General features: G+C 66.3%; 54 protein-coding genes, 1 tRNA gene and 1 pseudogene (2 of these 56 running past the window's edge). 25 read left to right on the top strand and 31 right to left on the bottom strand.

Annotated features, from left to right (window positions below; all coding sequences use genetic code 11):
• Positions 1-298, bottom strand: partial view of a winged helix-turn-helix domain-containing protein gene (locus ASD28_RS11970; RefSeq protein ID WP_056127502.1) — the 5' portion only. 317 nt of this gene lie to the left of the window's left edge; 298 of the gene's 615 nt are visible here — the first part of the coding sequence; the start codon lies at positions 296-298; its stop codon lies beyond the left edge, outside the window.
• Between the two features lie 550 nt (positions 299-848).
• Here ASD28_RS11970 and ASD28_RS11965 point away from each other — a divergent pair.
• Together ASD28_RS11965 and ASD28_RS11960 are read left to right on the top strand one after the other, a co-directional pair.
• Positions 849-1,898: an OmpA family protein gene (locus ASD28_RS11965; protein WP_056127499.1), complete on the top strand. Its 1,050-nt coding sequence runs from the start codon at positions 849-851 to the stop codon at positions 1,896-1,898.
• Between the two features lie 91 nt (positions 1,899-1,989).
• The gene (locus ASD28_RS11960; protein WP_056127496.1) at positions 1,990-2,910 is read left to right on the top strand and encodes a YihY/virulence factor BrkB family protein; all 921 of its coding nucleotides are present in this window, start codon (positions 1,990-1,992) and stop codon (positions 2,908-2,910) included.
• A gap of 37 nt (positions 2,911-2,947) precedes the next feature.
• Here the strand turns inward: ASD28_RS11960 and ASD28_RS11955 are convergent, their stop codons facing one another.
• The 3 genes from ASD28_RS11955 to ASD28_RS11945 form a co-directional block, all read right to left on the bottom strand.
• The gene (locus ASD28_RS11955) at positions 2,948-4,225 is read right to left on the bottom strand and encodes an AI-2E family transporter (RefSeq protein ID WP_082577705.1); all 1,278 of its coding nucleotides are present in this window, start codon (positions 4,223-4,225) and stop codon (positions 2,948-2,950) included.
• 128 nt (positions 4,226-4,353) lie between these two features.
• Positions 4,354-4,668: a BON domain-containing protein gene (locus tag ASD28_RS11950; RefSeq protein ID WP_056127494.1), complete on the bottom strand. Its 315-nt coding sequence runs from the start codon at positions 4,666-4,668 to the stop codon at positions 4,354-4,356.
• A gap of 138 nt (positions 4,669-4,806) precedes the next feature.
• Positions 4,807-5,355, bottom strand: a complete 549-nt coding sequence (locus tag ASD28_RS11945; RefSeq protein WP_056127489.1) for a hypothetical protein — start codon at positions 5,353-5,355, stop codon at positions 4,807-4,809.
• Between the two features lie 206 nt (positions 5,356-5,561).
• Between ASD28_RS11945 and ASD28_RS11940 the strand changes: the two genes are divergently transcribed.
• A complete protein-coding gene (locus tag ASD28_RS11940; RefSeq protein ID WP_056127486.1) occupies positions 5,562-6,038 on the top strand; it encodes a glycine zipper 2TM domain-containing protein in 477 nt (158 codons plus the stop codon).
• Between the two features lie 256 nt (positions 6,039-6,294).
• Here ASD28_RS11940 and ASD28_RS11935 read toward each other — a convergent pair whose 3' ends face one another.
• Genes ASD28_RS11935 through ASD28_RS11910 form a run of 6 tightly spaced genes read right to left on the bottom strand, consistent with a single transcriptional unit; the run spans position 6,295 to position 9,378 of the window.
• Entirely contained in the window at positions 6,295-6,660 is a 366-nt protein-coding gene (locus tag ASD28_RS11935) for a hypothetical protein (RefSeq protein ID WP_056127484.1), read from the bottom strand.
• A gap of 15 nt (positions 6,661-6,675) precedes the next feature.
• On the bottom strand, positions 6,676-7,062 hold the full coding sequence (locus ASD28_RS11930; RefSeq protein WP_056127481.1) for a phage holin family protein: 387 nt from the start codon (positions 7,060-7,062) through the stop codon (positions 6,676-6,678).
• 18 nt (positions 7,063-7,080) lie between these two features.
• Complete coding sequence (locus ASD28_RS11925) at positions 7,081-7,419, bottom strand: YqjD family protein (RefSeq protein ID WP_082577703.1); 339 nt, start codon at positions 7,417-7,419, stop codon at positions 7,081-7,083.
• A gap of 37 nt (positions 7,420-7,456) precedes the next feature.
• Positions 7,457-7,993, bottom strand: a complete 537-nt coding sequence (locus ASD28_RS11920) for a bacterioferritin (protein WP_056127476.1) — start codon at positions 7,991-7,993, stop codon at positions 7,457-7,459.
• A gap of 31 nt (positions 7,994-8,024) precedes the next feature.
• Complete coding sequence (locus tag ASD28_RS11915) at positions 8,025-8,942, bottom strand: OmpA family protein (protein WP_371762989.1); 918 nt, start codon at positions 8,940-8,942, stop codon at positions 8,025-8,027.
• Positions 8,943-8,982: 40 nt separating this feature from the next.
• Positions 8,983-9,378 carry a DUF4398 domain-containing protein gene (locus tag ASD28_RS11910; protein WP_056127468.1) on the bottom strand — a complete coding sequence of 132 codons (396 nt, stop codon included), beginning with the start codon at positions 9,376-9,378 and terminating at the stop codon, positions 8,983-8,985.
• 185 nt (positions 9,379-9,563) lie between these two features.
• On the opposite strand from ASD28_RS11910, the gene ASD28_RS11905 reads away from it, so the two are divergent.
• The 3 genes from ASD28_RS11905 (at position 9,564) to ASD28_RS11895 (ending at position 12,332) form a co-directional block, all read left to right on the top strand.
• Positions 9,564-11,624 carry an AsmA family protein gene (locus ASD28_RS11905; protein WP_229412389.1) on the top strand — a complete coding sequence of 687 codons (2,061 nt, stop codon included), beginning with the start codon at positions 9,564-9,566 and terminating at the stop codon, positions 11,622-11,624.
• Positions 11,625-11,749: 125 nt separating this feature from the next.
• Entirely contained in the window at positions 11,750-12,082 is a 333-nt protein-coding gene (locus ASD28_RS11900; RefSeq protein ID WP_056127461.1) for a BON domain-containing protein, read from the top strand.
• 28 nt (positions 12,083-12,110) lie between these two features.
• Positions 12,111-12,332, top strand: a complete 222-nt coding sequence (locus ASD28_RS11895) for a glycine zipper 2TM domain-containing protein (protein WP_036237051.1) — start codon at positions 12,111-12,113, stop codon at positions 12,330-12,332.
• 65 nt (positions 12,333-12,397) lie between these two features.
• Here the strand turns inward: ASD28_RS11895 and ASD28_RS11890 are convergent, their stop codons facing one another.
• Positions 12,398-13,129 carry a Crp/Fnr family transcriptional regulator gene (locus ASD28_RS11890; RefSeq protein WP_056128388.1) on the bottom strand — a complete coding sequence of 244 codons (732 nt, stop codon included), beginning with the start codon at positions 13,127-13,129 and terminating at the stop codon, positions 12,398-12,400.
• A 225-nt stretch (positions 13,130-13,354) separates the two neighbouring features.
• On the opposite strand from ASD28_RS11890, the gene ASD28_RS11885 reads away from it, so the two are divergent.
• The 6 genes from ASD28_RS11885 to ASD28_RS11865 all read left to right on the top strand — a co-directional run bounded on the left by ASD28_RS11885 (position 13,355) and on the right by ASD28_RS11865 (position 16,918).
• Positions 13,355-14,188, top strand: a complete 834-nt coding sequence (locus tag ASD28_RS11885) for a glycine zipper 2TM domain-containing protein (protein WP_056127457.1) — start codon at positions 13,355-13,357, stop codon at positions 14,186-14,188.
• A gap of 215 nt (positions 14,189-14,403) precedes the next feature.
• The gene (locus tag ASD28_RS11880) at positions 14,404-14,634 is read left to right on the top strand and encodes a hypothetical protein (RefSeq protein WP_056127455.1); all 231 of its coding nucleotides are present in this window, start codon (positions 14,404-14,406) and stop codon (positions 14,632-14,634) included.
• 87 nt (positions 14,635-14,721) lie between these two features.
• A complete protein-coding gene (locus ASD28_RS31780; protein ID WP_105378160.1) occupies positions 14,722-14,868 on the top strand; it encodes a lmo0937 family membrane protein in 147 nt (48 codons plus the stop codon).
• Positions 14,869-14,999: 131 nt separating this feature from the next.
• Entirely contained in the window at positions 15,000-15,668 is a 669-nt protein-coding gene (locus tag ASD28_RS11875) for an OmpA family protein (protein ID WP_200949080.1), read from the top strand.
• A gap of 72 nt (positions 15,669-15,740) precedes the next feature.
• Positions 15,741-16,337, top strand: a complete 597-nt coding sequence (locus ASD28_RS11870; protein WP_056127453.1) for an NUDIX domain-containing protein — start codon at positions 15,741-15,743, stop codon at positions 16,335-16,337.
• A gap of 32 nt (positions 16,338-16,369) precedes the next feature.
• On the top strand, positions 16,370-16,918 hold the full coding sequence (locus tag ASD28_RS11865) for a DUF3617 domain-containing protein (protein ID WP_056127450.1): 549 nt from the start codon (positions 16,370-16,372) through the stop codon (positions 16,916-16,918).
• Between the two features lie 41 nt (positions 16,919-16,959).
• On the opposite strand, the gene ASD28_RS11860 is transcribed toward ASD28_RS11865, so the two are convergent.
• Positions 16,960-17,796 carry a branched-chain amino acid aminotransferase gene (locus ASD28_RS11860; RefSeq protein ID WP_056127446.1) on the bottom strand — a complete coding sequence of 279 codons (837 nt, stop codon included), beginning with the start codon at positions 17,794-17,796 and terminating at the stop codon, positions 16,960-16,962.
• A 124-nt stretch (positions 17,797-17,920) separates the two neighbouring features.
• Between ASD28_RS11860 and ASD28_RS11855 the strand changes: the two genes are divergently transcribed.
• On the top strand, positions 17,921-20,041 hold the full coding sequence (locus tag ASD28_RS11855) for a site-specific recombinase (protein ID WP_056127443.1): 2,121 nt from the start codon (positions 17,921-17,923) through the stop codon (positions 20,039-20,041).
• On the top strand, positions 20,038-21,441 hold the full coding sequence (cls, locus tag ASD28_RS11850; protein ID WP_056127440.1) for a cardiolipin synthase: 1,404 nt from the start codon (positions 20,038-20,040) through the stop codon (positions 21,439-21,441). Before ASD28_RS11855 ends, cls begins: the two co-directional genes overlap by 4 nt.
• A gap of 136 nt (positions 21,442-21,577) precedes the next feature.
• On the opposite strand, the gene ASD28_RS11845 is transcribed toward cls, so the two are convergent.
• Genes ASD28_RS11845 through ASD28_RS11835 form a run of 3 tightly spaced genes read right to left on the bottom strand, consistent with a single transcriptional unit; the run spans position 21,578 to position 24,106 of the window.
• Positions 21,578-22,414: a metallophosphoesterase gene (locus ASD28_RS11845; protein ID WP_056127435.1), complete on the bottom strand. Its 837-nt coding sequence runs from the start codon at positions 22,412-22,414 to the stop codon at positions 21,578-21,580.
• A gap of 16 nt (positions 22,415-22,430) precedes the next feature.
• Positions 22,431-23,345 (bottom strand): diacylglycerol kinase family protein, encoded by a 915-nt coding sequence (locus ASD28_RS11840; protein WP_082577702.1) that lies wholly within the window; start codon positions 23,343-23,345, stop codon positions 22,431-22,433.
• Positions 23,342-24,106 carry a phosphatase PAP2 family protein gene (locus ASD28_RS11835; protein ID WP_056127432.1) on the bottom strand — a complete coding sequence of 255 codons (765 nt, stop codon included), beginning with the start codon at positions 24,104-24,106 and terminating at the stop codon, positions 23,342-23,344. The genes ASD28_RS11840 and ASD28_RS11835 overlap by 4 nt, the downstream gene beginning before the upstream one ends.
• A gap of 164 nt (positions 24,107-24,270) precedes the next feature.
• Here ASD28_RS11835 and ASD28_RS11830 point away from each other — a divergent pair, with 164 nt between their 5' ends.
• Positions 24,271-24,483, top strand: coding sequence for a hypothetical protein (locus ASD28_RS11830; protein WP_056127428.1), 213 nt, complete (start codon positions 24,271-24,273; stop codon positions 24,481-24,483).
• 91 nt (positions 24,484-24,574) lie between these two features.
• Positions 24,575-24,873: pseudogene (locus tag ASD28_RS11825) on the top strand (sulfate transporter subunit); the annotation flags it as partial.
• Positions 24,874-24,876: 3 nt separating this feature from the next.
• On the opposite strand, the gene ASD28_RS11820 reads toward ASD28_RS11825, so the two are convergent.
• Both ASD28_RS11820 and ASD28_RS11815 read right to left on the bottom strand, forming a co-directional pair.
• Positions 24,877-25,998, bottom strand: coding sequence for an NADH:flavin oxidoreductase (locus ASD28_RS11820; protein ID WP_056127422.1), 1,122 nt, complete (start codon positions 25,996-25,998; stop codon positions 24,877-24,879).
• Complete coding sequence (locus ASD28_RS11815) at positions 25,988-26,392, bottom strand: RidA family protein (RefSeq protein WP_056127419.1); 405 nt, start codon at positions 26,390-26,392, stop codon at positions 25,988-25,990. Before ASD28_RS11815 ends, ASD28_RS11820 begins: the two co-directional genes overlap by 11 nt.
• Positions 26,393-26,505: 113 nt before the next feature.
• Between ASD28_RS11815 and ASD28_RS11810 the strand changes: the two genes are divergently transcribed.
• The 3 genes from ASD28_RS11810 (at position 26,506) to ASD28_RS11800 (ending at position 29,601) form a co-directional block, all read left to right on the top strand.
• Positions 26,506-27,396 carry a LysR substrate-binding domain-containing protein gene (locus ASD28_RS11810; protein ID WP_056127416.1) on the top strand — a complete coding sequence of 297 codons (891 nt, stop codon included), beginning with the start codon at positions 26,506-26,508 and terminating at the stop codon, positions 27,394-27,396.
• A 102-nt stretch (positions 27,397-27,498) separates the two neighbouring features.
• A complete protein-coding gene (locus ASD28_RS11805) occupies positions 27,499-28,557 on the top strand; it encodes an SDR family oxidoreductase (protein ID WP_056127412.1) in 1,059 nt (352 codons plus the stop codon).
• Between the two features lie 9 nt (positions 28,558-28,566).
• On the top strand, positions 28,567-29,601 hold the full coding sequence (locus ASD28_RS11800; protein WP_056127410.1) for an SDR family oxidoreductase: 1,035 nt from the start codon (positions 28,567-28,569) through the stop codon (positions 29,599-29,601).
• A gap of 92 nt (positions 29,602-29,693) precedes the next feature.
• Here the strand turns inward: ASD28_RS11800 and ASD28_RS11795 are convergent, their stop codons facing one another.
• Together ASD28_RS11795 and ASD28_RS11790 are read right to left on the bottom strand one after the other, a co-directional pair.
• On the bottom strand, positions 29,694-30,131 hold the full coding sequence (locus ASD28_RS11795; protein ID WP_056127405.1) for a hypothetical protein: 438 nt from the start codon (positions 30,129-30,131) through the stop codon (positions 29,694-29,696).
• Between the two features lie 90 nt (positions 30,132-30,221).
• Positions 30,222-31,226, bottom strand: a complete 1,005-nt coding sequence (locus tag ASD28_RS11790) for a porin (RefSeq protein ID WP_056127403.1) — start codon at positions 31,224-31,226, stop codon at positions 30,222-30,224.
• Positions 31,227-31,428: 202 nt separating this feature from the next.
• On the opposite strand from ASD28_RS11790, the gene ASD28_RS11785 reads away from it, so the two are divergent.
• Positions 31,429-32,745 carry an alpha-amylase family glycosyl hydrolase gene (locus ASD28_RS11785; protein ID WP_056127399.1) on the top strand — a complete coding sequence of 439 codons (1,317 nt, stop codon included), beginning with the start codon at positions 31,429-31,431 and terminating at the stop codon, positions 32,743-32,745.
• A gap of 6 nt (positions 32,746-32,751) precedes the next feature.
• Here ASD28_RS11785 and ASD28_RS11780 read toward each other — a convergent pair whose 3' ends face one another.
• On the bottom strand, positions 32,752-33,483 hold the full coding sequence (locus ASD28_RS11780; RefSeq protein WP_056127396.1) for a helix-turn-helix transcriptional regulator: 732 nt from the start codon (positions 33,481-33,483) through the stop codon (positions 32,752-32,754).
• Positions 33,484-33,614: 131 nt separating this feature from the next.
• Between ASD28_RS11780 and ASD28_RS11775 the strand changes: the two genes are divergently transcribed.
• Positions 33,615-35,111, top strand: coding sequence for an amidase (locus tag ASD28_RS11775; protein WP_056127393.1), 1,497 nt, complete (start codon positions 33,615-33,617; stop codon positions 35,109-35,111).
• A 506-nt stretch (positions 35,112-35,617) separates the two neighbouring features.
• Here ASD28_RS11775 and ASD28_RS11770 read toward each other — a convergent pair.
• From ASD28_RS11770 to ASD28_RS11750, 5 genes are all read right to left on the bottom strand, one after another.
• A tRNA-Ser gene (locus ASD28_RS11770) sits at positions 35,618-35,707 on the bottom strand.
• A gap of 24 nt (positions 35,708-35,731) precedes the next feature.
• Positions 35,732-37,816: an EAL domain-containing protein gene (locus tag ASD28_RS11765; RefSeq protein WP_156403878.1), complete on the bottom strand. Its 2,085-nt coding sequence runs from the start codon at positions 37,814-37,816 to the stop codon at positions 35,732-35,734.
• Positions 37,809-38,969 (bottom strand): EAL and HDOD domain-containing protein, encoded by a 1,161-nt coding sequence (locus ASD28_RS11760; RefSeq protein WP_056127389.1) that lies wholly within the window; start codon positions 38,967-38,969, stop codon positions 37,809-37,811. The genes ASD28_RS11765 and ASD28_RS11760 overlap by 8 nt, the downstream gene beginning before the upstream one ends.
• Before the next feature lie 99 nt (positions 38,970-39,068).
• A complete protein-coding gene (locus ASD28_RS11755) occupies positions 39,069-39,707 on the bottom strand; it encodes a response regulator transcription factor (protein ID WP_056127388.1) in 639 nt (212 codons plus the stop codon).
• The gene (locus ASD28_RS11750) at positions 39,708-41,066 is read right to left on the bottom strand and encodes a cache domain-containing protein (protein WP_056128379.1); all 1,359 of its coding nucleotides are present in this window, start codon (positions 41,064-41,066) and stop codon (positions 39,708-39,710) included. It lies immediately after the preceding gene.
• A 212-nt stretch (positions 41,067-41,278) separates the two neighbouring features.
• Between ASD28_RS11750 and ASD28_RS11745 the strand changes: the two genes are divergently transcribed.
• Complete coding sequence (locus ASD28_RS11745) at positions 41,279-43,354, top strand: carbon starvation CstA family protein (RefSeq protein WP_056127385.1); 2,076 nt, start codon at positions 41,279-41,281, stop codon at positions 43,352-43,354.
• Complete coding sequence (locus tag ASD28_RS11740) at positions 43,354-43,551, top strand: YbdD/YjiX family protein (protein ID WP_056127383.1); 198 nt, start codon at positions 43,354-43,356, stop codon at positions 43,549-43,551. The genes ASD28_RS11745 and ASD28_RS11740 overlap by 1 nt, the downstream gene beginning before the upstream one ends.
• Positions 43,552-43,597: 46 nt before the next feature.
• Here the strand turns inward: ASD28_RS11740 and ASD28_RS11735 are convergent, their stop codons facing one another.
• From ASD28_RS11735 to ASD28_RS31010, 3 genes are read right to left on the bottom strand one after another with little or no spacing between them, the layout of a single operon-like run.
• Positions 43,598-44,008: a hypothetical protein gene (locus ASD28_RS11735; RefSeq protein WP_156403879.1), complete on the bottom strand. Its 411-nt coding sequence runs from the start codon at positions 44,006-44,008 to the stop codon at positions 43,598-43,600.
• Positions 44,005-44,196, bottom strand: a complete 192-nt coding sequence (locus ASD28_RS31775; protein ID WP_156403880.1) for a hypothetical protein — start codon at positions 44,194-44,196, stop codon at positions 44,005-44,007. Before ASD28_RS31775 ends, ASD28_RS11735 begins: the two co-directional genes overlap by 4 nt.
• Complete coding sequence (locus ASD28_RS31010) at positions 44,168-44,788, bottom strand: PAAR domain-containing protein (protein ID WP_082577436.1); 621 nt, start codon at positions 44,786-44,788, stop codon at positions 44,168-44,170. Before ASD28_RS31010 ends, ASD28_RS31775 begins: the two co-directional genes overlap by 29 nt.
• A gap of 56 nt (positions 44,789-44,844) precedes the next feature.
• Here ASD28_RS31010 and ASD28_RS11720 point away from each other — a divergent pair, with 56 nt between their 5' ends.
• Both ASD28_RS11720 and ASD28_RS11715 read left to right on the top strand, forming a co-directional pair.
• Complete coding sequence (locus ASD28_RS11720) at positions 44,845-47,682, top strand: hybrid sensor histidine kinase/response regulator (RefSeq protein WP_056127373.1); 2,838 nt, start codon at positions 44,845-44,847, stop codon at positions 47,680-47,682.
• Position 47,683: 1 nt separating this feature from the next.
• Positions 47,684-49,822, top strand: coding sequence for a bifunctional diguanylate cyclase/phosphodiesterase (locus tag ASD28_RS11715; RefSeq protein ID WP_056127370.1), 2,139 nt, complete (start codon positions 47,684-47,686; stop codon positions 49,820-49,822).
• A gap of 49 nt (positions 49,823-49,871) precedes the next feature.
• Here the strand turns inward: ASD28_RS11715 and ASD28_RS11710 are convergent, their stop codons facing one another.
• The 3 genes from ASD28_RS11710 to ASD28_RS11700 form a co-directional block, all read right to left on the bottom strand.
• Positions 49,872-52,274 carry a penicillin acylase family protein gene (locus tag ASD28_RS11710; RefSeq protein WP_156403881.1) on the bottom strand — a complete coding sequence of 801 codons (2,403 nt, stop codon included), beginning with the start codon at positions 52,272-52,274 and terminating at the stop codon, positions 49,872-49,874.
• 353 nt (positions 52,275-52,627) lie between these two features.
• A complete protein-coding gene (locus tag ASD28_RS32735) occupies positions 52,628-53,836 on the bottom strand; it encodes a polysaccharide deacetylase family protein (RefSeq protein ID WP_229412182.1) in 1,209 nt (402 codons plus the stop codon).
• A protein-coding gene (locus tag ASD28_RS11700) for a glycosyltransferase family 1 protein (RefSeq protein ID WP_056127361.1) crosses the window boundary here: on the bottom strand, positions 53,823-54,609 show its 3' portion. 377 nt of this gene lie beyond the right edge of the window; only the last 787 of its 1,164 coding nucleotides appear in the window; the start codon falls outside the window, past its right edge; it ends in the stop codon at positions 53,823-53,825. Before ASD28_RS11700 ends, ASD28_RS32735 begins: the two co-directional genes overlap by 14 nt.

The raw sequence follows: 54,609 nt of genomic DNA, 5'->3' as shown, positions 1-54,609 counted from the left end.
CGCCGGCTTCGCGCAGGTCGCGGATGTATTTGCGGGCGCCCGACGGCGAGAATTTGAGGAACCATGCGATTTCGTCGGCCAGCATCTCGTGGGTCTGCAGCTCGCCGATCAGCTTCTGCATGTTTTCGATACGGCGCTGGGTAGCCGACGTCGACCGCACCCGCTCGATCGGCGCGAGCGAAATCGGAGCGCGCTCGGTCGGTTGCGGTGGGACGCGTTCGATCAGTGCAGAGTTAGTGGAAGTGTGCACCGCGTTGAGTTCGCCTTGTACCGCATTGTGGTGAGTCGCTGCATGCATATTGGTTTACTCCGTGAAAAGGACGATGTTCTGTGTATGGCCCGGACCGCCGTATTCGTGTATGACCACCTGACAACACGCCGGTTCCGCTTAACTGGGTACAAGATTGCCTGCCTCACCATGCCCGGTCTGTGCGCCATCCAACATTTCTAAAAATTTCTGAAAAGTTATTCATCCCTAAAAGCAAGAGAAACTCGATTGCGTATTGACGCGCGACAAATTGGTGAGGCTCAACGGGAACCGGCTGCACGGCTTGCAATCGAAGCGGTATCGACCTGACCGCGTGACATGACAATCCCGTAATAAAAGGAGGCGTGAATGCACGAAGGGCGACATTGAACGAAGTAAGCGACGGTTATCGCGCAGTTCGTAACATCCTGAAACAAACCGCAATCATGGCATAAATGGCTACGTTGTAAAATCGCCACAACAACCGGCTGTTAGGTGCGCTAGCGCACTGACCCGAAAAATGGCCGACTTGTAAGCTTGACATCAACATCACTGCAAGCCATGCGATGTCAAGTACCTTTACAACTTATGGGAGTTACCTGTGAATAATACGAAGAAGATCGCTCTGGCCGCCGCCATCCTGTGCTCCGCCGGAACGGCCCTGGCTCAGGACACCACCGAGGTCATCAATCCGTCGTGGTACATCGCCCCGACGATCGTCGGTATCAAGCCCGACCATGATTTCGGGACGTCGAAGAAGGACTGGGGCGGCGGGCTGAAGTTCGGCAAGGCCGTCCATCCTCTGTGGGACATCCAGATCGGCGCCACCCAGGCACGCGTCGACGATAACAATGTCAACTACCGCCAGACCCTCGTCGGCGTCGATGCCCTGCTGATGCTGTCGCGTAAGACGTTCCGCCCGTACCTCCTGATCGGCGTCGGCGGCGAACGCGACCACGTGAGCAATCCGATCCGTAACGTGTCCGGCTGGTCGCCGTACTACCAGGCCGGCGTCGGCTTCCAGGTCAGCATGAACGAGCAGTGGTCCCTTCAGGCCGACGTGCGCGACGTGCGCTCCCACCTGCGCGACGACGACGAGTTCGGCTTCTCGCGCGCGAACACCAAGTACGCGACGTTCAGCCTGAACTACGCCTTCAACCCGCCGCCGCGCCCGGCCCCGGCTCCAGCGCCGGCGCCTGCCCCGGCTCCGGTCGTCGAGGCACCGGCCCCGGCACCGGCCGCTCCGCCGCCGCCGCCGCCGGCACGTTTCGAGAAGGTGACCCTGTCGGCCAGCGAACTGTTTGCCTTCGACAGCGCCACCCTCTCGTCGCCGCAGCCGAAGCTGGACGACATCGCCGCCGCGTTGCAGGCCGACCCGTCGATTACCGACGTGGACATCAACGGCTACACCGACCGCCTGGGCTCGACCAAGTACAACCAGAAGCTGTCGGAGCGCCGCGCCAACGCCGTGCGCGAGTACCTGATCGCCAAGGGCGTCGACGCCAACCGCCTGAAGGCCTACGGCAAGGGCGAGCAGAACCCGGTCGTAACCGACTGCCACCAGAAGAAACGTTCGGAGCTGATCGCCTGCCTGGCACCGAACCGCCGCGTGGAAGTGGAGCCGATCACCATCGAGCGCCGCGTGCAATAACGCGACAACGCGGGGCCCCGTCCCCGCCTAGCGCTGGGCGTAGGCCCCTGAACGCGCCTTCGGGCGCGTTCGTCTTTTTGGAGGTTACCTGATGGCAGTACAAAACTGGATCCCCTTCTCCCGCCAGGTCGTCCATGTGATGCGCTGCGCCGTGACCGAATGGCTGGGCCACCGCGCATCGAGCAAAGGCGCCGCCCTCGCGTTCTACACGCTGTTCTCGCTGGCTCCCATCCTCGTGCTCGTCATCGCGATCGCCGGCTTCTTTTATGGCACCGACGCCGCGCAAGGCCAGCTGCTGGACGAGCTGCGCGGCCTCGTCGGCACCCAGGGCGCGGAAACCATCCAGGCGATCCTGGCCGGTGCCCGCAACAAGGAAAGCGGCAAGCTGGCGACGATCATCGCGACGGTGCTGCTGCTGATCGGTGCGACGAGTGCGTTCGCGGAACTCAAGGACAGCCTGGATGAAATCTGGGACGTCCCGCCGCCGAAGGACGCCACCTGGTGGGACACCATCCGCACCCGCCTGCTGTCGTTCGGCCTGATCCTGACCCTGGGCCTGCTGCTGATGTTCACGCTGGTCGTGTCCGCCGCATTGTCCGTGCTGGAGAAATACCTGGGCGGCATGTGGCATTCCGCGACGATCATCCTGGGCTGGGTGGCCTGGGCCTTCAGCTTCCTCGTCATCGCAGTGATGTTCGGCGCGATCTACAAGCTGCTGCCGCGCGTAAAACTGTCGTGGCACGACGTGACCATCGGCGCCCTCGGCACCGCGATCATGTTCACCGTGGGGAAGTTCGCGATCGGCCTGTACATCGGCAACAGCAGCACGACGAGCAGCTTCGGCGCGGCCGGTTCGCTGATCGCGCTGCTGCTATGGGTGTATTACTCGGCGCAGATCTTTTTCCTGGGCGCGGAATTCGCCCGCCAGTACGCGCTGCAGATGGGCAGCCTGAAGGACAAGCACGTCCCAGGTGCGCCGCCGCCGGAAGCGCGTCCATCGCCCGTGCACTGAACCACCGCGGCGCCGTTGCCCCTACGGGACGGCGCCGTCATTCGCCGAGCAGTTCGGCAATGACTTCCATCCCTTCCACGCGTTCGGCCACGACCTTGATCACGACGACGACGGGCACGCCGAGCAGCAATCCCCACATGCCCCACAGCCAGCCCCAGAACAGCAGGCTGACGAACACGGCCGCCGGGTTCATCTTGGCGATCTTGCCCGTCATCCAGGTCGTGACCACCATGCCGACGAGCGTCGCGATCCCCAGCGATGCGCCGGCCACGAGGATCACCATCTGCAGCGATTCGAACTGCAGGAAGGCGACGAGGCCCGTGGCCGACGTGATCAACAGCGGGCCGAAGTAAGGCATGATGTGCGCGACCCCGGCGAAGATCGCCCATGCGCCCGCGTTTTCCAGGCCGATGAGGCGCAGCGCCACCCACATCAGCAGCGCCAGCAGCACGTTCGTGACGAGCAGCATGAACATATAGTTCTGGATGGACGTGTTGATATCTTCGAGGATGTGCACCGTCACTTTTTTCTGCGTCAGCGACGGCCCCGTCAGCTTGACGAGCTTGCGCTTGAACGTGTCCCCGGCCAGCAGCAGGAAGAACACGAGGAACACCACCATCGTGGCTTGCGAGATGAAACTGGCCAGGCCGACGGAACCGGCCAGCAGCCAGTCCATGATGCGGAAATTGCTGCCGCCGGGCGTCTGGGCGACGGCCGGTGCCGCTGTACGCCGCGGCGGCGGCGCCCGCTTCGTACCGCCCGCGTTGGCGGCGGCCTGTTCGAGTTCGGCCGCGGCGGCCTGGACCTGCTGGATCGTCGACGGCCCGCCCGACCCATCCGTGAGGATGCGCGTGACCTTGTGCGTCAACGTCGGGAGTTCGTCGACGATGTTGAGGAACTCGCCCTGCACCCGCTGCATCGTGAGCGCCATGCCGACGAGGATCAGGCCCGTGACGAGCGTCGCGCCGATGGCGCGCCGGATGTGCCAGCGCTCGAGCCAGCGCACGACGGGACTCAACGTGTAGGCGATGAAAATGCCGAGCAACAGCGGCACGAAGAAATTCTTGGCCCACTGCAGGCCGAAGACGAACGCGACGGTGGCGATCACGCCGAGCGTGAGACCGCGCGCCTGGACATGAATGGGCAGGCGCAGGTTGCCGTGCGCAGCGCCGAGCTCTTCGCCCGTCGGTGCTCCATCGGTGTTGACGAGGCCGGCTTCACGCGCCGCCTGTTCGACATCCGCGGGCGCCGCGGCAACCGGCGTGACTGGGTTGGATGCCTCGGATGTTGCGGAGCCGGATTGGGCGAGCTGCATGATACCTGCCTGAAAAAAAACAGCCGGTCCCGGGCATCCGCCGGCAGTCTCCTGCCAGGGCGGATGCCGCGCGGCGCGGCAATCGAAACGACTGTCGGGCCGGCCCGCGCACGAGCCGCCCGGTCAGCTTATTTTACGCGGATGTCGTTCTTGACCGACGACACACCTTTCACGCCGCGTGCGACGTCGGCGGCCTTCTGCGCATCCTGCGGCTGGGCCACGAAGCCCGACAGCTGCACGTCACCCTTGTAGGTCTCGACATTGATCTCGGTTGCCTTGAGGGTCGGCTCGTTGAAGATCGCAGCCTTCACTTTTGCGGTGATGGCGGCATCGTCGATGTACTCGCCGGTGCTTTCCTTGGTCGGGCTCGACGAGCAGCCGACGACGGTGAAGGCGACAGCGGCGGTGAAGATGGCGGTGGCGATGCGTTTGGTTGCGTTCATGGTGAACTCCTTGTTAGTGGTGGTACTGGGTTGTGCTCTTGATGAGCGGGGTGCGGCTGCGAGCCGCTTATAGGTCGTTTCAAAACGGACATGGCGTCGTTGCCGCTCCTTGCCGTGCCCGTTTTGAAAGGACCTCTTTCATTTGCCGAACTCGGCCTTCGCAGCCGAGACGCATTGATCCTTGGCGGCGCCGGCGAACGCATCGCATTTCTCCATGGCGACGCGGTACGCGGCGGACAGCTTGTCCTCGCGCGCTTCGTTGCGCGCTTCGATCGTTTTCTGGTCGGCCTTCGCGTCGGCCTGCGCGGCGACGAGACGGGCCTTGGCCTGTTCCTGGCACACGTCCTTGTCGTTGCCCGTCAGGCCGGCGCAGCGTGCCTTGTCGAGGTCATAGTTGGCGGAGGCAATGCGCATCCGTGCCCGCGTATAGGCCTTCAGCGTGTCTTCGTACTTGGCGCGCGCTTCTTCCTCCATGCGCACGCGCGCAGCCTTCGCTTCGAGCACGCAGACATCCTTCGGATTGCCCGTGATGGCATCGCAGCGGGCGCGTGCGTTCTTGTACTCGGCCGCCGCCGTGTCGCGTGCCTGCTGGTAAGCCAGCTTCGCTTCCGGCGTCGCCGCGCGGGCATGGCCTGCCGCCCACAACAGGGCGGCCGCCAGCAACAGGATCATGTGTGGTGTGCGCATTCTTGTTCTCCTTTTGACACTCTTTTTTTTCAATCGATGTTGACGTTTTACTCTGCCGTAAGGACGACTTCTGTTCGCTGACGAACACACATAAAAAGATGATGAAAAAGCATCGGATGAGCACCCGCAGGTGAGTGCGTCATCGCACAGACCCCATACGCATGACTGCGTAATCTGGTCCCACATCTTTGCCAGGAGAACAAGTCATGAAAGCTACTCGTACCCTTGCCGCCCTCGTCGCGGCCAGTGCGCTCCTCGGTGGCTGCGCCAGCCAGTCGTCCCAGCCCAGCTACGCCAACAACGGCTACAACAATGGCTACGCCAACGGCTACGACAACACGGCTTCGACGGGCTACGGCACGATCGAATCGATCCAGGTGACCAACGGTGAAGGCCGCACGAGCGGTGCCGGCGCGATTGTCGGCGGCCTCGTCGGTGCCTTGGCCGGCAACCAGGTCGGCAGCGGCGGCGGCCGCACGGCGGCAACCGTGGCCGGCGGCGTGGCGGGCGCAGCGATCGGTAACCGTGTGGAAGCGAACCGCGAGGGAGCAGGACAACAGCAGTACGCAGTCAATATCCGTCTAGACAATGGCGAATACCGCACCATCGTCCAGGACAATGTGTATGACCTGCGCGTGGGCAACCGCGTGCGCATCGTCGACGGCCGCGTCTATCGCTATTGAGCGGCGCGCCGCGTGCACTTTGAAGCCGGCTCTGCCGGCTTTTTTAATGGGAAAGCGGGCGTCGCGATATGTTGGCGTTACGCGTGGGCTCGGTGAGTTGGCGTTACGCGTGGACTCGGTGAGCCCGCCCTACCGAGCTTTGTGCACGGTGTAACGGGCCATAAAAAGACGGCGTCCAATCGAAGATTGCGACGCCGCTCAAGCCCCACCATATTCGTGAAAGCGCGATCCGGTGGCGAATCGCGCCGCGTTGTCCTTAGTATGCCACTTGCTGCGCGCGTTTGCGCTGCAAGTACCAACCGAGCGCGCCCAGGATGGCGGCCACGCCCAGTGCCGGCTTGCCGAGATTGCGCTTGCGAATGAAACCCAGCGCGGTCAGCGCATACGGGGCCAGGACCGAGATGCTCGTGCCGGTCGGCTTGAGCAGTGCATCGGCGCGGGTGCGCAGCACCCAGGTCGCGTGGTCGAGCACCGAATGAAAGATCACTTCGGGGCGCGCCTCGTGCTTGATCTGGGCACGCGCGTGGGCGACGCCGCTGCGGTAAAACTCGCCGTCGCGCAACAACGCCCGCTTGCGCTCTTCAAGGGAGCCATGCGTGTGATGGCCGATCGTTTTTTCCATAGCTCGTTCCTCCGGTTACAACAGCATGTCGCGGTCGTTGCGCAATTCCTTCATGGTCTCGGGGAACGCCAGCTTGCCCTGCTTGAGCAGCGAGAGTCCCTTCATCACGAGGATCAGGGTGATCACGGCGAACACGACGAACATGACGAGCAGGATCTTCCAGCCCATTTCTTCCCAGGCCAGCGCCACGATCGTCGCGGTGCCGTAGGCCAGCGCGAACCACGTGGCGAGGGCGGCCATCGCGAAGATAACCACGAGTTCGATCACGTGATTGCGCACTTCAGACAGCTCAAGCGCGGCAAGTTCCACGCGCGACACCACGAGCCCGAACAGGTTCTTGGCCAGGCCCGTGATACCACCCATGAGGCCGGGGCTATGCACGACGGTTTCATTGTTATCCATGGCTGCCCCCGACCCGAATTATTTGCGGCCCAGAATGACACCCAGCAGCAGGCCGACGCCGGCCGCCACGGCCACGGTGCGCCATGGGTTGTCCTTCACGTAGACATCGGTTGCGCGCGCCAGTTCCTTGCTCTTGACGAGGGCTTGATCCTGGTACTTGCCGGCCTTGCCCAGCGCCTGGTCGAGCAGTTCCATGCCGCGCTCGCGGAGCTCATCGGCCTTGTTGCCGGTGAGGGAAGCGGCGGCGCTCAGCAGCGATTGGGCGTCCTTGACGAGCGCTTTCACGTCGCCGGAAGCATTGTTCGCTGCGCCGTTGAGTTGGGTGGCGTTGGCGTTGGCGCGGATGGACTCTAACATGGTGTACTCCTTGTTGTTGGTAGTGGTGGGTAAAGGTTCAGGCCAGCAGGTCACGCATGTCGTCGGCGTGCTCTTCCTCGGTGGCCAGGATCTCGGTCAGCATGATCGCGGTGGTCGGATCCTTGTCGCCGATGGCCTGGATCATCTGGCGGTAGGATTCGATCGCCACGCGCTCGGCGATCAGGTCGGCGCGGATCATGGCTTGCACGTCTTCCGAATCGTCGTACTCGGCATGGCTGCGCTGGGTCAGCGTGGCCGGGTTGAAGTTCGGCGAACCGTTCAGCTGGACGATGCGCTCGGCGATGCGGTCGGCGTGGTCCTGCTCCTGCTGCGCATGCTCGAGGAACTCGGCCTTGATGTGGCCCGTGTTCGGGCCGCTGACCGTGTAGTAGTGGCGCTTGTAGCGCAGCACGCACAGCAGTTCCGTCGCCAGTGCGGCGTTGAGCATGCCAATGACGGCTTCGCGGTCGGCCGCGTAGCCCTCGGTGACGGCGCCGTCTTCGAGATTCGCGGCCGCGCGGCGGATTTCCGCGATGTCGAAGCCGTGCGCCAGGTTGGATGCGTTCTGTTCCATGAATCTTCCTCTTTCAGTGGGGTCTTAAATATCAGCGCTGCGCCGCTCGAGGCGGGATCGGTGCGCCGGCGTTCGACAGCACGATTTCCACGCGGCGGTTCAGCTGGCGGTTCGCGGCCGTGTCGTTCGACGCGACCGGGAATGCCTCGCCATAGCCGCGCATGCCGATGCGTTCGCGCGGCACGCCGAGGCCGACGAGGGCCTGGGCCACGGACGCCGCGCGGCGCTCGGACAGGTCCTTGTTATGGGCCGCGGTGCCCGTGCTGTCGGTAAATCCTTCGACCATGACCGTGCGGTCGGGGTTCTGCGTCATGATCTCGGCCAGTTTTTTCACGGTTGCCATGCCGTTTGCGTTCAGTTCCGCGCGGTCGGTGGCAAACAGCACGTCGCCGATCGTGACGACCATGCCGCGCTCCGTCTTCTGCGCATGCAGTTCGACGAGCAGCGCTTCCAGGCGCGCTGCGCGGTCGGCCTGCTGGGCGGCCTGCTGCTGGGCAGCGGCGGCCTGGGCCTGCGCGTCCTGGGCCTGCGCCTGGGCGGCGGCGGCCTGGGCCTGGGCGGCAGCCGCGTCGCGCTTGGCGCGGTCGGCTTCGGCGGTGCGGGCTTCCAGCTGGACGCGGTCGCGTTCGCGGGCCGCATTCGCGACCTCGGCCTCGGCGGACTTCGTCTTCGCGACTTCCTGGGCGGTGGCGATCTTCTGCTTGGCGATGTAGGCCAGGCGGTCGATCGTGTCCAGGCTCTCGCGCTGCGCGGCGGCCTGGTTGGCGCGGTCGAGCGCTTCGCCGGCCTGCTTGAATTCCATTTGCGCGTACGTCGCGACCTGCGGATTGTTGTTCGCCGCGACGAAGTCGGCGCGCGCCTCGTCCAGGGTCGGCGTGGTGGTCGGGACGGTGCTGCAGCCGGCCAGGGCGATCGTGCCGGCAACGACGAGGGCCTTCAGGAAATTCATTGTCATGATGCTTCCTTTCTGCGGTTCTTGTTATTGGGCTTTACTGCTGCTGGTCGGAATTGGCGCGGTCGACTTCCTGGCGCAGCACGCGCAGGTCCTCGTTGAGCGCGTCGGCGGCGGCCGTGGCCTTGGCCGAGTTGGCCTTGCTCTGCGCCAGCTTGGCGTCGGCCTGGGCCTGGATCGCGAGTTCGCGCGCCGTCTTGTAATCCTTGGCGGCGAGGGCCTGGTTGGCGCGCATCATCTTGTCGCGCGCAGCCGAGATCTCCGTCGGCGCCAGCTCGGGCGCGCCCGCCGACACGGCGTTTTCGACGGCGTTGTGCGAAACCGCGACGGCAGCCGTGGCCGGGGTCTTTTCCGGGCTGGCACAGGCAGCCAGCGAAAGCACCACGGCGGCTGCGCCGACCCGCATCAGCAGGTTCTTCGATTTCGTATCCATCTTGCGACTCCTGATTGTGATTGTGTTGGTAACGTTATAACCCTCGCGCTGGACGAGATCGGTTCGCTGGCGCACATAGACACGCCCTCGGGCCGCCTGCGGCCGGGCTACGGTGCGGCACCGCACATTGACACAAAGACCTTTACGTTAATCTGCGATCAACCCATCCCACCAGAAGGAAGGCCATGACAACCCAGCCCACCCAACAGCCCAGGCGGGGCGCGCGCATGTCGCGTCCGGTGAAGATCACGCTCGGCATCGTCGGCGTTCTGGTGGCGATTCCCGTCATCGCCATCATCATCGTCCTCACGTTCGACTGGAACCGCGCCAAACCCTGGCTCAACGACAAGGTCAGCGACGCGATCGACCGTCCGTTCGCCATCCGCGGCAATCTCGCCGTACATTGGGAGCAGCCGTCGAAAAGCATACCGAAAGCGCAGCGCACGTGGCGCGACTACATCCCGTGGCCGCATTTGTACGCGGACGACGTCCACGTGGGCAACCCGGAAGGCCTGCCCCAGCGCGACATGGCCAGCGTGCGCCAGTTCTCGTTCTCGCTCGATCCGTTCGCGCTGCTGGGCCACCGCATCCACGTGCCCGTGCTGCGCTTCGACGGCCCGCAGGCCGAGCTGCTGCGCATCGACGCCACGCACTACAACTGGGTCTACAAGCGCGAGGAAAAGAAATCGAAGTGGACGCTCGACCTCGAACGAGTCGTGCTGAACAAGGGCACGGTGCACGTGATCGACGCCGTGACCAAGGCCGACGTCACGGCCGACATCGACACGATCGCGAACGACCCGACCTATGGCATCGCCTTCAAGCTGCGCGGCGAGTACAACGGCGCGCCCGTGGGCGGCGGCGGCAAGACGGGTTCCGTGCTGTCGCTGCGCGACCAGGACGAGCCGTTCCCCGTCCAGGCCGACGTGCACTCGGCCAATACGCGCGTCGCCGTCGAAGGGACGGTCACCCGCCCCGCCCATCTCGCGGGCATCGATGTGAAGCTGACGCTGGCGGCGCCGTCGATGGCGCGGCTGTATCCGTTCACGGGCGTGCTGCTGCCCGAGACGCCCGCGTTCTCGACCGACGGCCACCTGACGGGCGAACTGGGCGAGAACAAGAGCCGCTGGGTGTACGACAAGTTCAAGGGCAAGGTGGGCCAGTCCGACATCGCGGGCCGCCTCGAATTCGCGACGGGCAAGCCGCGCAACAAGCTCACCGGCAACGTCGTGTCGCACCAGCTGCGCTTTGCCGACCTCGGTCCGCTGATCGGCGCCGATTCCAACGCGAGCAAGCGCGCGCGGGGCGTCGAGGCCGTGCAGCCGGAGAACAAGGCCCTGCCCGTCGAGAAATTCCATACGGAGCGCTGGAAGGTGCTGGACGCCGACGTGCGCTTCACGGCCGACCGCATCGTCAAGGACAAGGACCTGCCCATCAGCAAGCTGCAAAGCCATGTCGTGATGAACAATGGCGTGCTGACACTGGAGCCGTTGAATTTCGTGATGGCCGGCGGCAACGTCAACTCGAACATCAAGCTCGATGGCAGCAACGCCAGCAGCCCGATCAAGGCGACGGCCGATATCAAGGCGCGCGACATCCATATCAAGGAATTGTTCCCGCAAATCGAAAAGATGCAGGCAACCGTGGGCTCGATCTATGGCGAAGCGAAGCTCACCGCGACGGGCGATTCCGTGGGTGCGATGCTGGCCGATGCGAACGGCGAAGTGAAGGGTCTCGTCAGCCAGGGCGTCGTCAGCAAGCTGCTGCTCGAGGAGGCCGGCCTGAACGTCGGCAACATCATCATCACGAAACTGTTCGGCGACAAGGAAGTCAAGCTGAACTGCCTCGCCGCCGACCTCGGCGTGAAGGATGGCGTGGCGCAGACCCGCACCTTCGTGCTCGACACGGAGGAAGCCATCGTCGACATCAATGGCTGGGTGAACATGTCGACCGAGCAGATGGACCTGCGCATCAAGCCGGAGACCAAGGGCCTGCGCCTGTTCACGTTGCGCACGCCGTTCTACGTACGCGGCACGTTCAAGAATCCGGACCTGTCGCTCGACAAGAAAGTGTTGGCGCTGAAAGGCGGCGCTGCGGCCGCGCTGGCCATCGTCGCGGCGCCGGCCGCCGCCCTGCTCCCGTTGATCAACACGGGGCCGGGCAAGGACAGCCCGTGCAACGCGCTGCTGGCCCGGGCAGGTGCGAAGCCTGTTGCGCCGCCACCCGGAAAAAGCGCCAAGCGTTGAGTTCGGCATGACACAGTGTTATTTGTCGTACAGACCGCTATGCGAACGACATGTATGCTGGAGTCATGGTAAGGCCGGCGCCGTTCCCGAACAGCAGGCCGGCATCGCGAGGAAGCGCAGAAGGCATGAAACGATTCAGTACAGGCAGGACCCCGGCAGCACTATCGACATCGGCACTGCTGGCGGCTCTGGCCCTGTACGGGATCACGGGATGCGCGACGAACAGCCCGAAGGCTGTCGTAGGGCAAACCGATGACGCCGGCATTACGGCCGGCGTGAAGGCCGCCCTCCTCGGCGATGCCAGCCTGAAGGCAAACCAGATCGACGTCGACACGGACCTGGGGGTCGTCAAGCTGAGCGGATTCGTGAGCTCCGCGGACGACGTGGCGGCGGCCGCCGCGGCCGCGCGCACCGTGAGGGGCGTCAGATCGGTCAGGAATGAGCTGCGCCTGAAGTGAGTATGCAACCCACCTTAAGGAGATCAACATGAAGACCATCAAGCACATCATCGCGACCGCAACGCTGGCAACCGTGGCCCTGGGCCTGACCGGCTGCGCCGGCATGTCGAAGCAGGACCGTAACACTGCCATCGGCGCCGGCGCCGGCGCCGTGGTCGGCGGCGCACTGACGGGCGGCAGCGCAGTCGGTACCGTCGGTGGCGCAGCTGTCGGCGGCGTGATCGGCAACCAGGTGAAGACCACGCACTGATCGCGTCTGCACCAGGCAGAAAATGCCCCGCTTGCCGGGGCATTTTCTTTTTGAATCGACGACGGTCAGACCAGCACCGGAGCACCGACACCGGCACCCGCTTCGCGCACGATCTCGTAGCAGGTGCAGGCAGCGGCGGCGAGACGTTCCGGATCGAGGATCTCGATATTGCCCCGGCTGTAGTTGATGAGTCCCTGCTGCTGCAACGCGCTGGCGGCCTTGGTGACGCCGACACGGCGCACGCCCAGCGCATGGGCGAGGAATTCGTGAGTCAGGTGGAATTTATCGGACTGCAGGCGATCGCGCGTGACGAGCAGCGAGCGTGCGAGACGCGCCTCCAGCACGTGGTAGCGGCTGCACACCGCGATCTGGATGGCCTGGGCCAGCAGCGCATCCGTGTAGCGGTACAGCACGCGCTGCAGGGCCGGGTTGCGGGCAAATTCGATGCGCAGGCGGCCGGCGTCGATGCGGCTGGCGCTGCCGGCACGCTGCACGACGGCGCGCACCTGCGTCGTATCGTGGCCGAGCGCGACGGTGGCGCCCAGCATGCCCTCGCGGCCCACGAGGCCCACCTCGAGCGTCATGCGGCCTTCGGCCACGGCCATCAGCGAGATCAGGCAATCGTGCGGAAAATAGATGTGACGGATGATGTCGCCCGGCTCGCACAACACGGCCCCGACGTCCACCTTGACCTGCTCGAGTGCCGGCAGCATCCGTGCCATCTCCTGCGGCGGGAGCGCGGCCAGCAGCAGGTTGGCGTTGTGCTCGGCAAGCACAGGTGGAGCGGCTGAATTCATCGGACCCTCGCGGTTGGACTTCATCGGTTCACACGTTTGGGAGATTGGCTATTTACACTGCCCGGAAACATTTACTGACAACTTACAGTCAGCGTACCGGCCGCGCCAGGGCAAGTATGTACGGTGACGCACGGAACGGTGTGTTGTTGCAAGGGACAATGGAAACGTACCGGACTCGAGGCTCGCGCCACGCCCTCGTCCCCACCGACACCGGAAAGGAAAGCCATGGACACGCACCCCACCCCGCCCGCCCGGGCAAAGCAACACCCGCTGCTGATCGCCGCCGCAATCGCGGTCATCCTGTTCTGCGCCATCGGCACGGCGGCCATCATGGGCTGGCTGCCGTCGTCGACCGGCCACAACCGCGGCCAGTTGAGCGACGCCGACCGCGCGGCCCTGTCGGCCGGCCTGCAGCAGCCGGGCCAGCCGGGCTATGTGGCCCCGGCCACGGTGCCTGCGGCGCCGCTGGCGAGCCAGCCGCCAACCGCCTACCCGGTGCAGACGCCGGTGCAGCCCACTGCCCCCGCTCCGGCCGGCGCGCAATCCTATGCCGCACCGAACACCGCCTACGGCTACGGCGGCAGCCAGGGATCGACGAGCGCCGGCGCCGATTACGCGCCCGCCCCGGCCCCGACGTCGCAATACGCGCCGGTCGAGCGCGCCCCGGCGCCGAAGGTCACGCATCAATCGACTAAGCTGGCATCCAACGACACCGGCAGCAACTGGTGCAACAACTGCGGCAACATCGAGTCGATCCGCCAGATCAAGACACGCGCCCAGGGCAGCGGCGTCGGTGCGGCGGGTGGCGCCATCCTCGGCGGTTTGCTGGGCAACCAGGTCGGCAGCGGTCACGGCCGGCAACTCGCGACGGTCGCCGGCGCGGTCGGCGGCGCCGTCGTGGGCAACCAGGTGGAAGGCAACATGAAGGCCGACGTCAGCTACGAGATCCGTGTCCGCCTCGACGACGGCACGCTGCGCACGTTCCACCAGCACAGCGCCCCGCCGTGGCGCACGGGCGACCGCGTGCGCATCGTGAAAGGATCGCTGCGTTCGGCGTGAGGGAACCCGCATCGACGGTCGACCGGGGCTTCGGCCCCGGTTTTGTTTTGTCCAGCCGCGTGCTATGTTGGAGACGGGTGCGCGGCGTGTGCATCTTGCACGATCGCTCACTAAGTTTTCTTTTTCGCAATGTGCGTTGGCGCACGGATGAGTTTGCCTCCGCACAGCAGTATCGGCTTCGTACGGCAGAGCTCACTCAAGCGAAAGGACGCGACATGAACAGTCTGGCATGGATCGGCATCATTCTCTGGGGACTTCTTTTGACGGGCTTCGGCCTCGCCAGCGCGGAGCCGGCACCGCAGGCGACGACGGCCGAGCTGGCGGCGCAGGACGTCTTTTTCCTGATCACGGGCGGCCTCCTGACTTGCCTGATCGGTTTTCTCGGCCTGATGGGCTTCATGGGCTGGATTCCCGGCTTGCACAAGGAACAAAAAAGCGCGACGTAATGTACGGCATCGTACGGAATGCCAAGCTTGTTAGTTCGATACTGGATTCACGGCACAGCAACGCCGGTCAACCATGAGGACACTATCATGCTCTACACAATTGCCGTCATTCTCATCATTCTGTGGCTGCTCGGTCTGGTAACTTCCTATACCGTCGGCGGTTTCATCCACATCCTGCTGGTCGTCGCCGTCATCATGATCCTGGTGCGCCTGATCAGTGGCCGAGGCATATAGCGGTATCATAGCGGCACGCGGCGTCGTGCCGGACCGCAGTGACCTGCGGACCTGACCGATCCGTTTCGCGGTCGTGCCCACTGCTGCGGGTGCGACTACGAAACGGATATTTTTTTTGAAGGAGACCCATTATGAAAACAACCCTGATCCGTTCCACCCTGTGCGCCACCGCCTTCGCCGTGGCCGCCACCGGCTGCGCCGACATGAGCCAGACCCAGCGCGGCACCGCGACCGGCGCCGGCGTCGGTGCCGGCCTCGGCGCGATTCTCGGCGCCGCGACGGGCGGCGGTGGTTCCGGCCGGGCCACCCGCGGCGCGGTGCTGGGTGCGGCGGCGGGCGCCGTCGTCGGCAACGTCTGGTCGCGCCACATGGAACAGCAGCGCCAGCAGATGGAACAGGCCACGCGCGGCACCGGCGTGCAGGTGTCGCAGACCTCCGACAACCGCCTCAAACTCGAGATCCCGAGCGACGTCTCGTTCGACACGAACCGCTCCGACATCAAGCCGAACTTCCGCCCGATCCTCGACCGCTTCGCCCAGACCCTGAACGAGAATCCCGCCACCAACGTGACCATCATCGGCCACACGGACAACACGGGCGGCGACCAGATCAACCAGCCGCTGTCGCTGGACCGCGCCGCCCACACGCGCGACTACCTGACGGCGCGCGGCATCAATCCGGCCCGCATCACGGTGGAAGGCCGCGCCGCCCGCGAACCGATCGCCAACAACGACGATCCGGCCGGCCGCGCGCGCAACCGCCGCGTCGAGATCTTCGTCAGCGAACCGGCCCAGGGTTGACCGCACGGGCGCGCGCGCCCGTCCATGACGCGCACGGTGTATCCTCGGGCAAGGCCAACCACAGGAGATGCCATGACCCGCGACACCGTGCGCATCGTCCGCGAGGAGATCCTCTCGGACCATTATCTGCCCCTCAAGAACGTCACCTATGCCCAGCGTCGCCGGGACGGCGAGCTGCAGGTCCAGTCGCGCGAAGTCTACGACTGCGCGGACGGCGCGGCCGTGCTGCTGTACAACCGCGCCCACCGGTCGGTGGTGCTGACGCGCCAGTTCCGCCTCGGCGCCCGCCTGGCGGGCCACGACGGCTACCTGCTCGAAGCGGCGGCCGGCATGCTGGACGGTGCCGCCCCCGCCGAACGCGCCATCGCCGAAGCGCGCGAAGAGACCGGCTACGACATCGACCACGTCCAGAGCGCGCTGCAGCTGTACGTCAGCCCCGGATCGACGACCGAACGCATCCATCTGTTCGTCGCGGAGTATGATCGCGCGCGGCGCTGTGACGCCGGCGGCGGCAATCCCGACGAAGGCGAGGATATCGAGGTCGTGGAACTGGAGTTCGACGACGCCCTCGCGATGGTCGAGACCGGCGACATCGTCGATGCCAAGACCGTCCTGCTGCTCATGTACCTGGAGCGCAAGGTGCTGGGACGGCATGGCGAAGCGTCGTGATGCCGCCCAATATTTAAAAGGAAGAAATAACGATGAACAGATCCATTGCATCCGCGCTCGTGCTGGCGTGTGCCTGCGCCGCGCTCCCGGCTGGCGCCCAGACGCTGAAACCGGGCTTGTGGTCGCTGTCGAACACGATGACGTCGAGCGACCCGCAAATATCGCAAGCGATGTCCGCCGTGCAACAGCACATGGCCAACATGTCGCCCGAGCAGCGCCAGCAGATGCAGACGATGATGCAGCAGAACGGCGTGCAGCTCGACGTCGGTGCGAACGGCGCCCTGCAGACCAAGCTGTGCATGACGCGCGAGATGGCCGAGCGCAAGGAATTCCCGGTCCAGCAGGGCGATTGCAGGCAGTCGTTCACGCAGCAATCGGCGACGCGCGGCCACATCGCGTTCACCTGCACGACACCGAAGGTGAGCGGCGAAGGCGACCTGGTCGCCGACAACGACACGAGCTACCGCGCCCGCATGAAGATCCGGAGCGAAGAACAGGGGCGCAACCAGACCGTGGACATGGATGTCACCGGCAAGTGGCTGTCGGCCGATTGCGGCACCATCCGCCCGCGGGCAAAGTAAAGAACCGGGGTCAGAGCCCGGTTTTTGGCAATGGATTTTCGTCAGGTAGTCTCGGTAAACGCGAGGTAGAGCTCGCGCGCCTGCTTCGCGATCGGGCCGGCCGGCAGTTCGCGCGCTTCGTAGCGCGTGCACGGCGCGACCTTGCCGTAGTTGCCGGTGTTGAAGATTTCGCGCGCCGTGTCCAGCTCTTCCGGCTTGACGGTGCGCTCGACGACCTTCACGCCGGCCTCGCCCAGCAGTCCGATCACGCGGGCGCGGGTAATGCCGGCCAGGAAGGTGCCGTTCAGCGCAGGCGTCACGACGTCGCCGTCGGCCGTGACGAGGAACAGGTTCGACGTCGCGAACTCGGCCACGTTGCCGGCCGCGTCCAGCAGGACGGCGTTGTCGAAGCCGCGTGCCTTCGCTTCGCGCAGCGCGCGCGCCGTGTTGGCGTACAGCGCGGACGCCTTCGCATCCGTCGGCGCCATCGTCGGCTCGGGACGGCGCAGCGCCGACAGACAGGCCGAGAAGCCGGCGAACGGCGGCAGCGGCGCGTCGAACAGGGTCAGCGCGAACGCGGCCGCTTCCGGCGTCGGGATCAGGAAACCTTCGGAGGCGAACACGAGCGGGCGGATGTACAGCTCGGCGTCGGCCGGAAAGCGCGCGACGCCTTCGCGCACGAGCGCCTCCATCTCGTCGACGTTCAGCGGGCACTCCAGGCCCAATTTCTCCGCCGATGCGATCACGCGCTCCAGGTGCGGACGCAGGTCCGGCAGATGGCCGCGCAGCGCACGCGCGCCGTCGAAGACGGATGAACCCAGCCAGACGCTGTGGTCCATGGCACCGAACAACGGCGTATTCCCTTCGGCCCATTGGCCGTTATAGTAAGTCAGATACATGCTGCTCCCCAGTGATGACATCAAGCATCAAGTGTAACGCAGCCCCGCCTGCTCGGTTCGTCACCGTACAGTGGCCGCCGCGTATCCACGCATACACTGACCTTTCCAAGCCGCGAATATTCCCATGCTCTCGATCCTCGAACACCTCGACCCGGACAGCGACCGCATCGACCTGCTGGTCGACCTGGTCGACCGGTTGCGCCCACGCCGCGCAGGCGACCACGACTACGCGCGCGCCCAGGTGCGCACCTTGGCCCAGCTGCTGAAGGGTCATCCCGGCCAGGCCTGGGCGCTGCGCCGCTACCTGACCCGGCTGCTCGAAACGCGCCGCCACACGAGCCTGTATTCCGACGTCGGCATCCTGTCGAACGACGGCTTCTTCACGGAGCTGAAAAAACGCATCGCCTACCGCATCCTGCCGCCCGCGCTGGACGATCTGTACCTGTCCGACACGCTCGACCGCGTGCTGTGCCGCGAAGACGATTACCAGTGGATCCGCGCCGTGCCGAACGCCGATTGGCTCGAGCTGTTCGACGTGGTCGCGAACGCCGCGCCGCCGGATGGCGCAGAGCAAGAATCCGCCGAGTCCTCGCGCGCGCGCAGGATCGTGCTGGCGGGCCTGCTGGACGCCATCCGCACCTTGTCGTGCCGTGTCTGCGCGCTGGGCCTGGAGCCGCGCCTGATCCACGCGCACATGGAAATCGAGGAAGTCGATTCGCCCTTCCTCATGCAGAACATCGAGGCGAACAAATACCTCGACGACTATGGCCGCCTGATGTGCGGCGAGGTCGACACGATGGAAGACGCGCGCCACCTGCTCGTCATGCTCGACCAATGCGAAGCGGTCGTGCTGAAGATCCGCAGCAAGGCCCTCGCCTCCGGCACGAGCGTCGCGCTGACCTATCTGCTCGTCGCGCTGACGCAGAGTATCGACCGCCTGAGAAAGCTGCTGTTCCTCGTCGACACGAGCGGAGAACTGCCGTCTGCGCCCACGGTGGACGTGGAAACGCTCGCGAACGAGGCGACGCCGCCGACCGAGCCGCCGACGAGCCTCCGGCGCGCGGCGGCCGTCGACCTCGCCCAGGAACTCGCGGAAGCGCACAACACGAAGTACGAGGTGCGCGGCCTGCTGCGCGACAACATCGACCTGCTGGCGCGCAACGTGACGGAAAACGCGAGCCGCACGGGCGAGCACTACATCGCCGAACGGCGCGCGGACCTGCGCGGCATGTTCGCGTCGTCGGCCGGGGCCGGCATCATCATCGCCTTCATGGCGCTCATCAAGATCCTGATCTCGTACCAGCACCGCGCCCCGCTGATCGAAGCCCTGCTCTACAGCCTCAACTACGCGGCCGGCTTCATGCTCGTGCACGTGCTGCATTTCACCATCGCGACCAAGCAGCCGGCGATGACGGCCGCGCGCATCGCCGCCGCCCTGCACGACACGGCGCAGAGAGGGTCGAGCAGGCGCCAGGTCGACGTCGACAGCATGGCGGCCCTCGTGAACAAGGTGTTCCGGACGCAGATCGTCGCGGTGCTGGGCAACCTCGCAACCGTGATTCCGGTCGCGTGGGCCATCGCCCTCGCCTGGTACTGGATCTTCGGCACGCACCTCGTGAATGCCGTCAAGGCCGAGCACCTGATCGCGGACAGCCACCCATGGCATTCGCTCGCGCTGCTGCATGCGGCGATCGCGGGCGTGTGGCTGTTCGTGTCGGGGCTCGTGTCCGGCTACTACGACAACAAGGCCATGTACACGCGGATGGGCCTGCGTGTGCAGCAGCTGCGCTGGCTGCGCCGGCTGCTCGGCGAGGAACGGCGCGCCCGCTTCGCCCGCTATGTCGAGGACAACCTGGGCGGCCTGATGGGCAACTTCGTGTTCGGCGTGCTGATGGGGATCACGGGCACCGTCGGCTACCTGCTCGGCCTGCCGCTCGACGTGCGCCACGTGACGTTTTCGTCCGCCAACTTCGCCATCGGTTTCGTCGGCCTCGGCCAGCAGGTCGACCCGGACACCATCGCGATTTCTTTCCTCGGCATCGCCCTCATCGGCATGGTGAACCTGCTGGTGAGCTTCGGCCTCGCGCTGTGGGTGGCGCTGCGGGCGCGCAAGGTGCGCTTCCGCAACGGATTCCGCCTGCTGCGCGCACTGGGCCGCCGCCTGCGGGCGGCGCCGCTCGACTTCTTCATCGGACCGCGCGACCTCGACGAGGCCGCGGTTGCCAACCCGAGAGGTTTCAAATGAAATTCCGACAGCGCTTTGCACGTTACTGTTCCCCATTCGCCTGGCTGCTGGCCCTGTGCCTCAGTTGCGGCGTCGTCGCGTGCAAGTCGCTGCCGGATGTCGAACCGGAAGCGCCCGCGAAGGCCGTGCCCACGATCGCGACGACCAAGGGCACCCTGGCGCCGAAGCAGGCGTCCGCCCTTGCCGCGCGGCGCTGGGCGAATGCGAGCGGCAACCTGAAGGCGCTGGCGGCGCTGGAAGAACAGGCGACGGGCGTGCCCCTCATCGCCGGCAACAAGGTCATGCTGCTGTTCGACGGCCCCGCGACGATGCGAGAAATGATGGCCGCGGCGCGCGTCGCCACCAGTTCCATCAATCTCGAAACCTATATCTTCGACCAGGACCAGGTCGGGATCGAATTCGCCGACCTCCTGATCGAGAAGCAGCGCCAGGGCGTGGCCGTGAACGTGATGGTCGACGCCGTCGGCGCGCTCGCGACGCCGGCCGCCTTTTTCGACCGCATGCGCCAGGCCGGCATCCGCGTGCTGGTCTTCAATCCGGTCAACCCGGCCAAGGCGCGCGGCAAGTGGGAGCTGAACAACCGCAACCACCGCAAGCTGATGGTCGTCGACGGCAAGGTCGCGTTCACGGGCGGCATCAACATCAGCAGCACGTATGCGAACAGCTCGCTGTTCCGCTCGCGCCAGAAGCCGGACCAGGTCGACGGCGACAAGGTCGGCTGGCGCGACACCCACGTCAAGATCGAAGGCCCGGCCGTCGCGCCGCTGCAGTGGTCGTTCGTGAACCTGTGGGTGCAGCAGGAAGGCGGCGAGCTGCCGCAGGCCGAGTATTTCCCGACGCTGACGCCCGTCGGCGACAAGATCGTCCGCGTGCTCGCGTCCGATCCCGACCACGAATCGGACATCTACAAGGCGCTCGTGGTCGCGATCAGCGAGGCGAAGAAATCGATCCACATCACGTCGGCGTATTTCGTGCCGGACCAGCAGATCGTCGACGCGCTCATCGCCGCGGCGAAACGCGGCGTGGACGTGCGGCTCGTGCTGCCGGGCGTGTCGGACCACAGCCTGATCCGCTACGCCGGCCAGGGCTTCTACGACCCGTTGCTGGCCGGCGGCGTGCGCATCTTCGAGCTGCAGATCGCGGTGCTGCACGCCAAGACGGCCGTGATCGACGGCGCCTGGTCGACGATCGGCTCCGCCAACATCGACCGGCGCAGCTTCATCCACAACTACGAACTGAACGTGGTCGTCATCGACCCGGCGTTCGGTGCGGCGATGGAAAGCGCGTTCAACGAGGATTTGAGGGACTCGAAGGAAGTCCTGCTTTCGCGCTGGCGGCACCGGCCGTGGTCCGACCGGATCAAGGAATGGATGGCGCGGCTGGGGGAGTACTGGATCTGATGAACCGTCGTCCCCGCGAAAGCGGGGACCCATACCGAGATTCCGAAGCCGGGCCTTGGAAATACAATGGACTTTTCCAACAAACCGGCTTCTGTAAGTCAGCATGGATTCCCGCCTGCGCGGGAATGACGGCGAACTAAATTCCAGCCGCCATCATCCCATCCGGCACTTCCGTCCAGACGTTCCCGCTGCGCATGAACTTCTCCGTGTTCAGCAGCTGGAACTGGTTGTGCACGCTGTCCCAGCCATAGCGATCGACTTCGATACGCTGGGGCTCGATGCGGATCACGTTGAACGAATTCACTTCGCCCCGCCCGCGCGTGGAGGTCGCCGTGCCGGCCTGCACGACGAGCGCGGCATATTCGCTGATCTTGTAGCGCGCCTGCGTGTTGCCCGCATGGCTCATGTGCAGGTGGCCCGCCATCAACAGGTCGATGCCCAGTTCCGCGAACACGTCCATCGCCATGTGCGCGCGGTCGACGAGGTCATCCTCTTCGGCGCCCTTCGGCAGGTCGAACGGGTGGTGCGTGACGACGACGCGCGTGACCTCCTTCGGCAGTCCGGACAGGGTCGCGCGGATCTTTTCCACCTGTTCCTTGTTGACGCGGCCGTCCTTGAACGTGAGCGAACGCGCCGTGTTCACGCCCAGCACCGCGATCTCGTCGTCGATGTAGACGGGGTCGAGGTCGTCCGTGATGTAGCGCTTGTAGCGGTCGAGCGGCAGCAGGAACCGGCGGAACACGTTGTACAGCGAAATGTCGTGGTTGCCCGGCACGATGATCTGCGGGCCCGGCAGCGTATCGAGCCAGGCCTTCGCTTCCTCGAACTGCTCGCTCTTGGCGCGCTGCGTCAGGTCGCCGGAAACGACGACGACGTCCGGCGCCAGCTTGTGGACCAGTTCGCGCAGCGGGTCGAGCAGCATGGCGTCGACGCGGCCGAAGTGCAGGTCGGACAGGTGGACGAGTGAGCGCATGGGGTTCCCCTTTCCGTTATGGTTGATTGGTGCCATTCTCTACCGCCGGCACGAGCACCGTCAGTGCGCCAGGCCGCATCCGGTAGCGTAACGGCGGGTGCATCTCCGTCACTTCGCCATCGGTCGCCACGAGCAGATGATGGCGGTGCGTGTCGATGTCGAACTCGGGCGCCGTCAGCACGTCGAAGTCGCGCTCCTGGCCGAGGCGGCCGAGCAGCGCGTCGAACGCGAAGCGCAGCAGGCCCAGGCGCGTGGGACGCTGGGCCACGTACAGGCTCAGCACGCCTTCGTCGAGACGCGCCCGCTCGCCGATCGCCAGGCCCTGCATCGTGTAGGCGTTGTTGCCGATGAAGACGAACGGCGTGCGCCGCGCCAGACGCTCGCCGTTGACGGTCAGGCGCATCGACAGGAACGGATAGCGGCGCAGCGCCGCGAACGCGGCCCAGGCGGCGGCCGTCCACTTGCCGCGGCCGAGGCGGCGCTGCTGTTTTTCGCGGTCGCGCACGATGTCCGGATACAGGCCGAGGCTGGAATTGTTCAGGAAGATGCGGCCGTTGACCTCGCCCACGTCGACTTGCACGGGCCGCCCCGTCGCGAGGTTGCGCACGGCCGCGCCGAGGTCGAGCGGAATGCCCAGGTCCTTGGCGAAGTGGTTGAGCGTGCCCAGCGGCAGCACGCCGAACGGCACGCCGGAATCGACCATCACGGAGGCCACGGCATTGATCGTGCCGTCGCCGCCGCCGGCCGCGACCAGGCGTGCGCCCTGCTCCAGCGCGCGCCGCGCCGCGCCGATCATCTGGTCGCCGCCATCTGCCCGCACGAGCTCGGCGTCCAGGCCTGCGTCGGTTAGTTGCGTTCTCAGCGCATCGCACGCGGCCTCGTCGTGGCCGGTGCCGGCGCCCGCGTTGACGATCACGGTCACCGGCTTCATTGCAGGTCCTCCGCCGCGGCGGCGCGATGCGCGCGCTCGCTCCACGACGTTTGCCCCCGCGCCAGCCGGCGCCGGTGCAGGGTCGACACGGCCGTGATGCAGATCGCGAGCCAGGCCGCACCCTCCGCCGCCGCGGCCAGCACGTCGGACAGGTAGTGCACGCCCAGGTACATGCGCGACAGCGCGACGAGCATCACCATCAGGACGGCGCCGAGCGTGACCAGCGCGCGCACACGCCACGTCCGCACCCGGCGCACGACGTAGCACGCGAGCAGGCCGTAGAACACGGTCGCCGCCGCCGTGTGCCCGCTGGGGAAGCTGTACGTCATCAGGCTCAGCAGCGGGTCGTCGAAGCTGGGGCGGGTGCGCCGGAACACGTGCTTCAGCGCGACGTTCAGCAGCATGCCGCCCGGCACGGCGACGAGGCAGACGATCAGCCAGTAATGCGCGTGGCGGCGCCAGAACCACAGCGCCAGCAGCGCGGCCATGATGCTCGATCCGACGATGCCGTTCCAGTGCGTGACGACCAGCATGGCGCGCGTGAAGCCTTGTGTGGCGCGCTCGTGGAACCAGTGCGCGAGCTGGATGTCGACGAGCGTGATGGTGTCGCCGGTGACGACGTCCTCGGCGATCTCGCCGAAGATCCACGCCGCCAGCACCAGCAGCGCGAGGCCGACGGTGAGGTGCAGGCCCATCTGCCCTTCGGGCGACAGGCGGGCGGCGATGAAGCGGCGCAGGCGTGATGGCGCGGTGTTCAGCATACCGCTCCAGATGGGGCGTGTTGGCGGAAAAACCACACAAAAATGCAACAACTGTTTTTTTGTACAGTACCTGTAGATTTATACAGTAGTTGTGCTATTCTGTGCCTACTCGAGCAAGACAACTTGCCAACGCTAACGCAACCTAACTCGATAAAGGGAACGTCATGTCGACTCTGAACAGCTCTTTCGGCCTTGAATATGCTCCGACGCCTTTCCTCGTGCGCCTTGGTCGCCGCGAGATCCTGGTAACGCGCGACTTCCGCAAGCGCTTCTACCCGGTCAACCCGATCATCGAGTGCGATACCGGCGTCGAGCCGGGCCACTTGGAAGTGCTGCTGCTGCGCCGTTGGCTGCTGATTCTGTCCAAAGCGCATTGAATTCATAAGCATCATCGTGTTTACTCGTTTTCTTTCGCTGGGCAGGCCCTGCCGTACGGCGCTGCTGACAAACACTCACCGAAAGAAAACGATGTTCAATAAAAAGATCGCGCCCGTTTTGCCGGGTTCACACGGCGCCCAGGCAGCGGATGTCACCCTGCCGAACGTGCCCTGCGACCCGACGTGCGAACGGTACCCGGACCTCAATGCCGCGTGCGCGCGCCAGTACAAGGTCAGGACGGGCGACGACGTGACGGTCAGGCAGTCGCATGGCGGCTCCGGCCCGTGATCGACGGACTGCTGGCCGACGTCGTGCCGCTCGCCCTTGCGTACGGTATCGATGCTATCAGCGAACGCGGCCTTATCGCGCACAACTGGTATCAGCGACTGGTATCAGCCGGGCCGCAGGTGATCCTCGCGCCACCGGTCCGCGTTCGCGAGATCCGCGAGCGGCGACAGGATGGCGGGATCGAATGATGCCGGCGCAGCGCCGTGCCTGACGCGCTGCGGCCAGTCCGCCTGGGCGAGCGCGCCGCGGCCGAGCGAGACCACATCCGCCTCGCCGCGCTCGACCATGCCCCTGGCCTGCGCCGGATCGTGCAGCGAGCCGTTCGCCAGCACCGGTTTGCCGCCATGGCGCTTCGCCAGCGCAGCCAGGCTCGGGCCCGCCCCGAAGGCGGGCTGCCACGCTTCGTACTCGGTCACGTGCACGTAGTCGACGTCCAGTCCGCCGACCGTGCGGAAGATCGTGGCCGCCTCCTCTTCGCCGCGCCAGCGATGCGTAAAATCGTTCACCTTTGCCTGCGACAGGCGTACGCCGACGACGTAATCCGTCCCCACTGCGGCCCGCACCGCCTCGACCACTTCCACGAGCAGACGCAGCCTGCCTTCGATGCCGCCGCCGTAGCGGTCGCCGCGCAGGTTGATGCCTTCCGACAGGAACTGGTCCAGCAAATAACCGTTCGCACCATGGATCTCGACGCCGTCGAACCCCGCCTCGCGCGCGCGCACGGCCGCCTGCGCGAAACCGGCCACGGCCGTGCCGATGTCGTCCTGCGTCATCGCGGCGGGCACGGCGTACGCGCCCGATCCCCGATAGAACGTCATCTGCCTGCCCTTCGGCTGCACGGCCGACGGGCCGACGGTCCCTGTCCGGTACGGATTCCCCTGCGACAGCGCGCCGGCATGCATCAGTTGCGCGATCACGCGGCCGCCCCGTGACCGCACCCCCGCGACGATGGGCCGCCACGCCTCGCGCTGCGCCACGTTCGCGAGCCCCGGCTGGTGGAGATAGCCCTGCGCATACGCTTCGTCCGTGTACAGGCCTTCCGTGATGACGAGGCCGAAGCCGCCCTGCGCGAACTGCGCGTAATAGTCGGCCATGCGCGGCGTCGGCACGCCATCGGCCGTGGCGCTCACGCGCGTCATCGGCGCGACGGCCAGGCGGTTCGCTAGCGCCAGCGCACCGAGGGCCAGCGGTTCGAACAGGGTAGCGACGTGTCCGTTATCGCGCATCGCCGCCTCCCCGCTGGCGCACGGCCGCGATCGCCTCGATCTCGATCATCGCGCGCGGATCGTACAGTGCCTTGATTTCGGCGATCGTATCGGCCGGATACGGCGCCGAGAAAAATTGACGGCGCAGCGCGACGACGTCCTGGAAATGTCCCATGTCGGTCACGAAGATCGTCACCTTGATGACGTCACGCAGGCTCGACCCGCCCGCTTCCAGCGCCCGCTGCAGGTTGGCAAACGCCTGCTCCCCCTGGGCAATAAAACCGCCGTCGACGATGCGTCCGTCGTCGCCCGCGCCGGCCTGGCCGGAAATGAACAGCAGGTCGCCGAACCGGATGCCCTGCGACAGCAGATAGGGTTCATACGGGTCCGGCTGGGTGATGATGCGTTCAAGCATGTTTGGCTCCTCAAGTCGACAGGTCTGGAATAATCGCTGCCACGCACTCGCGCGACAAACGACGTTTCCTCAGGCATCAGATGACTTCAACTCACCCATTCAGCGAGCGGACGATGCGCCGCCTGCCCCCGCTCTCTTCCCTGCGCGCATTCGAGGCCGCGGCGCGCCACGGCAGTTTCAAGCGTGCCGCCGATGAACTCGCCGTGACGCCGACGGCGATCAGCCACCGCATCCGCGCCCTCGAAGACGCCACCGGCCTGAAGCTGTTCGTGCGCCAGGTCCGGCAAGTCTCCCTGACCGACGCCGGCGCGCAACTGTATCCCGTGTTGCGCGAGGGGTTCGATGCGATCGAAGCGGTGCTGGCGCGGCTCACGCGGACGAACCGGCGCGAACGGGTCACGGTGTCCGCGACGCACGCCTTTACCGCGAAATGGCTGGTGCCGCGGGTCGGCCGTTTTCACGCATTGCATCCGGACATCGACCTGCAACTGCACGCGTCCGACGAGACCGTCGACTTCGACGCGCACGGCATCGATCTCGCCGTGCGCTACGGCAACGGGCCCTACCCCGGCCTGGCGACGGAGGTCATGTTCGCCGACACGTACGCGCCGGTCGTCAACCCGATGCTGGGCGTGCGTTCGGTTGCAGACCTGCAATCCGTGCCGCTCATCCATTTCGATTGGAAAAAGACCGCCGCCGCCAATCCGACGTGGGACGCATGGTTCGCGCACACGGGACTGGATTGGCAGCCATCGCGCGGACAGCTTCGGTATTCTGACGAAGGCCATGCGATCCAGGCTGCGGTCGCCGGCCAGGGGGTCGCCTTGCTGAGCCTCGCCCTCGTGGCCGACGAGCTCGCGGCGGGTTATCTCGTGCAACCGTTCGGACCGGCCATCCCCGGCCACACGTACCACCTGGCGATGCGCGCCGACCCGCCGCCGGGCGCCGCCGCACTGGCGGCCGCCGGCTGGCTGCGGTGCGAAGCCGAGGCTTGTAAATCCTGAACAAAGCGCCATCTTGTAAAAAATGACTTGAAATCCGCTGCGCGGCCACGATTGTCGTGTTCAGCAACGAACTCGTAATCCAACCTGAGCGAAGGAGCATTCATGTCAGTGCAATTACGCAAGATTAACGAGCAGGTGATGGTCATCACCGGCGCCACGAGCGGCATCGGCCTCACGACGGCGCGCATGGCCGCCGAGCAATGTGCCAAACTGGTACTCGCAGCCCGCAGCGCCGACGCGCTCGACCAGCTGGCGAGCGAACTGCGCCGCACCGGTACGCAAGTCGCGACGGTGGTGGCCGACGTCGGCAACCCGGCCGACGTGGAACGCATCGGCCAGGCCGCGATGGAGCGCTTCGGCCGCATCGACACCTGGGTCAACAACGCCGGCATCTCGATCTTCGGCCGCAACGAAGACGTCTCGCTGGAAGACATGCAGCGCCTGTTCGACACGAATTACTGGGGCGTCGTCCATGGCTCGCTGGAAGCCGTCAAGCACATGAAGACGCGCGGCGGCGGCGCCATCATCAACCTGGGCAGCGAATTGTCCGATGTCTCGATCCCCCTGCAGGGTATCTACGCCGCGTCGAAGCACGCGGTGAAGGCATTCACGGATTCGCTGCGCGTCGAGCTCGACAAGGACAAGGCGCCGATCGCCGTCACGCTCATCAAACCGGCCGCGATCGACACGATGTTCGTCGCGCACGCGAAGAACTACATGGATAAGGAGCCGACCCTGCCGCCGCCCATCTACGCGCCGGAACTGGTCGCGAAATCCATCCTGTACGCGGCCCAGCATCCGAAACGGGACGTGTTCGTCGGCGGCGCGGCCAAGGCCTTCTCCGTCGGCAATTTCGCGATGCCGTCCATGCTCGACCGCATGATGCGCGCGACGATGTTCAAGCAGCAGCAGACCGACATCCCCAGCGCCCCGAACCGCCGCGACGCCCTGCACGCCCCGGACCCGCAGCACGAACTGCGCGAACGCCAGGGCATCTCCGGGCACGTGGTCGAGACGTGCCCGTACACCGCGCTGTCGCTGCGCAAGGGCAAGGTGGTCGGCGTGCTGCTGGGCGCCGGCGCGCTGTTCGCCGCATGGAAGCTGGCGGGCCGTCCGGCCACCCGCACCTGGTCTTCGAACCGTCTGCGCCAGGCATTGTGAGGAGGCATCATGTCGATCAAACTCAAAACACTGAATGAACAAGTCATGGTGATCACGGGCGCGACGAGCGGCATCGGCCTGGCCACCGCCCGCATGGCGGCCGAAGGCGGCGCCCATCTCGTGCTGGCCGCGCGCGACGGCGATGCCCTCGACACCCTCGCCCACGAAATGCGCCAGCGCGGCGTGGAAGTGGCGACCGTCACGGCGGACGTCGGCAACCCGGCGGACGTCGCCCGCATCGGCCGGGTGGCGATGGAGCGCTTCGGCCGCGTGGACACGTGGGTCAACAACGCCGGCATCAGCGTCTACGGCCGGAACGAGGACGTCGCGCTGGAAGACATGCGCAAGGTCATGCAGACGAATTTCTGGGGCGTCGTGCACGGCTCGCTGGAAGCCGTCAAGCTCATGAAAGGCCGCGGCGGCGGCGCCCTCATCAACCTGGGCAGTGAAGTGTCGGACCGCTCGGTGCCGCTGCAGGGCACCTATTCCGCGTCTAAGCACGCGATCAAGGGCTTCACGGAATCGCTGCGCATGGAGCTGGACAAGGAAGACGCGGGCATCTCGCTCACGGTGGTCAAGCCGGCCGCGATCGCGACGCCGTTCCCGAACCACGCCAAGAGCTACATGGAGCACGAGCCCGACCTGCCGCCACCGAACTACGCGCCGGAACTGGTGGCGCAGGCCATCGTGCACGCGGCCCAGGTGCCCGAGCGCGACCTGTACGTGGGCGGCCACGCCAAGCTGACGTCGGTGGCGGGCTACCTGATGCCGCGCGCGCTGGACCGCTTCATGAGCCGCACGATGTTCAGCCAGCAGCAATCCGAGCGCCCGAACTCGAGCGCCCGCCGCGACAGCCTGTACGCACCGGTCGCCGAGCAGGAGCTCCGGCAGCGCAACAACGGCGAGCGTCGCGTCGTCGAGCGGAGCCCGTACACGTCGTTCGAGATGCGGTCGGCGTCCGCGAAGACCGTGCTGCTCGGCGGGGCGCTGCTGGCGGCGTGGGGGCTTGCACGCGTAGGGCGGGCACCCCGTGCCCGCGCGTAACGCCAACACAACGCAAACGTCCGCCCACCCGACATGAAAACGGGCTGGATGGTCGATGCCATCCAGCCCGTCATCTTTCCGAACGCCGCAGTTTATTTGCCCGGCGCAGGCCCCTTCGGCGGCTCGCTGCCGAGGAAGTCGACATCCTCGTCCGTCAGCGGCAGATTCGGAATCGATTCGATATGGTCGGTGTCGATGTCTGCGCCGTCCCGCGCAAGGATGTCGCGGCCCGCGGCCGCCCGTTCGCCCGTGCCGCCGAAGTCGCTGTCGCTTTCGAAGTTCGGGTCGCCCAGGTCGGCGCCCGCGCTGTCGTGGGCGTAGCTCGCTTCGTTGTCGGACGTCGTGCCGGTGTCCAGGTCCAGCTTCTGGTCGTCGTCCAGGTTCGCGGCGAAGCCGGGACCGCCGACGACGTCGCTGCCCGTGTCCGAAATATCGCTCGGGCCGAGCGAATCGACGCCGTGGCCCTTGCCCAGGCTGCGGTCGGGTGCTTCCGGAAAGTTATCCGGATCAAGTGTGCTCGTGCCAGTCATGTTGCCTCCAAAATAATGCAAAAATCATGAGGACAGGCTACCTGCTTTTGTCGCGCGACGGCGCAACGCAGGGCAGCCTCGGTGGGAACGCTAGAACGCGTGGCGCATGCCGACGTTCACGGCCGAGCTGCCGCTCGGGCGGGCCGCGCCGCCGATCAGGATGCCGGTGCCGTTCGTGTTGACGGTGCGCGAGAACGCGGCGTAGAAGTCGGTGCTGCGCGAGACGACGTAGCTGGCGCCGATCGCGAACTGGTTGGCGTCGCGGTTGGCCAGGTCGCGGTCGTTCTTGTGGATGAACGAGGCGAGGAAGGTCGTCGAGCGCGTCATGGGGACGGCCACGCCGACGAGGGTGTCGCGGCTGTCCGTCGACGACGTGCTCGCCACGCCGGCGCCGTACGGATTGTCGGGGTTGTACAGCGGCGAGCTGCCCCAGCCGCGGTTGGCGGAATACGCGGCATACGCGGTGCCCCAGCGCGTGTGCAGGTTGGCCGCGATCAGGGAATTCTTGGCATCCATATTGCTGCCGGCCAAATCGTACAAATGGACCTGGGCCACATGCCGGTTCTGGTGCGCCGCCCGCAGCGACACCGGGCCGTAGTCGAAGCCGATCGTCATGCCCCAGGCGCGGTCGGCCATGGGATCGCCGCCGAGCGTGTCGATGGTGTACGACGCGCCCGTGCTCAGGTGCTTGAATTGGGTGTTGTAGTAGCGCACGCCGCTGTCGACGGGCATACCGCTTTGCGTGACGAGATTGCTGGCCTTGCCGGCCGTGCCGGCGTGGAAGGGATCGCCGACGTCCGGGCGCGCGAGGTATTCGAAGTTGTATTGGTGACCCAGCGTGAAACCGCCGGTGCCGGGGCGCACGCCGATGTCGTCGAGACGGCCGTAGGTGCGGCGCGGCTGCGCGTGCCAGGCGCCGCCGCTGCTCCGGCTCGGCTGCCCCGTGAAGACGGCGATATCGTGGCCGCCCGGCGGTTCGCCGACGTAGTCCAGTCCCGAGCGCTTGCTGGCGGCGGCAGCGCTTCCCGAATCCTGTGCGCATGCGAGCGACGTACATCCGCCCAGCAATACGCACGCAACGAAACCCTTGTTCATGGCGTGTCCCTCTCTACGCCTTAACATTAGCTGCTACACCGCAGTCCTATCTGTCCAATATCGCACAAATCCACTCTCATCTTATCTCGTGATGTTGTCAGCATATTCTGACATCTGCATGTCGGCAAGATGACAGCGTGGGAATTCCGCTTTAGAATCGCTTCGGCAGGCTTTGTAATTAAACTACATGAAAATGAGAACGATGAGACAGCTACACCGTACCCTGACTACACTTTCCCTGGCATTATGCGCGGCCCTGCCCGCGGCCGCCGCGACAGAGGCGGCGCCGATGCCGCACGTGAGCTGGTCGCGCAACGCCAATATCTACGAAGTGAACATCCGGCAATACACGCCCGAAGGTACGTTCAAGGCGTTTGCGCAACACCTGCCCCGCCTGAAAAAAATGGGCGTGGACATCCTGTGGCTGATGCCGGTCCAGCCGATCGGCGAAAAGAACCGCAAGGGCACGCTGGGCAGCTATTACGCCGTGCGCGACTACACGGCGGTCAACCCGGAATTCGGCACGCTCGACGACCTCAAGGCACTGGTGAAGCAGGCGCACGGCCTGGGCATGCACGTGATCATCGACTGGGTCGCGAACCACACCGCGTTCGACAATCCGTGGACGCAGGAACACAGCGACTGGTATCTCAAGAATGACAAGGGGGAGATCTATCCCGTCACCTATACGGACGGCGCCGAGCCCGAGTACTGGACCGACGTGACGGGCCTCGACTGGACCAAGCCCGGCCTGTGGAAAGGCATGACGGACGCGATGCTGTACTGGGTGCGCGAAGCGGACATCGACGGCTTCCGCTGCGACGTCGCCGGCAAGGTGCCGACGCCGTTCTGGAACGAGGCTAGAGCCGAGCTCGACCGCGTCAAACCGGTGTTCATGCTGGCCGAGGCCGACAAGCCCGACCTGCACGAGCACGCCTTCGACATGACCTACGGCTGGGACACGAAAGACTTGTTCAAGGCCATTGCGAAAGGCAAGGCGGACGCGCGCACGCTGGCAAACTTCCTCGAGCACCCGCCGAAAGCGTTTCCGCCGGGCGCGTATCGGATGCGCTTCACGAGCAACCACGACGAGAATTCCTGGGCCGGCAGCGACGTCGAGCTGTACGGGCCGGCCTTCAAGGCGATGGCCGTGCTGGCCGCGACCTTGCCTGGCATGCCGCTGATCTATGGCGGCCAGGAAGCCGGCCTCGACAAGCGTATCGAATTCTTCGAAAAGGATCCGATCCAGTGGAAGGATTACGCCTACGCGCCCTTCTACACGAAGCTGCTCGCGCTCAAGCACGCCAATCCGGCGCTGTGGAACGGCCAGTACGGCGGTCCCGTTCAGGTGCTGCAGACGGGTAACGACAAGGTGTTCGCGTTCCGCCGTGCATTGAAGGGCAACAACGTGCAGGTGACGGTCAACGTGTCGAACGACGCGCAGCGTTTCAGCCTGCCAGGAGGCAAGCAGCAGACGCTGGCGGCGTGGGATTACCGCATCGACGCACGCGCCAAGTAAGCATCGTCATCGGCGCAGCGCGGTGAAGCCGGCCGGCTCCCACTCGCGCAGCGCCAGCAACAGCCCGCTGCCCCGCCGCTTGGGCAGCGGCGACGCGAGGCTTTCCTCGTGCAGCTCGGCAAAGCGCGCACGCAGCCGGCGCAGTTCCACCTGCATGGACGCGAGCGCGCTTTCCGTCAGCATCCCGTGCGTGAAGGCGAGCGTCTCGTCGGAGCGGTCGAAGCGGCCGTCGAGGAAATCGGCCAGTCCCTGCGTGCGGAAGTACTGGCGGATGGGACCGTCGGGCAGCCAGTCGAAATCGCGCGCGACGTTCAGGCGGATGCGGTTGCCGGGCATCAGCGCGATCAGGTGCAGGCGGTCGAGATGCAGCAGCTTTTGCAGGCACTCGGCTTCCGTCAGGCGATACACCGCGAGGATGTCCGCCAGCGTCCAGTGATTCAGCGCGCACGCGGCCACGAGCAGCAACTTCGTGTCCGACACGAGTTCCTTTTCCTGTTCCGCGCTCAAGGTGTGCAGGCGGGTACCGGAGAGCGCGGCCTCCTGCGCGAGCTCGGCCAGCGTAAAGCCCAGCAGGTTGCTGATCTCGACGAGGCGGTCGACACCGAGCGTGTCCGACGTGAGCAGTCGCTTGACGCTCGCCTCCGACAGGCCCAGCGCACCGGCCACGTCGCGATACGTTTTACCTTGCAGCTTCAGTTGGCGCTTGATCGTGCTGATGATTTGCGTGACTTCGGACATGGTCGCGGATTCCGATACGAAGGTCTAGAGGATGGCCTCGGATTCCTGTAATCGTAGCATGTCCGACCTTGCGGCAACAATTCCTTCATGACAAGATGGCCGGCTGGCCAGCACAACATGAAAGAGACACGATGAACCACGCCGACTACCTGGTCCACGACGCCACCGCTCTCGCCGCCCGCGTGGCCGCCGGCGACGTCAGCCCCGGAGCACTGCTCGAACTCGCCCTCGCGCAACACGCGCGCGTGCATGGCCGCGTGAACGCCGTCGTGCGGCTGATGGAGCGCGAGGCGCGGGCCCGGGTCGCGGGACCATTGACCGGTCCGCTGGCCGGCGTCCCCTTCCTCATCAAGGACGGCGTGCAGGACTACGCGGGCATCCCGACGACCTACGGCAGCCGCAGCATGACCAACAATGTGCCGGCGCGCCACGCCCACGTCGTGCAGCGCTACCTCGACGCGGGCCTCGTCATCTTCGGCAAGACGAATTTGCCCGAGTTCGCGACACGCGGCGTCACCGATCCGGTGCTGTACGGCCGCACGAACAACCCGTGGGATTTGTCGCGCACGCCGGGCGGATCGAGCGGCGGCGCGGCGGCGGCGGTCGCGGCCGGCATCGTGCCGATGGCGGCCGGCAACGATGGCGGCGGGTCGCTGCGCATCCCGGCCGCGTGCTGCGGGCTGTTCACGCTGCGGCCGTCGCGCGGGCGGGTGTCGTCCGGGCCGGGCATTGGCGAAGTCTGGTTCGGCGCGTCCAGCGAAAGCGTGATTTCGCGCAGCGTGCGCGATGCCGCGCTCGCGCTGGACGTGCTGCAGGGTGCGGAGCCGGGCGATCCGTTCGTCATTGCGCCACCGGCCGCGCCCTACGTCGAGCTGATGCGGCGCGATCCGGGCCGGCTGCGCATCGGGTATGCGACGGTGTCGCCGATAGGCACGGCGGTGCATCCGGAGGCGGTGCGGGCTGTCGCGCGGACGGCCGAGTTGTTGGCGCGCCTGGGCCATGAGGTCGAGGAAGCGGCGCCTGCTATCGATGGCGCAGCGCTCGCGAAAAGTTATTTGCACGTGTACTTCGGACAGATCCCGGCGGCCGTACGACGCGCGCAGGCGTTGGGGGCGCGGCGCGATGAGGTGGAACTGATGAACCGGATTCTCGTGACGCTGGGGGACAGCGTGTCGGCGACGCGGCTGACCACCGAACTGAATCGCTGGAACGAGTTTTCGCGTGCGGTGGGGGATTACTTTGGACGCTACGATCTGTTTTTGACGCCGACGCTGGCGCATCCGCCGATCAAGCATGGGACCGGGGATCCGTCGGCGGCGGAGCAGCGCGTGCTGGGGTTCCTGCACGGAACGGGCATCCTCGGTGTGCTGGCGCGGCTTGGGTTGCTTGACAAGACGGTCGACAAGATTGCCACCGACAACCTGCGTTATGTGCCTTTTACCCAATTGTCGAACCTAACCGGGACGCCGGCGATGAGCGTGCCGTTGCACTGGACGGCGGATGGATTGCCGCTCGGGGTGCAGTTCATGGGGCCGTTCGGGAGCGAGGATAGGTTGTTGCAGGTGGCGCGGCAGTTGGAAGAGGTGCAGCCGTGGTTCGATCGGATGCCGGGGATGGCACGCGGCTGACATGTTGTCAGGGGGCCTGTGCACTTGTGGCGGGCGTTACATTTGAACCGTAGGTGATTAGCGTTAGCGGTCCCAGAATGGCCAGACAAAATTCAAAGGACCGATTATGAAAAGAAGAACGGACCGACTTACGGCCATCCTCATCGATGCGATTCAAACAAACCGCCCTTTCCATAGCACCCAAGCAGTTGCCCGGACGTTCGCTGAAAACCTTATTCCACTTGAAGTCGCATTGCGCGTGCTGACCCGACCGTGGGACCGGCGCCCGATGCCTCATTGCGAACCCCGCGTGGAGGATACGGCTGGGGCAGCTGTTGTCTGCTGATCAGCTTATATGTATGCGCCTGCGGCGCGCTGTCCGCTGCGCGGACAGCAAATGGGCGATTCGGAGAGGGCTGCGCTTGCAAGCGCAGCCCTTCGAATCTCACACGCGAGGCGCGCAGGCGCCTCGCTCGCTTCCGCCAGGAAACAAAAAAAACCGCCTTCGGGCGGTTTCTTTTGTTTCCTGGCGGAAGCGGTGAGATTCGAACTCACGAACGGGTTCCCCCGTCGGCAGTTTTCAAGACTGCTGCCTTCAACCACTCGGCCACGCTTCCTGAGGAACCGGCATTATACATAAATCATTGCCCCACGGGCAGCAAACGGACGGCCGACGATGCCGCCTCCCCCATGCCCATCAGCAGCCAGTTCTCCCGCAAGCTTTTCTCGAACTCATACGCCGGCAACGGCTTCCCATACAGATAGCCCTGCACCTCGTCGCACCCCGCCTGGCGCAGGAATTCCAGCTGCTCCACGGTCTCCACACCTTCCGCGATGACACGGTGTCCCAGCTTGCGTCCCATGCCGATGATGGTGCTCGCGATCGCGCAATCGCTCGGGTCCAGCGGGATGCCGGTCGTGAACGAGCGGTCGATCTTCAAGGTGTCGATCGGAAAGCGCTTCAGGTACGACAGGCTCGAATAACCCGTGCCGAAATCGTCCAGCGACAGCGCCACGCCCAGCGCGCTGATGCGGTCCATGATGGCGATCACGTGCTCGATGTCGTGCATCAGCGTGCTTTCCGTGATCTCCAGTTCCAGCCAGTGCGGGTCCAGGCGGTAGCGGCGCAGGGTTTCCGCGACGCGGCCCGGCAGCGACGGCGTGAATTCGCGTGCGGACACGTTCACCGCCAGGCGGAACGGCGGCAGGCCGGCGCGTTGCCAGATCGCGGCCTGGGCGCAGGCCTGTTCCAGCACCCACTCGCCCACCTGCACGATCAGGCCCGTGCTTTCGGCCAGGGGGATGAATTCGATCGGCGGGACCATGCCCCGCACCGGATGCCTCCAGCGCACGAGGGCTTCGGCGCCCACCAGGCGGCTCGAGCCGATTTCGAATTTCGGCTGGTAGTGCAGGATCAGTTCGCCGTTACCGAGGGCGTGACGCAGGCCGGATTCGATCAGCATGCGCTGCTGCATGCCCTCGTTCATGTCGAGGCGGTAGAAGGCGACGCTGCGGTCCGGGTTTTCCGCGTGTTCCTTGGCGCGTTCCATCGCGATGTCGGCCATGCGCAGCAGCGTCTCGGCATCCTGGCCGTCCTGCGGGTAGACGGAAATGCCGATGCTCGCGCCCACGCGCAGGTCGTGGCCCTGCACGAGGAACGGCGCTTCCAGCGCGGACTGCAGCTTCTGCGCGACCGTCGTGGCCTCGAAGTGCTGGCGGATGTCGAACAGCCCGACGGCAAACTCGTCGCCGGACAGGTGCGCCACGACATCCTCGTCACGCAGCGCGTTGCGCAGGCGTTCGGCGACCAGGCGCAGCAGGTCGTCGCCGACCCGGCGGCCCAGCGTGCCGTTGATCAGTTTGAAACGGTTCAGGTCCAGGTACAGCACGCAGGCCGTCGATTCATTGCGCTGGGCGACCATCAGGGCCTGGTCGACGAGGCGGCCGAACAGCGTGCGGTTCGGCAGGCCGGTCAGCTCGTGGTAGTAGGCCAGGTGGTGCAGGCGCTCCTCGGCCAGCTTGCGTTCCGTGATGTCGGTGAGATACGCGATCAGGCCGGTCGGGCGGTCTTCCAGGTCGCACAGCGGCGACAGCGACAGGCTGGCCCAGAAGATCTCGCCCGATTTCTTCCGGCGCCGCACTTCCATCATGCGGCCGCCCTGCTCCGCGAAGGCGTCCTGGGCGTCCTGGTCTTCGTCCGCGTACAGGAACAGAATGTTGCGGCCGACGGCTTCCAGCGCCGTGTAGCCGAACAGGCGCTCGGCGCCCTTGTTCCAGCTGGTGATGTAGCCCATGCGGTCCAGCGTCAGCACGGATTCGTGAATCTGGTCGAGGATCTGCGACTGGTGCGCCAGCTGCGCTTCGACCTGGGCATAGGCGTGCGTCGTGCGCTGGGCCAGCGAATGCACCTGCATCAGCGTGCCGGTGAGGCCGGCCAGCGCTTCCAGCTGGCGCAGGTCGTCCACGCTGTAGGCGCGGCCGGCGACTTCGTAGCGGCCGAAGCACACGCCGTCGGCGCGCACTTCCTGCAGCAGCGCCCCCTCCACCATGTGCGGATGCAGGACGCCTTCCGGGATGTAGGCGCAGTGCGGGCTCGCGAGCAGCGCGCCCGCGATACGTCCCAGCTCGGCCCACAGGTCGTCCCCACGGAGTTTCAACACGGCGTCGCAGACGGCAGCGCTGCCGCCCGCGAAATCGATCGGCGCAGCGGCTGGCATCCTAGACATTGCGGGCTACCTGGATGGCCCAGTGATAGGCGTGCAACTGGCTCTGCCACCAGTCCGGCCCGTCGACGCCCGCTGCCTCCAGCGTCTCCGGATCCGGCCGCCCCGCTTCGGCGAGCCGCAACCGTTGGCCCAGTTGCCCTTCACGCCGCAGCAGGGCGGCTTCGACGTGTTCGGGCAGGTTCAGGTCCTGCACGATCTCCGCCATCGGCATCTGGAACAGGCGATCGAGCAGCGAGAAGACGCCGGCCATGAAAGCGAGGTCCTGCTCGTCGCGGTCGCCGCCGTCGCGCTTGCACAGCGCTTCCAGCGCGGCGCCACGCAATGCGGCCACCGGCAGCATCAGGTTCGGCGGGCTGTCCGGGTGCTGGCGCGCGTACAGCAGCAGTTGCAGCCAGCGCTGCAGCTGGCGCCGGCCCAGGCGGCTGATCGCCTGGCCGAAGCTCGTGATCTGGGTACCGACCGAGAACGCGGCGGAGTTCACCAGTTTCAAAAGGTGATAAGACAGCGCCGGATCCGCTTTCAGCTGCGCTTCCAGCTCGCGCGAGTCGGCGTCGCGCGCCAGCAGCGCGAGCATCGTCAGCATGCGCCGGCGCGACGTGCCGTCGTCGCCTTCGGCCACGCTGCCTTCCAGCGCGTAGTCGCCGCTGAACCAGGAAAAGCCCGCGTTCTCGCAGGCGCGATACGCGTCCATGTCGCCGACGTTGTAGGCGAGGTGCGGTCCGAACAACGTCGGCAGCGCGCCGGCGCGCGGCAGCGCCGTGCGGCCATCGCGCGCCACGGTGCGCAGCGCGATCGGTGCGGCGACGCCTTCCGGCAGCGCGCCGTCGATCAGCACGCGGTAGCCGGCCATCTGCAGTTCCGCCAGGCGGCGCGCCGTGCCGTCCGTCGCCAGCGCGTCCGCGCGCACGGCCAGCAGCACGCGGTTGGCCGGCAGCACGTTCAGGACGGGAGGCGTCAGGACAGCCGCATCGTCCAGCAGCACGATGCAGTCGAGGGGCGCAATGGCGGCCAGCAGGTCCGGCGTGCCGAACAGGCCCTGCAATGCAGGATCGTCGAGTCCGGTCCCCGGCGTACCAAGCAACAGAGCGACCCACTCGTTCTGCGCGTTGGCGACGGAGCGTACTTCAACCACCGGGAACGGGGCGCTGGACATTAGCGAATATGCATTGATAGTAACCAGCTAATAGTAGAGCACGGCTTATTGGAAAGCAACTGTTTCTGTTTCCTATAGGACACGGTTTTACAGATATATTTACGATCCCGAGCCGCCCACCCTGCCGTGCTGGACGGCGAACTTGATCAGCTCCGCCTGCCCTTCGATGCCAAGCTTGCGCTTGATGTTCAGGCGGTGCGTCTCGACCGTGCGCACGGACAGGTCGAGCGCCTTCGCGATCTGCTTGTTCGACTCGCCGTTGGCGATGTGGCGCAGCACTTCCTGCTCGCGCGACGTCAGCTGGTTGTCCTGCGCGGCGGGGCGCGCGAGCTGGCGCGCGACGGCGGCGCTGTAGTAGATGCCGCCGGCCACGACGGTGTCGATGGCGAGGACGATGTCCTTGCCCGGTGCATCCTTCAGCACGTAGCCGCGCGCGCCCGCCTGCATCGCCTGCGTGACGTATTCCAGCTTGTCGTGCATGGACAGGATCAGCACGGCGATGTCGGGATAGTTCGCGTACAGGCGCGCGGTGGCTTCGATGCCGCTGCCGTCGCGCATGGTGATGTCCATCAGCACGAGGTCGATGCGCGTACTGCCCGCGAGCGCCAGCGCATCAAAGCCGGAATCCGCTTCCGCCACGACGCGGAAGTGGGATACCGCTTCCAGCCGCGCGCGCAGGCCGTCGCGCACGAGGGGGTGGTCGTCGACCAGCATGATGTGGACGGTCTTCTCGGTCATTCAGGTCTCCAGTTCGACGCTCGCACACACGGTGGTGCCGGCGGCGGACGATGCGATGTCGAGGTGGCCGCCGATCGCGTCCAGCCGCTCCATCATGTTGCGCAGGCCGATGCCGCGCTGCGGGTGCGTGGCCACGCCCTCGGCGTCGAAGCCGGCGCCGTCGTCCGCGATGGTGAGCAGCACGCGCCCGTCGCCGGCGTGCAGGGCCAGGTCGATGTGATGCGCGCCCGCGTGCCGCTCGATGTTCGTCAGCGCTTCCTGGGCGATGCGGAACAGCACCGTGCCGACGGTCTGCGGCAGGTGCTCGGCGTCACCCGTCACGTCGAACGTCACGGGCATGCCGCTGTGCTGCGAGAATTCCTCGGCGAGGTGGTCGAGCGCGGCCGCGAGTCCGAGGTCGTCCAGCAGGGTCGGGCGCAGGTCGTGCGAGATGCGCCGCACCTCGCCCAGCACCTTGTTCAGTTCTTCCGCCGTGCGCTCGAAGCTGGCGTGCGCCTGGCGCTGCTGGTCCGGCGTGCCTTTCATGCGAATGATGCCGGCCTCGATCTGCAGCTTGATCGACACGAGCCATTGGCTGATGCCGTCGTGCAGGTCGCGCGACAAACGCGCCCGCTCCTGCTCCTGCGAATCGACGACGCGCTGCGCCAGGGCCTTCAGCTTCATGTCGGCCACGCGCGATTCGCTGATGTTCAGCGCGAGACCGGCGCCGCCGATGACGAGCGTGGCGAGGATGGCGAGGCCGGCGATCCACCACATCGTCGTCTCGATGTTGCGCGACTGCTGGGCGTCGACCTGGTCGAGCGCGGCCTGCACGTCGTCGAGATACAGGCCGCTGCCCATGATCCAGCCCCATTGCGGCACCGGCACGACGTAGCCGAGCTTGGGCGCGGACTTGTTCGTGGACGGCTTGACCCAGTTGTAGCGCACGAGTCCCCCGCCCTGCTTCGCGACGGCGACGATGTTCTGGATGGTCGGCGCGCCGAACCGGTCATGCAGGTTCCACAGGTCGCGTCCGACCAGCTCCGGCTGGCGCGGATGCATCAGGTTGCGGCCGTCCATGTCGTAGACGAAGAAATAGCCGTCGTCGCCGAAGCTCAGGGATTGCAGGATGCGCTTGGCTTCGGCCAGCGTGGCCGGATCGTTGCGGCCGGATGCGGTCAGGTGGGCGATCGAATGGGACGCGAGATCCACGTAGTGCCGCAGTTCCGCCTGCTTGCTGGCCAGGTAGGCCTGCTGGATGGTGGCGTGCTGCTCGTGCGCGAGCGCGATCGCCTGCTGGCGGACGAACAGGGCGATCGCGCACAGCGCCACGATCAGCGGGGCGATCGCGAGAAAGATGACCTTCTGCCGTAATTGCATGCCGTGCGCGTCGAAATAGTCGTAACATGAAATTGTACGACCGATCAGCTGTTGCTGCATGCAAAGCTTGCCTACGTAGGACTACGTAGAGCGCTGCGTAATCATGCGCTTGTACCGAGCCGACCCGTGCAAGATACTGACAGGCACGCTGCTGTTCGTGTAAGCCGGCATCGACCGGTCGGGCAGCGCATCCAAAATCGGAGGAGTCAATAATGAAACGTCTAACAAGCCAGCTCGGATGGGCTGCGCTTTCGCTCGTGGGCGCTGTCTCGCTCGCCTACGTCGCCCTCAAGCGCGGCGAATCCATCAACGCGGTCTGGGTCGTCATGGCCGCCGTCTGCGTCTACCTGATCGCGTACCGCTTCTACAGCCGGTTCATCGCCGACAAGGTGATGGGCCTCGACCCGCGCCGGCAAACCCCGGCGTACAAGTACAACGACGGTCTCGACTTCGTGCCGACGAACCGCTACGTGCTGTTCGGCCACCACTTCGCCGCGATCGCCGGCGCCGGTCCGCTCGTCGGCCCCGTGCTCGCCGCGCAGATGGGCTATTTGCCCGGCATGCTGTGGATCCTGGCCGGCGTCGTGTTCGCGGGCGCCGTGCAGGACTTCATGGTGCTGTTCATCTCGATGCGCCGCGACGGCCGCTCGCTCGGCGACCTGATCAAGTCGGAAATGGGCGAGATCCCCGGCGTGATCGCCCTGTTCGGCACCTTCATGATCATGGTGATCATCCTGGCCGTGCTGGCGCTGATCGTCGTGAAGGCCCTGGCCGGTTCACCCTGGGGTTCGTTCACCGTGATGGCGACGATCCCGATCGCGCTGTTCATGGGCATCTATTCGCGCTACATCCGCGTGGGCCGCATCGGCGAGGTGTCGCTGATCGGCTTCGTGCTGCTGATCGGCGCCATCGTCGGCGGCCAGTACGTGCACGATTCCGCCACCTGGGGTCCGATGTTCACGTTCAACGGCACCCAGCTGACCTGGATGCTGATCGGCTACGGTTTCGTCGCCTCCGTGATCCCCGTGTGGCTGCTGCTGGCGCCGCGCGACTACCTGTCGACCTTCCTCAAGATCGGCACCATCGTCGGCCTCGCGCTGGGCATCGTGTTCGTCGCCCCGATGATGCAGATGCCATCGATCACCCGCTTCATCGACGGCACCGGTCCGGCCTGGTCCGGCTCGCTGTTCCCGTTCCTGTTCATCACCATCGCGTGCGGCGCCGTGTCCGGCTTCCACGCGCTGATCTCGTCGGGCACCACGCCGAAGATGATCGAGAACGAGCAGCACGCCCGCTTCATCGGCTACGGCGGCATGCTGATGGAATCGTTCGTCGCCATCATGGCCCTCGTCGCCGCGTCGACCATCGACCCGGGCGTCTACTTCGCGATGAACAGCCCGGCCGCCGTGATCGGCACCACCGCCCAGACGGCCGCCGCCGCGGTCTCGAACTGGGGCTTCGTGATCACGCCCGACCAGCTGACGCAGATCGCGAAGGACGTCGGCGAGCACACCATCATCTCGCGCGCCGGCGGCGCCCCGACGCTGGCCGTCGGCATGGCCCACATCCTGTCGAACGTCATCGGCGGCAAGGTCATGATGGCGTTCTGGTACCACTTCGCGATCCTGTTCGAAGCGCTGTTCATCCTGACCGCCGTCGACGCGGGCACGCGCGCCGGCCGCTTCATGCTGCAGGACCTGCTGGGCGCCTTCGTCCCGTCGTTCAAGCGCACCGAGTCGCTGCCGGCGAACCTGATCGCCACCGGCCTGTGCGTTGCCGCCTGGGGCTACTTCCTGTACCAGGGCGTCGTCGATCCGCTGGGCGGCATCAACACGCTGTGGCCGCTGTTCGGCATCGCCAACCAGATGCTGGCCGGTATCGCCCTCACCTTGGGCACCGTCGTGCTGTTCAAGATGAAGCGCGGCCAGTACGCGTGGGTCTCGATCGTGCCGACCATCTGGCTGCTGATCTGCACGCTGTCGGCCGGCTGGCTGAAGATCTTCGACCCGAACGTCAAGGTCGGCTTCATGGCCCACGCCCACAAGTTCCAGGCCGCGCTCGACCAGGGCCAGGTGCTGGCGCCGGCCAAGTCGCTCGACCAGATGAGCCGCATCATCTTCAACGACTACGTCGATGCCACGCTGTGCGGCTTCTTCATGGTCGTCGTGATCGCGGTGCTGCTGTACGGCATCCGCACGGCGCTGGCGGCGCGCAAGAACGCCAAACCGAGCGCCAAGGAGACGCCGTACGTCGCGGCGCCGGCCGCCTCGATGGCCGAGGTGCAGTGATGCTCGGCGCGCTGGCACAGGCAGGCCGCTACCTCGGGCAAAGCATGCGCCTGATGGTCGGCCTGCCGGAATACGACACCTATGTGGCGCACATGGAGAAGACCCATCCGGATCAGCCGGTCATGAGCTACGAGGAGTTTTTCCGCGAGCGCCAGCAGGCACGGTACGGTAACGGCAAGCGCGGGGGTTGTTGCTAAAGGCGTAGTGGCCGGTAACGGAAGGGACGCACGTGTGCGTCCCTTTTTATTTTTCGGCCGTGCTTCGTTGCGGCGGAGCGTCCGGGCATTCATGGGTCCATCTGGTGACGGTCATGACGTCCAGTGTCTCGCCAATCGTATCCATGCGCAGGCACTCACCTTTCCTTTGATAGTAGAGAATGCACCTCGAACTGTCCGACGAGCACGAATCGACCTCGAATATCCGACGTTTCGTCAGCTCGAGTTCCGCGCCGCTGTATTCGTAACCATCGGTGGCATGCCGGCGGACCGGCTGCCAGCCTTGTTTGATGAGTGCGGTCCGCGCGTTTGGCAACGGCTGGCCAGCGGCGATCCCGGCGGGTCCTCGCCGGGCATCTTGCGGTACGCCGGCCGCGAGCGCGACACCCGTGACAAGCGCGACCCCGATCATGGCAGCGTTCGCGATGAGCCGTTTCATTGTCCCGTTCCCCCTGCGGCCTTGTACGTGGCCAAAAATTCCGAATATTCGACATACGGTTGCGGCGGATAGTGATTGGCCAGACCCGGCCCTTCAGGCAACGCAGCCCACTTGAGTGCGGCCTTGGGCATCGCACTTGCTATATCGCCGGACTTGATCTTATCGATTACGCCGATCGTGCGCAGCATGTCGACGACGATGAGGTCCGAGGATCGCGCCGCTGTCGGCGTCGACAAGAACGTAATGATCATCGAAGCCGGCTTTTCTGGCGGCAACGGCGCAAGGTGCGTCAACTGCTGCCGCCACACCGGTGTTCGCAGGCAAGGGTGCGGTCCCGCCGCTTGCGCCGACGTCGATCGTGTCCGTGGTTTGCGAGGCGATCAAGGTCGCACCGCAGGAGGTCTTCATGCCATCGACGGCAATCTGGATTCCCATCATCGTCGCGTTCACCGCGCCTTCGATGATGACCTGCGGTCCGGAACACGTCGGACAGTGAACGCGATGCCCGACACCTGCGACCGGTTTCCCGCAAATGACGAAAAACTGGAGCCCCTCCAGCACGGTTCCGCCATGCGACGTGTTGTCGCCTATCCTGATGATTGCTTTCTTGACCAAGGCGCGTGTCCTTTCTGCGGCAGCTCTGCGGCGGTGCAAAAATCCAATGGCAAGACAATAGACGACCGACTGCGCCGCATCCGCCCCCCCGCTTTGCGCCAGCACAAACGGCGCCCCATATCCCTCACCTATAGTCAGTTCCTGCAAGAATTTGCTTTCTTGCATGGTGAACCTGTGCGACAGGTTCGTTCGCAGCGCCGACCGCCGGATCCGCCCAACCCATGCAGACTCTCGAGCGCTCAAGCCTCAACCGAAAACTGACGTCGATGTGCCTGCAGGCCGCCGCCAGCGCGCTGCTGGTCGTGTACGTCGCCTTTGCCCTGGCGACGGTGACCGGCGAGCGCCGCGAGGAACGGCAGGAACTGGAGGCGCTGGCCGCCGTGCTCGCGCAGGGCGGTCTCGATGCCGTGCAGTTCAACGACCGCCGCCTCGCCACGCAGCTGCTGGCCGCGCTGGAAGCGCGCCGCGGTCTCGCCTCGGCCGTCCTGTACGACCGCAAGGGGCAACCGTTCGCCGCCTGGCATGCAACCGGCCAGGATGCCGCGGACAAAGTCGAGGCGCTCGGCGGGCTCGATCCCGACACCGTCGCCGCGGCCGCCGATGCCGGCAGCCGCCCCTGGCTGCCCGTGCTGCGCGTCTACCGCGTGCTCGGCGCGCCGCTTGACGCCGACGGCCGCGCGCTGCCGCCCGTGGGTGCCGTCATGATCGAAAGCGACCTCGTGCCCCTGTGGCTGGACATCGCGCGTGCACTGGGCGTGATGGCCGTCGCGCTCGCCGCCGCGCTGCTGACGGCGTTCGTGCTCGTACGGCGGCTGCGGCGCAGCATCAGCGACCCGATCGGCAAGTTGATCAACGCGGCGCAAAAAGTCTCCGCCAGCCAGAACTACACGCTGCGCATCGCCCACAACCGCAACGACGAGCTGGGCGTGCTGATCGACAGCTTCAACAACATGCTCGCGCAGATCGAAGGCCGCGGCGCCGCGCTCACGCACCACCGCGACGAACTGGAACGCCAGGTCGGCGTGCGCACCGAGCAGCTGGAAAAGGCGAAGAACGCGGCCGAGGCGGCGAGCCGCGCGAAAAGCGCCTTCCTCGCCACGATGAGCCACGAGATCCGCACCCCGATGAACGGCGTGCTGGGGATGACGGAAATGCTGCTGGGGACGGAGCTCACCGAAACGCAACGCAACTACACGCGGCTGGTGAAGCAGTCGGGCGAGCACCTGCTGGTGATCATCAACGACATCCTCGATTTTTCCAAGATCGAGGCGGGCAAGCTCACCGTCGAGTACATCAATTTCAACCTGTGGGACCTGCTGGACGACATCCATACCGTCTACACGCCGCAGGCCGAGGCGAAGAACATCCCGCTCCATTTCGACATCGCCAACGACATCCCCGTCGCCATCTGCGGCGACCCGAACCGGCTGCGCCAGATCATGGCCAACCTGCTCGGCAACGCGGTCAAGTTCACGGACCAGGGCCGCATCCTCGCCAAGGTGCGCATCGCGAGCGAGGACAACCAGGCCGTGATGCTGCGCTTCGAAGTGCACGACACGGGCATCGGCATCTCGCGGGACGCCCGCAGCCGCATCTTCGAGGCGTTCTCGCAGGCCGACGATTCCACCACGCGCAAGTACGGCGGCACGGGCCTGGGTCTGGCGATCTCCAAGCAGCTCGTCGAATTGATGGGCGGTTCGATCGGCGTCGAGAACGCATTGACGCAGGGTTCCGTGTTCTGGTTCACGGTCGCCTTCGACAAGCGCCGCGTCGATCCGGATGCGCCGGGCGACCACCAGCACACGATCGACGGCCTGCGCGTGCTTCTCGTCGACGAGAGCGAGACGAGCCGCATCGGCCTCGAACGCCACCTGGCCACGTGGCGGGTCGAATGCGACGCGGCGGAGAGCGCGGACGAAGCGCTGGAGCGGCTGGACGAGGCGGCGCGCGCGGGCCGGCCGTACGACGCCGCGATCCTCGACATGGAGCTCTCGCACACGAGCGGCCTGCTGCTGGCCGCGCAGATCAAGCTTGATGCGGCAACGCGCGCCACGCGGCTCGTGCTGCTCAGCCCCGAACGGCTGGCCGCCGATCCGGTGCAGCGGCGCGAGGCCGGCGTCGCCTACCAGCTCATCAAACCCGCGCGCGCAGCCGATCTGTTCGCGTGCCTGGCAACGCCGCCGCGCGGCCAGGTGGCGCCGGCGCCGCGATTCATGCCGCCGCGCCCGCTGCAGCTGGACGCCAACCGCCCGCGCACGCGGCGCGTGCTGCTGGCCGAGGACAATCCCGTCAACATCGAGGTGGCCCGGGCGATGCTGGAAAGCCTCGACCTGCAAGTGGATTGCGCGCGCAACGGCGAGGATGCATTGCAGGCCGTACGCACGAATTCCTACGACGCCGTGCTGATGGATTGCCAGATGCCCGTAATGGACGGCTTCGCCGCGACGGCCGCGATCCGGCGCGAGGAACGCGAAGCGGGCCGCGGGCGCGTGCTGCCGATCATCGCGATCACGGCGAATGCGCTGCAGGGCGACCGCGAAGCCTGCCTCGCCGCCGGCATGGACGATTACCTGTCGAAGCCGTTCAGCCAGCAGGAAATCGCGGCCGTGATCGGGCGCTGGATGGCGCTGCCGCTCGCGGCCACCGTGCACCACGACGACGAACCGCCGCGGCTGCCGCCCGCCTCCGTCGAAGTGATCCAGCGCGACGTCATCAACCGCGTGGCGCTGGACAAGATCCGCGCCCTGTCGCGCGACCGCGGCGACGCGCTCGTGCAGAAGGTGATCGCCGCCTACGTCGACGACACGCCGCAGCAGCTGCGCACGCTGCGCTCCGCCATCGACGGCCTCGACACGGGCAACGTGCGCCGCATCGCGCACACGCTGAAATCGGCCAGCGCCAACGTCGGCGCCGAAGCCCTCGCCGCCCTGTGCAAGGAACTGGAGCACCTGGGCCGCGCCGACACCACCGAAGGCGCGGACGCGATCCTGACCGACATGGAACAGGAGTTCCAGGCCGTCCGGCATTCGCTCACCGCCATCCTCGAAAAGGAAACCTGACATGCCAGCCCAAACTGCTACCGTCCTGGTCGCGGACGACGATCCGGTGATGCGCCTCCTGATGCTCGAGATGCTGGAAGGCGTCGGACTGGAAGGCATCGAGGCCGCGGACGGCCAGGAAGCCGTGACCCTCGCGCACGCCCACGCACCCGACCTGATCCTGCTGGACGTCGAGATGCCGAGGATGGACGGCTTCGCCGCGTGCCGCGCGATCCGCGACCTGCCGAACGGCGCGATGGTCCCGATCGTGATGGTGACCGGCGGGGACGACCTGGAAGCCGTCACCAATGCCTACGAGGCCGGTGCCACCGACTTCGTCTCGAAGCCGATCAACTGGCCCATCCTCGGCCACCGCGTGCTGTACGTGCTGCGCGCAAGCGATGCGATCGTCCGCCTGCGCATCGCCGACGCCCAGAACCGCGCGGTGCTGGCCGCCATTCCCGACACCTTCTTCCGCATGTCGCGCGACGGCTTCTATCTCGATTACGAGCCGGGCCGCGACGGGCCCGGACGCGGCGTGCGCGACGCCGGCGCGGACGAACAGATCGTCGGCCGCCACGTGACCGACGTCCTGCCGCGCGACATCGCCGAGCGCCTGTTCGAGCAGGTGGGCATGGCCCTGCACGTGCAGCAGGTACGCTCGGTCGAATACGAATTGATCCGCTTCGGCGAGGCCCAGCACTTCGAGGCGCGCCTCGTCGCCACCGGGCCGAACGAAGTGCTGGGCCTCGTGCGCGACATCAGCGAGCGAAAGCGCGCGGAAGAACAGATCCGGCGTCTCGCGTATTGCGACAGCCTGACGGGCATCCCGAACCGCCAGGCTTTCCTGGAAATGCTGGAGCGCGAGCTGCAGCGCTCCAAGATCGGCAACAAGAAATTCGCCGTGCTGTTCATGGACCTGGACGCGTTCAAGCGCATCAACGACACGCTGGGCCACAACGTGGGCGACCAGTTGCTGAAGCAGGTGTCGGACCGCCTGCGCGAGACCATCCGTCCGAACGACCTGATGTCGCGCGGCGACCTGGTCCCGCGCGCGGACACGCCCAACAGCGCGGGCACGAACCTCGCGCGCCTGGGCGGCGACGAATTCACGATCCTGATCCCCGACCTCGAACGGGTCGAGCACGCCCTCAACGTGGCGCACCGCGTGAAGGATGCCATGCGCCGCCCGTTCGTCATCGAAGGCAACGAGATCTTCGTGACGGCCAGTATCGGCATTTCGCTGTTCCCGGAAGACGGCGACGACTGCACGTCGCTGCTGAAGTACGCGGACACCGCGATGTACCACGCGAAGAACTGCGGCAAGAACAACGCCAAGCTGTACTCGTCGTCGCTGACGATGCAGATCATGAGCCACGTGAGGCTGGAAGTCGGCCTGCGCCGCGCGCTGCAGAACGACGAGTTGTACCTGCTCTATCAACCGCAGCTCGACGTACGCTCGAACGAGATCGTCGGCGTGGAAGCCCTCGTGCGCTGGCGCCATGCGGAACGGGGCGTCGTCTCGCCCAACGAATTCATCCCGCTGGCCGAAGAGACGGGCCTGATCGTGCCGATCGGCGAATGGGTGCTGCGCACCGCGTGCAACCAGGCGCGCCACTGGCAGAAACTCGGGCGCCGGCCCGTACGCATCGCCGTGAACCTGTCGGCCAAGCAGTTCAAGGACGAGAACCTGTCGCAGATCGTCCTCTCCGCGCTGCACGACACGGGCCTCGACCCGCGCCTGCTCGAACTCGAGCTGACGGAAGGCACGCTGATGGACGACGCGAAGGCCACGCTGGCCACGCTGGAGCAACTGCGCGGCATCGGCGTGTATCTGTCGATCGACGACTTCGGCACCGGCTATTCATCGATGAACTACCTGAAGCGCTTCGACGTGCGCGCGCTGAAGATCGACCGCAGCTTCATCAGCGGCCTGCCGCAGGATTCCGAGAACGCCGCGATCACGCGCGCCATCATCGCGATGGCGCACGGTCTCAAGATGATCGTCGTGGCGGAAGGCGTCGAAACGGGCGAGCAGCTCGTACTGCTGGAGGAATACGGCTGCGATCTCGTGCAGGGCTTCTACCTCGGACGGCCGGCGCCGCCGGAGGCGGTGACCGGCATGCTGCAGAAGTTGTGGGTGCCGGTCGCGGCACGGTAACCGCACAGTAAAACAACGTCGCCCCCGCGAAGGCGGGGGCGACGTTGGCTTAGTTCGTGAATTTCAGCGTGTGCACCACCGCCCCCGGCAGCAACGGCGTTGGCTTCCCGCGCACCCAATCCTCGTGTCCTTTCAGGAAGTACGGCGACAGCGGATGCCCGCTCTGCCCGCCGGGCATGTCGAACAGCCCTTCTTCCTCGCGCCCCGGCGCCACCGTCAGGCGTTCCGACTGTCCGAACTTCGGCCCCGCCACGCGCGGCATGTTGGCATCGCCCGGCAGTTGGTCCGGCGGGACGCTGAGCCAGCGGCGCAGCGCCGGCACAGCGATCGTGAACGGGTGCGCGATCGTCGCCGTGTTGCGCAGGCCCCACGTCGCCTGCGCGAGCGGCGTGCCGTCTTCCTTGATCTGGGCGATGGCGCGGTCGATGGCCGCCAGCTGCAGGTCTTGCCAGCTCGCGTAACCGGCCGGCAGCCACGCGGCCGGGCGCTCGTCCAGCAGGCGCGCCACGACGTCCGGCCAGCGCGACGTCGCGACCACGATGCTGGCTTTCGGATCGAGTTTCGCCAGCTCCGCATCGACGCCGCCGAACAGCAGCTCGTGCAGCGACCACATGAACTGGCGCGCCAAACGGTAGCCGACGGACGTCGTGCTCGCGCGGCCGTCCCAGCTCGATTCCAGCAGGCGGCGGAACTCGGCGCGCTCCGGATGCTGGTCCAGTGCGCGTGCGTCCAGCGCGGCCAGGGCGCGCTCGCGCCAGCCGGCGATGAACGGTGCGCGGTCGTCGAGCGACGCCTGGAACGCGGCCGGCACGTCCGTCCTGTCGCCCAGTCGGCGCACATTGCCGCTCAACTGGTGCACGCGCGCGCCGAGGTCGAAGCCGCCGTCGCCGATGATGCCGGAGTCCCCGCCCGCGAGCTGGCGGCTGTTCGCCGTCACCAGCTGGCCGCCGGCCGGATTGACGACGCGCGGATGCTGCGCCGGCGCGAGCAGTCCGCTCCACGTGGGCACGGCACCGTCGGCCGCGAGCGGGAACGACACCCTGGGGCCGCCCTGCGCGCGCTGCGGCAGCGCGCCGCCGATGGTCCACGCGATGCCGCCGCGGTCGTCGCCGAGGACGACGTTCTGCGCCGGGATGCCGTCGCCGGCGGCCGCGGCGAGCGCCTCGTCGAGGTTCGTCGACGCTTCCAGCTTCAGGTGGTTCAGGTTCAGCGCGCCGGGATCGTGCGCGACCCAGTGCACCGCGTACTGGACGCCGTCGACGGTGCGCACCGGACCGAGGCTCGTCTCGAGCACGGTCATCGCCTGCGCCGGTTCGCCCTTCACGAGCAGCGTTTCCGTGTGCGCGACGGGCGTCTCCCAGCCGTTCGTCGTGCGTACCTGGCCGGGATGGGCAGCATCAAGGCCGAGGCGAACGAGGTCGAGCGTGTCCGCATAGCTGTTGGTAAAGGCCCAGGCGACATGGCCATTGCTGCCGACGATGACGGCCGGGGGCGTCCCCGGCAGGCTCACGCCGACGACGCGGCGCGGCTGCCCCTGCGCGTCCGGGAAGCGCAGCGCGAGGCGGTACCACGTGTTCGGCAACTGCAGGCCCAGGTGCATGTCGTCGGAGACGATGGCGGCGCCGCTCGCCGTGCGCGTCCCGGCGATGACGTAGTTGTTGCTGCCCACGGCGTCCGTGAATGCGATCCCCGCCACCTGGCGCGCAGGGACGCTCTCCTTGCGGCCCCACCAGGCCGGCGCCGTGGCCGGAATCGGGGCCGGCGCCAGCGCGACGGCGTCCGCATCCATCGGCGTATCCCAGCGGGTCGCCTCCGGCAGCAGGAAGGCCAGCTGGGCCGGATCGAGGTGCGCGGCGAGCCAGCCCCGCGCCAATTCGCGCGGTTCCTGGTTGCCCTGCAAATCGAAGTACATGGCCCACACGGCCAGCAGCGAATCGGCGGGTGTCCACGGACGCGGCGTCGCGCGGCTCAGCAGGTATTCGAACGGGCGCGCACGCAGGCCGTTCAGGCCGTCGTTGACGCCGGCGGCGTAGCGGTCGAGGAACGCGCGCTCGGCCGGCGTCATGCGCTGCACGGCTTGGTCGGCGCGGGCGCGGAAGCGGTGCAGCCGGTGCGCGCGGTCCAGCGGCAGCGCCTTGGCGCCGAACAGCTCGGCCAGTTCACCGGCGGCACTGCGGCGCAGCAGGTCCATCTGGAAGAAGCGCTCCTGGCCATGCACGAACCCGGTGGCGTACGCGACGTCGAGGCGGTTCGCCCCGCTGATGGTCGGCACGCCGTTGGCGTCGCGCTCCACGGTGACAGGCGCCGACAGCAGCGGCGAACGATGCTGGCCGTCGAGCTCGGGCAGGCTCGCGCGCAAGGCCATCCAGGCGCCGCCCGCGACGAGCACCGGCAGCACCACGACCCCGACTGCAACCCGCCGCCCCCATTTGCCCCATCCACGTTGTCGCATGCCGCTCATCCCTTTGGAAAAGGGGCATCTTGCCAGAAATTGCACGTGCGGGCGAGTACGCGACAACCCTTACCCGCGATGGTTCCCCGTGCGCGATTGAGCAGGCTCTCTCGCAGGCTCGCACTGTCTTCTAAGCTGTGGAAAGGCGCGCAAGACGCGCGTGTTGGTTGGAGGAAGCGCCATGATTCGGGTGCTGGGTATCGGGTTGGTACTCACGCTGGCCGCGTGCACGACACCGCAGGAGCGCGCGGCCCAGGCGCAAGCCGACGTCGAACGGATGATGGCGGTCTACGGCCCGGCCTGCGTCCGGCTGGGTTATGCGGCCCAGACGGATGCGTGGCGCAGTTGCGTGCTCAGCCTGGGGGCAAAGTACGATCTGCAGCACTATGGACCACCTGCGGGCTACTATGGCTGGGGTCCGGGTTACTGGCGGGGCGGCTGGTGGGATCCGTATTGGTAACGCGTTGGGCAACCCGGCGCGCGAACTCGGCTTTCGTGACTGCCTCGCGACTTTCCAGCAGGCGTTCCAGCGTCCGCTGGATGTGACGGACCAGTTCCGGATAGCGCGCATCCGGCGGATGCAGGCTGAAGCGCACGAGCGGCGAGCGCGCCAGCATGGCCGCCGTGGCGTCCGCGACGCGCGGCGACAGGATGCGCCCGCCGCGGTTGCGTGCCGCGTACACGAGCGACGGCGACAGGATGGCGTGCGTGCCGTGGCGGTTGTTTTGCGTGAATGGTGTGGACCTCGCGCGCGCGATGTCCGGGTTCGGTTTGTCTTCCAGCAGATCTTGTGGCGCCGGATCAGCGCGGCCGGTCACATCGTGACGCCGGTCCGCGGCGGTCGCACCCGTCCAATTGCGCGCGTCGAACTGCCTGTTGCCGGGGCTTCGGGCAGACTGGTTGCCCGTGCCGGTCTGGACCGCCCCGCTGCCGCCCTGGATGCTCGCGCTGGCGTCACCCCGATACCCCGGCCGAGCGCCAGCGCCCTCGCCGGCACCATTCGACATCTGCTGACGCTGCGGTCGCGCGACCGGGCGTCGCTCGCCCGACCCCGGCAGGCAATGAAAATGGCTGAACGTGGTCGTGTACGCGAACGGCGCATCACGCAGCGCCCGCCAGGCGCCCGCGCCCAGCAGCCAGGCCGGGGGCACGAAGCCGCTGGGCGTCCAGCCGCGCGCCGCGAACCAGTCGAGGCCCAGCTCCAGGCGCCGCCGCGCTTCCGCTTCCGTCAGCGCCGCGAATTCTCCCTCGCGCCGCGTGTACACGTTGCGCAGGAAACGCGCGCGCAGGCCGCCAGTGCCCGCCTCCGTGTCGAGATGGCTGTAGCCGTGCAGCGCCAGCTCGTCGCCGCGCTCCAGCGCCACGTTCAGGCAGGCTTCCATCGCGAGGGACTGCTCGGGGCGGAAGTGGTAATGCGGGACGACGAGCCACGTCAGCGGGATGTCCGCCACGGCGCGCACGGCTTCCACGAGACGCAGGCAATCGCTCCACGTGGCCGGCGCCACGTCGTGGATCGAGACGCACAGCATGTGCTCGTCAGGGGACCAGTCAGTCTGTGACACGGATGCGCTCCCGTTCATGGATCAGGTCGATGGCGAAGTCGGCGGCCGCGTACGGATATCCGTGCAGCAGGCCTTCGTAGCGGCCGATCACCTGCGGCAGGATCTCGTTCCAGTCGTAGCGTTCGACGGCCCTGCGCCGTGCGGCCTGCCCCATGCGGACGAGGTCGCGCTGGTAGATGGCCTCGATCGCGCCGGCCAGGCTGTCGACGTGGTTCGGCTCCGCCAGGATGCCCGTCTCCGTGTCGACCAGCTCGGCCACGCCGCCCTTGTTCGTGGCGACGACGGGCAGCCCGCACGCCATCGCTTCCAGCACGATCAGGCCGAACGTTTCGCAATCGCCCGGGTGCACGAGCACGTCGCAGCTGGCCAGCAGGCGGGCCAGCTGGCGCTGGTCGCGCCGGAACGGGATGTGCGTAACGCGGCCGCAATACGGCAGCATGCCGCCGCCGCCCACGAGGACCAGGTGGTACGGATCGCCCAGCTTGCGCACGGCTTCGATCAGGACGTGCAGCTTTTTTTCCGGCGTGAAGCGGCCCGCGTAGACGAGCAGGCGCGCGTCCGGCGTGAGGCCCAGGTGTTCGCGCAGGGTCTCGTCGCGGCGCTGCGGACGGAACACGCTGCTGTCGATGCCGAGCGGCTGGTGGACCGCGCCGGACACGCCGATCGCATCCAGTTGCTGCACCATGACGCGGCTGGGTGCCAGCACGAGGTCGAACTGGCGGTACAGGTTGGCGAGGTAGCGGCAGGTGCCGCGCGCGATCCATTGGCCGAAG

The organism is Massilia sp. Root133, from assembly GCF_001426525.1.
Lineage (GTDB): Bacteria > Pseudomonadota > Gammaproteobacteria > Burkholderiales > Burkholderiaceae_D > Telluria > Telluria orientalis.
This window is presented reverse-complemented; position numbering and strand designations above follow the sequence as displayed.

Bases quoted from the DNA above. Each gene is read 5' to 3' on its own strand.
- ASD28_RS11960 (WP_056127496.1), top strand. From the start codon at position 1,990: ATGGCAGTACAAAACTGGATCCCCTTCTCCCGCCAGGTCGTCCATGTG.
- ASD28_RS11955 (WP_082577705.1), bottom strand. From the start codon at position 4,225: ATGCAGCTCGCCCAATCCGGCTCCGCAACATCCGAGGCATCCAACCCA.
- ASD28_RS11950 (WP_056127494.1), bottom strand. From the start codon at position 4,668: ATGAACGCAACCAAACGCATCGCCACCGCCATCTTCACCGCCGCTGTC.
- ASD28_RS11945 (WP_056127489.1), bottom strand. From the start codon at position 5,355: ATGCGCACACCACACATGATCCTGTTGCTGGCGGCCGCCCTGTTGTGG.
- ASD28_RS11940 (WP_056127486.1), top strand. From the start codon at position 5,562: ATGAAAGCTACTCGTACCCTTGCCGCCCTCGTCGCGGCCAGTGCGCTC.
- ASD28_RS11935 (WP_056127484.1), bottom strand. From the start codon at position 6,660: ATGGAAAAAACGATCGGCCATCACACGCATGGCTCCCTTGAAGAGCGC.
- ASD28_RS11930 (WP_056127481.1), bottom strand. From the start codon at position 7,062: ATGGATAACAATGAAACCGTCGTGCATAGCCCCGGCCTCATGGGTGGT.
- ASD28_RS11925 (WP_082577703.1), bottom strand. From the start codon at position 7,419: ATGTTAGAGTCCATCCGCGCCAACGCCAACGCCACCCAACTCAACGGC.
- ASD28_RS11920 (WP_056127476.1), bottom strand. From the start codon at position 7,993: ATGGAACAGAACGCATCCAACCTGGCGCACGGCTTCGACATCGCGGAA.
- ASD28_RS11915 (WP_371762989.1), bottom strand. From the start codon at position 8,942: ATGAATTTCCTGAAGGCCCTCGTCGTTGCCGGCACGATCGCCCTGGCC.
- ASD28_RS11910 (WP_056127468.1), bottom strand. From the start codon at position 9,378: ATGGATACGAAATCGAAGAACCTGCTGATGCGGGTCGGCGCAGCCGCC.
- ASD28_RS11905 (WP_229412389.1), top strand. From the start codon at position 9,564: ATGACAACCCAGCCCACCCAACAGCCCAGGCGGGGCGCGCGCATGTCG.
- ASD28_RS11900 (WP_056127461.1), top strand. From the start codon at position 11,750: ATGAAACGATTCAGTACAGGCAGGACCCCGGCAGCACTATCGACATCG.
- ASD28_RS11895 (WP_036237051.1), top strand. From the start codon at position 12,111: ATGAAGACCATCAAGCACATCATCGCGACCGCAACGCTGGCAACCGTG.
- ASD28_RS11890 (WP_056128388.1), bottom strand. From the start codon at position 13,129: ATGAATTCAGCCGCTCCACCTGTGCTTGCCGAGCACAACGCCAACCTG.
- ASD28_RS11885 (WP_056127457.1), top strand. From the start codon at position 13,355: ATGGACACGCACCCCACCCCGCCCGCCCGGGCAAAGCAACACCCGCTG.
- ASD28_RS11880 (WP_056127455.1), top strand. From the start codon at position 14,404: ATGAACAGTCTGGCATGGATCGGCATCATTCTCTGGGGACTTCTTTTG.
- ASD28_RS31780 (WP_105378160.1), top strand. From the start codon at position 14,722: ATGCTCTACACAATTGCCGTCATTCTCATCATTCTGTGGCTGCTCGGT.
- ASD28_RS11875 (WP_200949080.1), top strand. From the start codon at position 15,000: ATGAAAACAACCCTGATCCGTTCCACCCTGTGCGCCACCGCCTTCGCC.
- ASD28_RS11870 (WP_056127453.1), top strand. From the start codon at position 15,741: ATGACCCGCGACACCGTGCGCATCGTCCGCGAGGAGATCCTCTCGGAC.
- ASD28_RS11865 (WP_056127450.1), top strand. From the start codon at position 16,370: ATGAACAGATCCATTGCATCCGCGCTCGTGCTGGCGTGTGCCTGCGCC.
- ASD28_RS11860 (WP_056127446.1), bottom strand. From the start codon at position 17,796: ATGTATCTGACTTACTATAACGGCCAATGGGCCGAAGGGAATACGCCG.
- ASD28_RS11855 (WP_056127443.1), top strand. From the start codon at position 17,921: ATGCTCTCGATCCTCGAACACCTCGACCCGGACAGCGACCGCATCGAC.
- cls (WP_056127440.1), top strand. From the start codon at position 20,038: ATGAAATTCCGACAGCGCTTTGCACGTTACTGTTCCCCATTCGCCTGG.
- ASD28_RS11845 (WP_056127435.1), bottom strand. From the start codon at position 22,414: ATGCGCTCACTCGTCCACCTGTCCGACCTGCACTTCGGCCGCGTCGAC.
- ASD28_RS11840 (WP_082577702.1), bottom strand. From the start codon at position 23,345: ATGAAGCCGGTGACCGTGATCGTCAACGCGGGCGCCGGCACCGGCCAC.
- ASD28_RS11835 (WP_056127432.1), bottom strand. From the start codon at position 24,106: ATGCTGAACACCGCGCCATCACGCCTGCGCCGCTTCATCGCCGCCCGC.
- ASD28_RS11830 (WP_056127428.1), top strand. From the start codon at position 24,271: ATGTCGACTCTGAACAGCTCTTTCGGCCTTGAATATGCTCCGACGCCT.
- ASD28_RS11820 (WP_056127422.1), bottom strand. From the start codon at position 25,998: ATGCGCGATAACGGACACGTCGCTACCCTGTTCGAACCGCTGGCCCTC.
- ASD28_RS11815 (WP_056127419.1), bottom strand. From the start codon at position 26,392: ATGCTTGAACGCATCATCACCCAGCCGGACCCGTATGAACCCTATCTG.
- ASD28_RS11810 (WP_056127416.1), top strand. From the start codon at position 26,506: ATGCGCCGCCTGCCCCCGCTCTCTTCCCTGCGCGCATTCGAGGCCGCG.
- ASD28_RS11805 (WP_056127412.1), top strand. From the start codon at position 27,499: ATGTCAGTGCAATTACGCAAGATTAACGAGCAGGTGATGGTCATCACC.
- ASD28_RS11800 (WP_056127410.1), top strand. From the start codon at position 28,567: ATGTCGATCAAACTCAAAACACTGAATGAACAAGTCATGGTGATCACG.
- ASD28_RS11795 (WP_056127405.1), bottom strand. From the start codon at position 30,131: ATGACTGGCACGAGCACACTTGATCCGGATAACTTTCCGGAAGCACCC.
- ASD28_RS11790 (WP_056127403.1), bottom strand. From the start codon at position 31,226: ATGAACAAGGGTTTCGTTGCGTGCGTATTGCTGGGCGGATGTACGTCG.
- ASD28_RS11785 (WP_056127399.1), top strand. From the start codon at position 31,429: ATGAGACAGCTACACCGTACCCTGACTACACTTTCCCTGGCATTATGC.
- ASD28_RS11780 (WP_056127396.1), bottom strand. From the start codon at position 33,483: ATGTCCGAAGTCACGCAAATCATCAGCACGATCAAGCGCCAACTGAAG.
- ASD28_RS11775 (WP_056127393.1), top strand. From the start codon at position 33,615: ATGAACCACGCCGACTACCTGGTCCACGACGCCACCGCTCTCGCCGCC.
- ASD28_RS11765 (WP_156403878.1), bottom strand. From the start codon at position 37,816: ATGTCTAGGATGCCAGCCGCTGCGCCGATCGATTTCGCGGGCGGCAGC.
- ASD28_RS11760 (WP_056127389.1), bottom strand. From the start codon at position 38,969: ATGTCCAGCGCCCCGTTCCCGGTGGTTGAAGTACGCTCCGTCGCCAAC.
- ASD28_RS11755 (WP_056127388.1), bottom strand. From the start codon at position 39,707: ATGACCGAGAAGACCGTCCACATCATGCTGGTCGACGACCACCCCCTC.
- ASD28_RS11750 (WP_056128379.1), bottom strand. From the start codon at position 41,066: ATGCAATTACGGCAGAAGGTCATCTTTCTCGCGATCGCCCCGCTGATC.
- ASD28_RS11745 (WP_056127385.1), top strand. From the start codon at position 41,279: ATGAAACGTCTAACAAGCCAGCTCGGATGGGCTGCGCTTTCGCTCGTG.
- ASD28_RS11740 (WP_056127383.1), top strand. From the start codon at position 43,354: ATGCTCGGCGCGCTGGCACAGGCAGGCCGCTACCTCGGGCAAAGCATG.
- ASD28_RS11735 (WP_156403879.1), bottom strand. From the start codon at position 44,008: ATGAAACGGCTCATCGCGAACGCTGCCATGATCGGGGTCGCGCTTGTC.
- ASD28_RS31775 (WP_156403880.1), bottom strand. From the start codon at position 44,196: ATGCTGCGCACGATCGGCGTAATCGATAAGATCAAGTCCGGCGATATA.
- ASD28_RS31010 (WP_082577436.1), bottom strand. From the start codon at position 44,788: ATGCAAGAAAGCAAATTCTTGCAGGAACTGACTATAGGTGAGGGATAT.
- ASD28_RS11720 (WP_056127373.1), top strand. From the start codon at position 44,845: ATGCAGACTCTCGAGCGCTCAAGCCTCAACCGAAAACTGACGTCGATG.
- ASD28_RS11715 (WP_056127370.1), top strand. From the start codon at position 47,684: ATGCCAGCCCAAACTGCTACCGTCCTGGTCGCGGACGACGATCCGGTG.
- ASD28_RS11710 (WP_156403881.1), bottom strand. From the start codon at position 52,274: ATGCGACAACGTGGATGGGGCAAATGGGGGCGGCGGGTTGCAGTCGGG.